The organism is Methylobacterium crusticola (assembly GCF_003574465.1).
GTDB lineage: Bacteria > Pseudomonadota > Alphaproteobacteria > Rhizobiales > Beijerinckiaceae > Methylobacterium > Methylobacterium crusticola.
Genome location: NZ_QOWC01000028.1, coordinates 1 through 49,977 on the forward strand (window position 1 = coordinate 1; position 49,977 = coordinate 49,977).

Annotated in this window: 44 protein-coding genes and 2 tRNA genes; 24 read left to right on the forward strand and 22 right to left on the reverse strand. The window is 73.9% G+C overall.

The genetic code is table 11. The features are described from left to right. The 4 genes from DT057_RS14630 to DT057_RS14645 all read left to right on the forward strand — a co-directional run. On the forward strand, window positions 1-1,291 hold a 1,291-nt coding region (locus DT057_RS14630; RefSeq protein WP_162501413.1), incomplete at its 5' end, for an RluA family pseudouridine synthase. A 179-nt stretch (window positions 1,292-1,470) separates the two neighbouring features. Next, complete coding sequence (locus DT057_RS14635) at window positions 1,471-1,875, forward strand: hypothetical protein (RefSeq protein WP_128562839.1); 405 nt, start codon at window positions 1,471-1,473, stop codon at window positions 1,873-1,875. A gap of 51 nt (window positions 1,876-1,926) precedes the next feature. Beyond that, window positions 1,927-2,580 carry an HAD-IA family hydrolase gene (locus tag DT057_RS14640; RefSeq protein WP_128562880.1) on the forward strand — a complete coding sequence of 218 codons (654 nt, stop codon included), beginning with the start codon at window positions 1,927-1,929 and terminating at the stop codon, window positions 2,578-2,580. An 80-nt stretch (window positions 2,581-2,660) separates the two neighbouring features. Further along, a complete protein-coding gene (locus tag DT057_RS14645; RefSeq protein ID WP_128562840.1) occupies window positions 2,661-3,449 on the forward strand; it encodes an ATP12 family chaperone protein in 789 nt (262 codons plus the stop codon). 103 nt (window positions 3,450-3,552) lie between these two features. Here the strand turns inward: DT057_RS14645 and DT057_RS14650 are convergent, their stop codons facing one another. Beyond that, entirely contained in the window at window positions 3,553-3,849 is a 297-nt protein-coding gene (locus tag DT057_RS14650; RefSeq protein ID WP_128562841.1) for a hypothetical protein, read from the reverse strand. A 191-nt stretch (window positions 3,850-4,040) separates the two neighbouring features. Beyond that, window positions 4,041-4,355, reverse strand: a complete 315-nt coding sequence (locus DT057_RS14655) for a hypothetical protein (protein ID WP_128562842.1) — start codon at window positions 4,353-4,355, stop codon at window positions 4,041-4,043. Between the two features lie 415 nt (window positions 4,356-4,770). On the opposite strand from DT057_RS14655, the gene DT057_RS14660 reads away from it, so the two are divergent. The 8 genes from DT057_RS14660 (at window position 4,771) to DT057_RS14695 (ending at window position 14,949) form a co-directional block, all read left to right on the forward strand. Further along, window positions 4,771-6,024, forward strand: coding sequence for an aminotransferase class V-fold PLP-dependent enzyme (locus tag DT057_RS14660; RefSeq protein WP_128562843.1), 1,254 nt, complete (start codon window positions 4,771-4,773; stop codon window positions 6,022-6,024). A gap of 183 nt (window positions 6,025-6,207) precedes the next feature. Continuing rightward, a complete protein-coding gene (locus DT057_RS14665; protein ID WP_128562844.1) occupies window positions 6,208-7,146 on the forward strand; it encodes a D-2-hydroxyacid dehydrogenase in 939 nt (312 codons plus the stop codon). 88 nt (window positions 7,147-7,234) lie between these two features. Next, window positions 7,235-8,095, forward strand: coding sequence for an NADP-dependent methylenetetrahydromethanopterin/methylenetetrahydrofolate dehydrogenase (locus DT057_RS14670; RefSeq protein WP_128562845.1), 861 nt, complete (start codon window positions 7,235-7,237; stop codon window positions 8,093-8,095). Next, window positions 8,095-8,721, forward strand: coding sequence for a methenyltetrahydrofolate cyclohydrolase (gene fchA / locus DT057_RS14675; RefSeq protein WP_128562846.1), 627 nt, complete (start codon window positions 8,095-8,097; stop codon window positions 8,719-8,721). Before DT057_RS14670 ends, fchA begins: the two co-directional genes overlap by 1 nt. 120 nt (window positions 8,722-8,841) lie before the next feature. After that, window positions 8,842-10,053: a malate--CoA ligase subunit beta gene (locus DT057_RS14680; RefSeq protein WP_269153119.1), complete on the forward strand. Its 1,212-nt coding sequence runs from the start codon at window positions 8,842-8,844 to the stop codon at window positions 10,051-10,053. Between the two features lie 75 nt (window positions 10,054-10,128). Further along, window positions 10,129-11,028 (forward strand): succinate--CoA ligase subunit alpha, encoded by a 900-nt coding sequence (sucD, locus tag DT057_RS14685; RefSeq protein WP_128562848.1) that lies wholly within the window; start codon window positions 10,129-10,131, stop codon window positions 11,026-11,028. A gap of 113 nt (window positions 11,029-11,141) precedes the next feature. After that, window positions 11,142-13,892, forward strand: a complete 2,751-nt coding sequence (locus DT057_RS14690; protein WP_128562849.1) for a phosphoenolpyruvate carboxylase — start codon at window positions 11,142-11,144, stop codon at window positions 13,890-13,892. 88 nt (window positions 13,893-13,980) lie between these two features. Continuing rightward, the gene (locus DT057_RS14695) at window positions 13,981-14,949 is read left to right on the forward strand and encodes an HpcH/HpaI aldolase/citrate lyase family protein (RefSeq protein WP_128562850.1); all 969 of its coding nucleotides are present in this window, start codon (window positions 13,981-13,983) and stop codon (window positions 14,947-14,949) included. Window positions 14,950-15,017: 68 nt separating this feature from the next. Here DT057_RS14695 and DT057_RS14700 read toward each other — a convergent pair whose 3' ends face one another. After that, window positions 15,018-15,461 (reverse strand): CHRD domain-containing protein, encoded by a 444-nt coding sequence (locus DT057_RS14700; protein ID WP_128562851.1) that lies wholly within the window; start codon window positions 15,459-15,461, stop codon window positions 15,018-15,020. A gap of 242 nt (window positions 15,462-15,703) precedes the next feature. Here DT057_RS14700 and DT057_RS14705 point away from each other — a divergent pair, with 242 nt between their 5' ends. Both DT057_RS14705 and DT057_RS14710 read left to right on the forward strand, forming a co-directional pair. Next, a complete protein-coding gene (locus DT057_RS14705) occupies window positions 15,704-16,918 on the forward strand; it encodes an efflux RND transporter periplasmic adaptor subunit (RefSeq protein ID WP_128562852.1) in 1,215 nt (404 codons plus the stop codon). A gap of 1 nt (window position 16,919) precedes the next feature. Beyond that, entirely contained in the window at window positions 16,920-20,069 is a 3,150-nt protein-coding gene (locus tag DT057_RS14710) for an efflux RND transporter permease subunit (protein WP_128562853.1), read from the forward strand. A 13-nt stretch (window positions 20,070-20,082) separates the two neighbouring features. On the opposite strand, the gene DT057_RS14715 is transcribed toward DT057_RS14710, so the two are convergent. From DT057_RS14715 to DT057_RS14735, 5 genes are all read right to left on the reverse strand, one after another. Next, the gene (locus tag DT057_RS14715) at window positions 20,083-20,796 is read right to left on the reverse strand and encodes an aspartate/glutamate racemase family protein (protein ID WP_128562854.1); all 714 of its coding nucleotides are present in this window, start codon (window positions 20,794-20,796) and stop codon (window positions 20,083-20,085) included. 127 nt (window positions 20,797-20,923) lie between these two features. Further along, a complete protein-coding gene (locus DT057_RS37515) occupies window positions 20,924-21,319 on the reverse strand; it encodes a transposase (protein WP_128562855.1) in 396 nt (131 codons plus the stop codon). 560 nt (window positions 21,320-21,879) lie between these two features. Continuing rightward, window positions 21,880-21,955: transfer RNA gene (locus tag DT057_RS14725), tRNA-Ala, on the reverse strand. 98 nt (window positions 21,956-22,053) lie between these two features. Beyond that, window positions 22,054-22,129: transfer RNA gene (locus tag DT057_RS14730), tRNA-Ala, on the reverse strand. Window positions 22,130-22,350: 221 nt separating this feature from the next. Beyond that, window positions 22,351-22,737 (reverse strand): TIGR02300 family protein, encoded by a 387-nt coding sequence (locus DT057_RS14735; RefSeq protein ID WP_128562856.1) that lies wholly within the window; start codon window positions 22,735-22,737, stop codon window positions 22,351-22,353. Window positions 22,738-22,942: 205 nt separating this feature from the next. On the opposite strand from DT057_RS14735, the gene aroA reads away from it, so the two are divergent. The 3 genes from aroA to DT057_RS14750 all read left to right on the forward strand — a co-directional run bounded on the left by aroA (window position 22,943) and on the right by DT057_RS14750 (window position 26,404). After that, entirely contained in the window at window positions 22,943-24,292 is a 1,350-nt protein-coding gene (gene aroA / locus DT057_RS14740) for a 3-phosphoshikimate 1-carboxyvinyltransferase (RefSeq protein ID WP_128562857.1), read from the forward strand. 71 nt (window positions 24,293-24,363) lie between these two features. Continuing rightward, window positions 24,364-24,987, forward strand: a complete 624-nt coding sequence (locus DT057_RS14745; RefSeq protein WP_128562858.1) for a (d)CMP kinase — start codon at window positions 24,364-24,366, stop codon at window positions 24,985-24,987. Window positions 24,988-25,129: 142 nt separating this feature from the next. Further along, window positions 25,130-26,404: an MFS transporter gene (locus tag DT057_RS14750; protein WP_128562859.1), complete on the forward strand. Its 1,275-nt coding sequence runs from the start codon at window positions 25,130-25,132 to the stop codon at window positions 26,402-26,404. Here the strand turns inward: DT057_RS14750 and ruvX are convergent. Beyond that, window positions 26,353-26,826: a Holliday junction resolvase RuvX gene (gene ruvX, locus DT057_RS14755; RefSeq protein ID WP_128562881.1), complete on the reverse strand. Its 474-nt coding sequence runs from the start codon at window positions 26,824-26,826 to the stop codon at window positions 26,353-26,355. The two genes, DT057_RS14750 and ruvX, sit on opposite strands and share 52 nt — an antisense overlap. Before the next feature lie 152 nt (window positions 26,827-26,978). Between ruvX and DT057_RS14760 the strand changes: the two genes are divergently transcribed. The 6 genes from DT057_RS14760 (at window position 26,979) to gatB (ending at window position 32,276) form a co-directional block, all read left to right on the forward strand. Beyond that, a complete protein-coding gene (locus DT057_RS14760; protein WP_128562860.1) occupies window positions 26,979-27,683 on the forward strand; it encodes a metal-dependent hydrolase in 705 nt (234 codons plus the stop codon). A gap of 196 nt (window positions 27,684-27,879) precedes the next feature. Continuing rightward, on the forward strand, window positions 27,880-28,428 hold the full coding sequence (locus tag DT057_RS14765) for a hypothetical protein (RefSeq protein WP_128562861.1): 549 nt from the start codon (window positions 27,880-27,882) through the stop codon (window positions 28,426-28,428). A gap of 129 nt (window positions 28,429-28,557) precedes the next feature. Next, entirely contained in the window at window positions 28,558-28,845 is a 288-nt protein-coding gene (gene gatC / locus DT057_RS14770; protein ID WP_128562862.1) for an Asp-tRNA(Asn)/Glu-tRNA(Gln) amidotransferase subunit GatC, read from the forward strand. A gap of 58 nt (window positions 28,846-28,903) precedes the next feature. Beyond that, a complete protein-coding gene (gatA, locus tag DT057_RS14775) occupies window positions 28,904-30,397 on the forward strand; it encodes an Asp-tRNA(Asn)/Glu-tRNA(Gln) amidotransferase subunit GatA (protein WP_128562863.1) in 1,494 nt (497 codons plus the stop codon). Next, the gene (locus tag DT057_RS14780; RefSeq protein WP_407068144.1) at window positions 30,388-30,702 is read left to right on the forward strand and encodes a hypothetical protein; all 315 of its coding nucleotides are present in this window, start codon (window positions 30,388-30,390) and stop codon (window positions 30,700-30,702) included. Before gatA ends, DT057_RS14780 begins: the two co-directional genes overlap by 10 nt. Window positions 30,703-30,803: 101 nt before the next feature. Then, window positions 30,804-32,276, forward strand: a complete 1,473-nt coding sequence (gene gatB / locus DT057_RS14785; protein ID WP_128562865.1) for an Asp-tRNA(Asn)/Glu-tRNA(Gln) amidotransferase subunit GatB — start codon at window positions 30,804-30,806, stop codon at window positions 32,274-32,276. Between the two features lie 467 nt (window positions 32,277-32,743). Here gatB and DT057_RS14790 read toward each other — a convergent pair whose 3' ends face one another. From DT057_RS14790 to DT057_RS14850, 13 genes are all read right to left on the reverse strand, one after another. Next, a complete protein-coding gene (locus DT057_RS14790) occupies window positions 32,744-33,892 on the reverse strand; it encodes a ceramide glucosyltransferase (RefSeq protein WP_128562866.1) in 1,149 nt (382 codons plus the stop codon). Window positions 33,893-34,295: 403 nt separating this feature from the next. Continuing rightward, window positions 34,296-34,727, reverse strand: a complete 432-nt coding sequence (locus tag DT057_RS14795) for a hypothetical protein (RefSeq protein ID WP_128562867.1) — start codon at window positions 34,725-34,727, stop codon at window positions 34,296-34,298. A 597-nt stretch (window positions 34,728-35,324) separates the two neighbouring features. After that, window positions 35,325-36,635: an amidase gene (locus tag DT057_RS14800; RefSeq protein ID WP_128562868.1), complete on the reverse strand. Its 1,311-nt coding sequence runs from the start codon at window positions 36,633-36,635 to the stop codon at window positions 35,325-35,327. 14 nt (window positions 36,636-36,649) lie between these two features. Next, a complete protein-coding gene (locus DT057_RS14805; protein ID WP_162501414.1) occupies window positions 36,650-38,290 on the reverse strand; it encodes an amidase in 1,641 nt (546 codons plus the stop codon). Next, window positions 38,287-39,708, reverse strand: coding sequence for an amidase (locus DT057_RS14810; protein WP_162501415.1), 1,422 nt, complete (start codon window positions 39,706-39,708; stop codon window positions 38,287-38,289). The genes DT057_RS14805 and DT057_RS14810 overlap by 4 nt, the downstream gene beginning before the upstream one ends. Next, window positions 39,705-40,757, reverse strand: coding sequence for an ABC transporter ATP-binding protein (locus tag DT057_RS14815; RefSeq protein ID WP_407068142.1), 1,053 nt, complete (start codon window positions 40,755-40,757; stop codon window positions 39,705-39,707). The genes DT057_RS14810 and DT057_RS14815 overlap by 4 nt, the downstream gene beginning before the upstream one ends. Next, window positions 40,758-41,936 carry an ABC transporter ATP-binding protein gene (locus tag DT057_RS14820; RefSeq protein WP_128562872.1) on the reverse strand — a complete coding sequence of 393 codons (1,179 nt, stop codon included), beginning with the start codon at window positions 41,934-41,936 and terminating at the stop codon, window positions 40,758-40,760. Window positions 41,937-41,945: 9 nt separating this feature from the next. Next, window positions 41,946-42,857 (reverse strand): ABC transporter permease, encoded by a 912-nt coding sequence (locus DT057_RS14825; protein ID WP_128562873.1) that lies wholly within the window; start codon window positions 42,855-42,857, stop codon window positions 41,946-41,948. Window positions 42,858-42,864: 7 nt separating this feature from the next. Next, entirely contained in the window at window positions 42,865-43,809 is a 945-nt protein-coding gene (locus DT057_RS14830; protein WP_128562874.1) for an ABC transporter permease, read from the reverse strand. Window positions 43,810-43,877: 68 nt separating this feature from the next. Next, window positions 43,878-45,503 carry an ABC transporter substrate-binding protein gene (locus tag DT057_RS14835; RefSeq protein WP_128562875.1) on the reverse strand — a complete coding sequence of 542 codons (1,626 nt, stop codon included), beginning with the start codon at window positions 45,501-45,503 and terminating at the stop codon, window positions 43,878-43,880. 191 nt (window positions 45,504-45,694) lie between these two features. Next, window positions 45,695-47,134 carry an amidase gene (locus tag DT057_RS14840; RefSeq protein ID WP_128562876.1) on the reverse strand — a complete coding sequence of 480 codons (1,440 nt, stop codon included), beginning with the start codon at window positions 47,132-47,134 and terminating at the stop codon, window positions 45,695-45,697. Continuing rightward, entirely contained in the window at window positions 47,134-47,355 is a 222-nt protein-coding gene (locus DT057_RS14845) for a hypothetical protein (RefSeq protein WP_128562877.1), read from the reverse strand. The genes DT057_RS14840 and DT057_RS14845 overlap by 1 nt, the downstream gene beginning before the upstream one ends. Before the next feature lie 11 nt (window positions 47,356-47,366). Beyond that, window positions 47,367-48,713 (reverse strand): amidase, encoded by a 1,347-nt coding sequence (locus DT057_RS14850; protein ID WP_203236283.1) that lies wholly within the window; start codon window positions 48,711-48,713, stop codon window positions 47,367-47,369. Window positions 48,714-49,030: 317 nt separating this feature from the next. Here DT057_RS14850 and DT057_RS14855 point away from each other — a divergent pair, with 317 nt between their 5' ends. Further along, complete coding sequence (locus DT057_RS14855; RefSeq protein WP_162501416.1) at window positions 49,031-49,846, forward strand: GntR family transcriptional regulator; 816 nt, start codon at window positions 49,031-49,033, stop codon at window positions 49,844-49,846. The last annotated feature ends 131 nt before the right edge of the window (window positions 49,847-49,977 follow it).

Here is a 49,977-nt window from a genome sequence, read left to right on the forward strand (position 1 = left end):
GCCCGCGGCCCGGGCCGCGGGGCCGCGCGGCGGCGCGCCCGCCGGCCGCCAGGCGCCCGGCAAGGGTCTCTCCGGCAAGAGTCCGGCCCGCAAAATTTCGGCCGGCAAGAGTTCGGCCGGCATAGGTTCAGCCCCCAAGAATCCCGGGGCCGGGGATCGCGGCGGCCAGGCCGACACCGGCAGGGCCCCCGGCCGCAGCGCGCGCCCGGACCGTCCGCGGCCCGAGCCCGCCGCCGGCCCGACCCGCCGGGAACTGCGCGAGGCGACCGCGACCGCCTTTGCCACCGGGGTGCAGACCCTGGAGGTGATGGCCGACGAGGCCGGGATGCGGATCGACCGCTTCCTCTCGGCGCGCTTCCCGCAGCTGCCCTTCGCCCGCATCCAGAGCCTGGTGCGCAAGGGCGAGCTGCGGGTGAACGGCAAGCGCGCCAAGGCCGCCGACCGGGTCGAGCCCGGCGCCAGCGTGCGGGTGCCGCCGCTCAAGCTCGAGCCGCGCCCCACGGGCCCCGCGCCGGCCCATCCGGGTTCCGCCCGGCACGAGAGCGACCTCGTCTTCCTGCGCTCCCTGATCCTCTACGAGGACCAGGACATGATGGTGCTGAACAAGCCGTTCGGGCTCGCGGTGCAGGGCGGCTCGGGCACCACCCGGCACGTCGACGGCCTCCTCGAGGCGATGCGCGGCGAGGACGGCCAGAAGCCGCGCCTCGTCCACCGCCTCGACAAGGACACCGCCGGCTGCCTGATCGTCGCGAAGACGCGGCTCGCCGCCGCGACCCTCGCCAAGACCTTCCGGTCGCGGGCGGCGCGCAAGATCTACTGGGCCCTCGCCGCCGGCGTGCCACGGGTGCGCCAGGGGCGGATCTCCACCTACCTCGCCAAGGAGGAGAGCGGCGAGGCCGACGCCCGGATGCGGGTGGCCAAGCACGGCGACGAGGGCGCGAGCCACGCCCTGACCTACTACGCGGTGGTGGACCAGGCCGGGCAGAAGCTCTCCTGGCTCTCCCTGAAGCCCGTCACGGGGCGCACCCACCAGCTCAGGGCGCACGCGGCCCATATCGGCCACCCGCTCATCGGCGACCCGAAATACTTCGACATCGAGAACTGGGAGCTGCCCGGCGGCCTCCAGAACCGCCTGCACCTGCTCGCCCGCCGCATCGTCATCCCGCACCCGCGCACGGCGAAGCCCATCGACGTGACGGCGCCGCTGCCGCCGCACATGGCGCAGAGCTGGAACCTGCTCGGCCTCGACGCCTCCCGGTACGACCCGATCGTCGAGGCGCCCGAGAGCTGACGCGCCGGCACGGCCGGGCGCCGAGCCCCGGGCGGGCCGCGGCGCGCCGGGGACGGCCCTCACCAAGCCGGCCCTTGGCAAGCCGCAGCGGCGCCTTATTCTCGGGTGACGAGAGCGTCGCGGCGGCGGGCGGCGATGGCCGCCTCACTGCCGGCCCCTGCGAAGTGAGAGCCAGCCAGATGAGACCCGTCGCGCTCGCATGCCTCGGCCTGCTCGGATGCCTCGGCGGCTTGGCCGCGGCGCCGGCCGCCCGGGCGCAGACCCCGCCCGCGGCCGCTCCCGCGCCCGCGCGGCCCCCGGGCCCGGCCGAGCCCGAGACCCCGGCCCAGCCCGCCGCGGCGCGGACGGACGGCAAGGCGGGCGCCGAGAAGACCGGCGCCGAGAAGCCCGCCGGCGACCTGAGGGCGGGCGCCGAGAAGACCGGCACCGCGCCGCGCGTGCGCCGCCGCCCGACCTACGCCGCCTGCAACCGCGCGGCGCAGCGGCGCAGCCTCCGGGGCGGGGCGCGGCGACGCTTCCTGATCCGCTGCCGCCTGGGCTATGAGCGGATACAGCCGGGGCAGCCCGTCCGCGCCAGGCCCTGACGGGGCCGCCCGCCGGGCATCCCCGGGGTGGAACGGGGGCGGTTGGCGCACGTGATTCTGATCGTCTTCGACGTCGACGGCACCCTGGTCGACAGCCAGCACATGATCGTGGCGGCGCAGGCCGCCGCCTTCGCGTCGGTCGGGCTCCCGCCCCCGAGCCGCGCCCGCGCCCTCTCGGTGGTCGGGCTGTCGCTGCCCCAGGCCTTCGCGGCCCTCGTCGGGGCGGACGGTCCCGTGGCGGCGCTGGCCGAGAGCTACAAGGCGGCGTTCGGCCGCCTGCGGGCCGAGGCGGCGATCCGGGAGCCCCTGTTCCCGGGCGCCGCCGAGCTCCTGGCGCGGCTGCACGGCGAGCCCGGGGTGCGGCTCGGCATCGCCACCGGCAAGTCCCGCCGCGGCGTCGACCACCTGGTGGCCACCCACGGCTGGGAGGGCTGGTTCGCCACGATCCAGACCGCCGACGACGCGCCCTCGAAGCCGCACCCGGCGATGCTCGAGCAGGCGATGGCGGCGTGCGGGGCCGCCCCCGCCGACACCGTGATGGTGGGCGACTCGACCTACGACATGGTGATGGCGCGGGGCGCGCAGGTCGCGGCCCTCGGCGTCGCCTGGGGCTACCACACCCCCGAGGCCCTGCTGGCGGCCGGCGCGCAGGCCGTCGCGGCGACCTACGCCGACCTCGGCGCCACCCTGTGGGCGAGGCTCTGACGCGGCCGGCGCCATCCGCGCGTGCGGGCGCGCCCGCACGTGCGCTCGCCACGGCGGCCCCGGCGTCCTATCTCTCGGCGATGACCCACGACGTCACCCGCGACTGGCTCGCCGCCCCGGACGGGGCCCACGACCCCCTCCGGGCCGCCCGCCACTCGGCCCGGCCCGCCCTGCCCAAGCGCTTCTACGCCGAGGCCGGCGTCGCGGCGGCCGGCGACGGCTACCGCCTCGTCCTCGACGGGCGCCCGGCCCACACCCCGGCCCGCCGGCCCCTCGCGGTGCCGCAGGCCGCCCTGGCGCAGGCCCTGGCGGAGGAGTGGGGGGCGCAGGAGACCGTCATCGACCCGGCCCGGATGCCCCTGACCCGCCTCGTCAACACCGCGCTCGACGGCGTCGCCGACCGGCGCGAGGCGGTGGTGGAGGATCTCGCCGCCTACGCGGGCTCCGACCTCCTCGCCTACCGGGCCGGCGATCCGGAGCGGCTGGTGGCGGCGCAGTCCGCCGCCTGGGACCCGGTGCTCGACTGGGCGCACGCGACCCTCGGCGCCCGCTTCGTGCTAAGCGAGGGGGTGATGCACGTCACCCAGCCCGAGACGTCCCTCGCGGCCGTGCGGCGCGCCGTCGAGGCGGTGCCGACGGCGACGGGCCTCGCGGCGCTCCACGCCATGACGACGCTCACGGGCTCAATCCTGATCGCCCTCGCGGTGCTGCACGGGCGCCTCGCGCCGGACGCCGCCTGGGAGGCGGCGCACGTCGACGAGACGTATCAGGCGGGGATCTGGGGCCGGGACGCGGAGGCCGAGGCGCGCAGGGCGGCCCGGAAGGCCGAGTTCGACGCCGCCGCCCGGCTGGCGGCGCTCAGCGCCTGAGCGCCGGCAGAAGCGATGCCCAGGGGCCTCCCGCGCCGGGGCGCGGGAACCTGCCCGCGCGCCCGTCGCGGACGCGAGCGGCCGAGCCCCCCCGGGGCTCAGCTCAATCGCCCTTGACCGAGCCCGTGGCGATCTCGGCGTTCGGGTCGAGCATCGCGGGCATCCGCGTGTCGAAGGCGACGAGGCCGCTCGTGCCGACGTCGCGGATCTCGACCTCGGCGCCGGGCGCCATCCGGGGCAGGGCGGCGAAGAGCGGCATCCCGGCCGGCACGCTGTCCGAGAAGCCCGCCACATCGAGGGCCGGGATCCCGGCCTCCACCAGGGTCGCGCCGTCCCGGGCCTCGGCGGCCGCGACGCCGGCCAGCACCAATCCAGCCGCCACGATGAGCTTGAGCGCCATGTCTCGCCTCCGTCCTTGAACCAACCTTGACAAGACAATGCGCGAGATCGCGAACGGTTCTACGGTCACGCTCGCGGCGGAGCCTTTATCGTCGTGGCGGGATCCCGCGCGGCGCGATCCCGCGCGGCGCGGAGGCGCCCGGCGCGCCGCTGGCGGCCGTACGCGGCCGTACGCGGCCGCCGGGACGGCGCTCAGCCGGCCGCCCGCACCAGGGTGCGCGGGCTGCGCCGGGGCGAGGCGGCGAGCTGATGGAAGAGGTGGAAGCCGTTGAGGTCGATGCCGTGCTCGGCGGTGCGCGGGACGAAGCCGGGCGGCGCCGCCGCCGGGTCGGCGATGCTGCCGGCAAACACCCAGGCCGTGCCCGAGAGGAAGGACGGCACCGGGTAGTCGCTCGGCACCGCGCAGACGAGATCCGGCTCCTCGCGCCGCCGGAACAGGTTGTAGGTCGGCCAGCGCCGCACCGTCCGCGGCCCGCTCCATCCTGGGTTCGCGCTGCTCCCCATCATGGGCGGTTGCTCCCTGACTCCCGGCCCGCAGGAACTCGGGACCAGAGATAGCTCGTTACGGTGCGAGGCTCAGATTACATTCGTTAACATCGAGCACATTTCTTGACAATACTGCGAAGCGTCCGGCCAGGCGCCCGTCCCTAGGTCGTAAGGCGCAGGACCGCGCAGCCTTTCGGCTAAGGCTAAAGGACACGTTCCAAATTTTTGAACGCCGGGCAAAGATTTTTAAGTTTTCCTTTCAACCCGCCCCTCGCCATGATCCCGGTCGACGCACGAGGCCGGGACGCCTGGGCCGCTCCCCGGGCCGCCGGCGGCGCGCCGCGGCTCCCGGCGTCCCGCACGGCGCCGGCGCGCATCGATCACGGCCGGCGCCCGCGAGGGCCGGTCGCACGAGACGCAAGGACTGGAGGACACCATGGCAGGATCGAGACGGCCGGGCCGCAACTTCCTCTTCGTGCCGGGCCCGACCAACGTGCCGGAGCGGGTCCAGCGCGCGATGATCGTGCCGATGGAGGATCATCGCTCGTCGTCGTTCCCGGACCTGACCCTGCCGCTGTTCGAGGACATGAAGAAGGTCTTCAAGTCCAGGGACGGCCAGGTCTTCATCTTCCCGTCGAGCGGCACCGGCGCCTGGGAGGCGGCGCTGACCAACACGCTCTCGCCCGGCGACCGGGTGCTGGCCCCGCGCTTCGGGCAGTTCAGCACGCTCTGGATCGACCTCGCCCGGCGGATCGGCCTCGACGTCCAGGTCCAGGACGAGGAATGGGGCACGGGCGCCGATCCGGACCGGATCGAGGAGGCCCTGCGCGCCGACCGGGAGCACCGGATCAGGGCCGTCCTGGTGGTCCACAACGAGACCGCCACGGGCGTCACCAGCGACATCGGCGCGGTGCGCCGGGCCATCGACGCCGCCGGCCACCCGGCGATGCTCTACGTCGACGGCGTCTCCTCCATCGCGAGCCTCGACTTCCGGGCCCAGGAATGGGGGGTCGACTGCGCCATCACGGGCTCGCAGAAGGGGCTGATGCTGCCCGCCGGCCTCGGCATCGTCTGCGTGAGCCCCAAGGCCCTGGCGGCGGCCAAGACCGCCGAGTGCCGGCGCTGCTACTTCGACTTCGCCGACCAGTCGAAGGCCAACGCCGCGGGCTACTTCCCCTACACGCCCTCCCTGCCGCTGCTCTACGGCCTGCGCGAGTCGATGCGCTGCCTGTTCGAGGAGGGGCTGGAGCGAGTGTTCGAGCGCCACCGGGTGCTCGCCGACGGCACCCGGGCCGCCGTCAAGGCCTGGGGCCTGACGCTCTGCGCGCGGGAGCCCAAGTGGTACTCCGACACCGTGAGCGCCGTGATGGTCCCGGAGGGCGTCAACGGCGCCGACGTCATCGACATCGCCTTCCGGCGCTACAACCTGGCGCTCGGGGCCGGGCTGTCGAAGGTGGCCGGCAAGCTCTTCCGGGTCGGCCACATCGGCGACCTCAACGACCTGATGCTGCTCGGCGCGCTCTCGGGCTGCGAGATGGCGATGCAGGATGCCGGCATCGCCATCGAGGCCGGGCGCGGCGTCGGCGCGGCCCAGGACCATTTCCGGCGCACCATCATGGCCAAGGATAGGCGCCCGAGCGAGGCCGGGATCTTCGACCGCAACCACTCGGACGGCGTCGTGCGGCTGTGAGCGGGCGGGGGATCGCGGAACCCGCGGAGGGATTGTTCCCGGGAGGGCACGCGCCGTGCCTGTCCGTCGCGACGCCCGACGCTCTATTCTCGGGTCGCACACCCGCGCGGGATCGGCAGATCCCGGCCCCTCGCCCTGGCGGGCGCGGGGCTGCCCCGCGGCCTTCCCGGAGATCGTGAGACCATGTCACACCGGATCGTCTTCCTCGACCGCGAGACCCTGGACGCCGCCTTGCGCGCGCCGAGCTTCCCGCACGCCTACGCGGAGTACCCCGTGACGGCCCCCGACGAGATCGTCGAGCGGTTGAGGGACGCGCAGATCGCGATCATCAACAAGGTGCCGATGCGGGCCGAGACGCTGCAGCAGCTGCCCGCGCTCAAGCTGATCGCCGTCGCGGCCACCGGCACCGACGTCGTCGACAAGGCGGCCGCCAAGGCGCAGGGCATCACGGTCGTCAACGTGCGCAACTACGCCTTCAACACGGTCCCGGAGCACGTGATCGGGCTGATCTTCGCGCTGCGCCGGGCCATCGTGCCCTACGCCAACTCGGTCCGGCGCGGCGCGTGGGGGGAGGCGCGGCACTTCTGCTACTTCGACTATCCGATCCGCGACGTCGCCGGCTCGACCCTCGGGATCGTCGGCTACGGGGCGCTCGGCAAGTCGATCGGCCGGCGGGCCGAGGCCCTCGGCATGACGGTGCTGGCCTACGACGTGATCCCGCAGGACGGGCTCGTCGACCTCGCCACGATCCTGCGCGAGAGCGACGTCATCACCCTGCACGCGCCGCTGACGCCCGAGACCCGCAACATGATCGGGGCGCCCGAGCTCGCCGCGATGAAGCGCGACGCCATCCTGATCAACACTGCCCGCGGCGGCCTCGTGGACGAGGAGGCCCTGGCCGAGGCGCTCAAGGCCGGAAGAATCGGCGGCGCGGGCTTCGACGTGCTCACCACCGAGCCGCCGCGGCAGGGCAACCCGCTCCTCGCGCTCGACCTGCCCAACCTGATCGTGACGCCCCACGTGGCCTGGGCGAGCAAACAGGCGATGCAGCTCCTGGCCGACCAGCTCGTCGACACCATCGAGGCCTTCGTGGCCGGGCGGCCGCAGAACGTGGTGGAGTAGGGCGCCGCGTGCGAGAAGCCGCCGAGCCCGGAAGCCTTTACATTGCGCGCGAGCGGGCATGTCCCGCGCGGGCGGGCAGAGGACGACGATGAAGAAGCTGCTGTTCCAGTTCGATACCGATCCGGTCCCGAGCGTTTTCGACACCGTGGTGGGCTACGACGGCGGGGCCGACGCCATCACGGGCTACGGCAACGTGACGCCCGAGAGCGTCGGCGCCCTCGTCGACGGCACGATCTACACCCGCGGCGGCGCGGAGAAGAAGTCCACCGCCATCTTCGTCGGCGGCGGCAACATGGCGGCCGGCGAGGCGGTGTTCCGGGCCGTCCGCAAGCGGTTCTTCGGCCCGTTCCGGGTCTCGTGCATGCTCGACTCGAACGGGTCCAACACCACGGCGGCGGCGGGCGTCGCCCTCGTCGCCAAGGCGGCCGGATCGCTCTCGGGCAAGCGCGCGCTGGTGCTCGCCGGCACCGGGCCGGTGGGGATGCGCTCGGCGGCGCTGCTCGCCCGGGAGGGCGCGCAGGTGAGCCTCGCCGGGCGCCAGATGGCCAAGGCCGAGGAGGCCGCCCGCGCCATCGAGGCGCGCTTCGAGGTCGCGATCACGCCGGTGGAGACCCCGGACGCGGCGGCCCGCGGGGCGGCCGTGCGGGGGGCCGAGGTGGTGTTCTGCGCCGGCGCCATCGGCCTCGAGCTCCTCACCGAGGCGCAGTGGAGCGGCGAGGCGAGCATCCGCTACCTCGCCGACTACAACGCCCAGCCGCCCCTCGGCTTCAACGGGATCGAGGCGACCGACAAGGGCCGCGAGCGCCACGGCAAGGTCGTGTTCGGGGCCCTCGGCATCGGCGGCCTGAAGCTCAAGCTGCACCGGGCCTGCGTCGCCCGGCTGTTCGAGAGCGCCGAGGGGGTCTTCGACGCCGAGGAGATCTACGCGCTCGCCAGAGAGATGGCGTGATGGCGGCGGACGAGACGGTCGCGGGCTTCCTCGACGGGCTCGCCAGCGAGCAGCCCACCCCCGGCGGCGGCGGCGCGGCGGCGATCTCCGGCGCCATGGGGGCGGCCCTGGTCTCGATGGTCTGCAACCTGACCATCGGCAAGAAGAAGTACGCCGAGGTCGAGGCCGAGATGACCGAGGCCCGGGCGAGGTCCGAGGCCCTGCGCCGGCAGCTCACCGGCATGATCGCCGAGGACGTCGCGGCCTTCACGGCCGTGATGGCGGCCTACGGGCTGCCGAAGGGCTCGGACGCCGAGAAGGAGGCCCGGCGCGCGGCGATCCAGGGTGCGCTGCGCGAGGCCACCGACGTGCCGCTCGCCTGCGCCCGGGCCTGCCGGGCGGTGATCGACCTCTGCGAGGGGGTCGCGCGCCAGGGCAACCTCAACGTGATCAGCGACGCCGGCGTCGCGGTGCTGTCGGCGCAGGCCGGCCTGCGCAGCGCCGCCCTCAACGTCCTCGTCAACGCCCGGGCGATGGAGGACCGCGCCTTCGCGCAGGAGCGCCTCGCGGAGCTCGACCGCCTGCTCGCCGGGGCGGATGCCCTCACGGAGAGGGTCTACGACGTGGTCAGGGCCAAGCTGACCTGACGGCCGGCACGCCCGCCCGAGGCCGGGGCGGGCGGCACGCCACCCGACCGGGCGCTCCCACGGGCGCCCGGAGGGCGGAGCCTTGCCCGCACGGGGCCCCGAACGGGCCCACGGGCCCCAATGCGCCCGGACGGGCCGATCCCGCCCGCTCGACAGGAGGACGCCATGGACGTGCACGAGTACCAGGCCAAGGAGCTGCTCGCGGGCTTCGGGGTGCCGATCCCCAAGGGCGCCGTCGCCTTCAGTCCCGACCAGGCCGTCTACGCGGCGACGGAGCTCGGCGGCTGGCACTGGGCCGTGAAGGCGCAGATCCACGCCGGGGCCCGCGGCAAGGCCGGCGGCATCCGGCTGTGCAAGACCTACAACGAGGTCCGGGACGCGGCCAAGGACCTGCTTGGGCGGCGCCTCGTCACGCTCCAGACCGGGCCCGAGGGCAAGCCCGTGCAGCGGGTCTACGTCGAGACCGCCGACCCGTTCGAGCGCGAGCTCTACCTCGGCTTCGTCCTCGACCGGAAGGCCGAGCGGGTGCGGGTCGTCGCCTCGCAGCGCGGCGGCATGGACATCGAGGAGATCGCCGCGACGGAGCCGGAGGCGCTCCTGCAGGTGGTGGTCGAGCCGGCGGTGGGCCTCCAGCCCTTCGAGGCACGGGAGCTCGCCTTCCAGCTCGGCCTCGACATCAAGCAGGTCGGCGGCGCCGTGAAGACCATCATGAGCGCCTACCGGGCGTTTCGCGACTGCGACGCCACCATGCTGGAGATCAACCCCCTCGTCGTCACCAAGGACGACCGGGTGCTGGCGCTCGACGCCAAGATGTCCTTCGACGACAACGCGCTCTTCCGCCGGCGCCAGATCGCCGACATGCACGATCCCTCGCAGGGCGATCCCCGCGAGGCGCAGGCCGCCGAGCACGCCCTGAGCTACATCGGGCTCGAGGGCGAGATCGGCTGCATCGTCAACGGGGCCGGGCTCGCCATGGCCACCATGGACATGATCAAGCACGCCGGCGGCGAGCCGGCGAACTTCCTCGACGTCGGCGGCGGGGCGAGCCCGCAGCGGGTCGCGACGGCGTTCCGGCTCGTGCTGTCGGACCCGAACGTGCGGGCGATCCTCGTCAACATCTTCGCGGGCATCAACCGCTGCGACTGGGTCGCGGAGGGCGTGGTGCAGGCGGCCCGCGAGGTGCGCATCGGCGTGCCGCTGGTGGTGCGCCTCGCCGGCACGAACGTCGAGGCCGGCAAGAAGATCCTGGAGGACAGCGGGCTGGCGCTCATCACCGCCGACACCCTGTCGGAGGCCGCCGAGAAGGCCGTGCGGGCCGTCCGCGCCGCGTGAGGGGCCGGGCGCGCCGGGAGCGCCCCGGCCGTCCGGCGCCCGCCGGCGACACGAAGCCACGGAGGAACGTCCCCAATGAGCATCCTGATCGACCACACCACCAAGATCCTCGTCCAGGGCATCACCGGCGACAAGGGCAGCTTCCACGCCCGCGAGATGATCGATTACGGCTCGCGGGTGGTGGCCGGCGTCACGCCCGGCAAGGGCGGCCGGACGCTGCACGGCGTGCCGGTCTTCGACACCGTCAAGCAGGCGGTGCGCGAGACGGGGGCGGAGGCCAGCATCACCTTCGTGGCCCCGCCCTTCGCGGCCGACGCCATCATGGAGGCGGCCGATGCCGGCATCCGGCTGATCTGCTCGATCACCGACGGCATCCCGGCCCAGGACATGATGCGGGTGAAGCGCTACCTGCGCCGCTACCCGAGGGAGCGCCGCTCGATGCTGGTCGGTCCCAACTGCGCCGGCATCATCTCGCCGGGCCGGGCGATGCTGGGCATCATGCCGGGCCACATCTACCTGCGGGGCAACATCGGGGTGATCTCGCGCTCGGGCACGCTCGGCTACGAGGCGGCCTCGCAGATGAAGGCGGTGGGCCTCGGCATCTCGACCTCGGTCGGGATCGGGGGCGATCCCATCAACGGCTCGTCGTTCCTCGACCACCTGGCGCTGTTCGAGGAGGACCCGGAGACGGACGCGGTGCTGATGATCGGCGAGATCGGCGGGCCGCAGGAGGCCGAGGCCTCGGCCTGGATCAAGGCGAACATGCGCAAGCCCGTGGTCGGCTTCGTGGCCGGCCTCACGGCCCCGAAGGGACGGCGCATGGGGCATGCCGGCGCCATCATCTCGGCCGCCGGGGACAGCGCCGCCGAGAAGGCCGAGATCATGCGCTCCTACGGGCTCACCGTCGCGCCGAGCCCCGGGGAGTTCGGCACCACCATGGCGCACGTGATGGCGACGCACCGCCGGGCGGCCTGACCCCGGCCGCCGTGAGCGCCCGCGGCGCGGCGATCCCCTCCGATCCGGGAGCGCGGATCCCGCGGCCGGCCGGCAGCCCCGATCTCGCGTCCACGCCCCGACCGGGACCCGCGATGACCCACAGCCCCGACACCGCCCCCGACACCACGCCGTTCGCGCCGCCGGTCATCACCGGCACCGACGAGCGCGCGGCCCTCGACATCCTGTTCCGCTCCCTCGTCGACGTCTGCCGGCGCCACCAGCCCGAGCTGGAGGGGGTGCTGCACGGGCGCGCGCTCATCGCCGGGATGTCGCCCGCCCTCATGGCCCGGGCGCTCCAGGTCCAGGGCATCTGGTTCCAGCTCATCGCGATCGCCGAGCAGAACACCGCCATGCGGCGGCGCCGGCACGTCGAGCGGACCCGCGGGCGCGACCAGCTCGGGGGGGCGTTCAGCGCCGTGCTGGCGGACGCGGCGCGCCGGGGCGTGCCCGCGGCGGCCATCCAGGACCTCCTCGCCTCCCTGCGGGTGCGGCCCGTCCTGACGGCGCACCCGACGGAGGCCAAGCGCGTCACCGTGCTGGAGAAGTTCCGCCGCATCTACCTCTTGCTGCGCGAGCTGGAGCTGCCGCGCTGGACCGAGCGCGAGCGCCACACCCTGATGGACGACCTGCGCGACCAGATCGAGCTGGTCTGGATGACGGGCGAGCTGCAGCTCGAGAAGCCGACCGTCGCCCGCGAGGTGGCCTGGGGCCTGCACTTCTTCGACGAGACCCTGTTCGAGATGCTGCCCGAGGTGCTGGTCTCGCTCGAGGACTCCCTGCGGGCCGCCTATCCGGGCGCCAGCTTCGCGGTGCCGGCCTTCTTCCAGTTCGGCTCCTGGATCGGCGGCGACCGGGACGGCAACCCCTTCGTCACCGCCGAGGTGACCCGCCGGACCCTGCGCCGCAACGCCCGGGCCAGCCTGGCGCGCTACCGCGACGCCGTCACGGCCCTCGGCCGCACCCTGTCGATCAGCGAGCGCGCGCTGCCGGTGCCGACCGCCTTCCGGGCCGCCCTCGCGGCGCGGCTCGCCGCCCGGGACGACGCCGAGGCGATCCGGCGGCGCAACCCCGGCGAGGCCTACCGCCAGTTCCTCACCTGCGTGCAGCGCCGGCTCGACGCCACCCTGGCGGCCCTCGACGCGGCCCGCGACGAAAGCGGGGCCGGCGGCCCCGGCTACGCCGACGCGGACGCGCTCATCGACGACCTGCGCGTCCTCGAGCAGGGGCTCGCCGAGGCGCGCTGCCCCTCCCTCGCCGACGACATGGTGCGGCCGGTGCGCCGGATGGTGGAGATCTTCCGCTTCTCCACGGTGCGCCTCGACATCCGCGAGAACACCACCCGCACCACCCGGGCGCTCCAGGCGCTCTGGCGGCGCGGGAATGCCGGCGAGCCGCCCGACGTCGCCGCGCCGGCCTGGACGGCCTGGCTCGAGGCGGAGCTGGCGCGGCCCCTCGAGGGCCCGCCGGACCTCGCGGGCCTGCCCGAGGAGGCGCGCGAGACCCTCGACACCTTCCGGCTCGTGGCCGAGATGCGCACCCGGCTCGACCGGGAAGCGTTCGGCGCCTTCGTGCTGTCGATGACCCACGCGGTGCCGGACATCCTGGGCGCCTACCTCCTCGCCAAGACGGGCGGCCTGTTCCTCGACGCCGCCGGCATCGAGGTCTGCCCGCTGCCGATCGTGCCGCTGTTCGAGACCATCGACGACCTGCGCGCGGCCCCGGCGATCATGCGGGCGCTGCTCCGGATCCCGGTGGTGCGCCGCTCCACCCGCCAGCAGGGCGGGGTGCAGGAGGTGATGATCGGCTACTCGGATTCGAACAAGGACGGCGGGTTCGTCGCCGCGAACTGGGAGCTCGCGAAGGCGCAGGCGAAGCTGACCCGGATCGGCGAGGAGGCGGGCGTGCCGATCGCGTTCTTCCACGGCCGGGGCGGCTCGGTCAGCCGGGGCGGCGCGCCCACCGCCCGGGCCATCGCGGCCCAGCCCCCCGGCTCGATCCGCGGCCGCTTCCGGACCACCGAGCAGGGCGAGGTGGTGTCGTTCAAGTACGCCAACCGCGGCACCGCCGCCTACCAGATGGAGCTGCTCGCCTCCTCGGTCCTCGCCCACGCCCTCGACGGCGGGCGGGCGCCGGCGCCGCCCGAGTTCGACGACGCCCTCGAGGCCCTGTCGGGCGCCTCGCGGGCGGCCTACGCCAAGCTCCTCGCGCATCCCGACCTCGTGACGTATTTCGGCGCCGCGAGCCCCCTCGACGAGATCGCGCTCCTCAACATCGGCTCGCGGCCGGCCCGGCGCTTCGGGGCCCGCAGCCTCGCCGACCTGCGGGCGATCCCGTGGGTGTTCGCCTGGACGCAGAACCGCCACGGCATCACCGGCTGGTACGGGGTCGGCAGCGGCCTCGAGAGCTTCCTCGACGTGCGCGGGGAGGGCGGGGCCGCCCTGCTGCGGCGGATGTTCGCGGAGTCGCGCCTGTTCCGGCTGATCCTCGACGAGGTCGAGAAGACCCTGCTCACCGTCGACCTCGCGATCGCCGCGGACTACGCCTCCCTGTGCCCGGACGAGGCGGCGCGGGGGGCGATCTTCGCGATGATCGAGGCCGAGTACCGGCTGACCTGCGCCATGGTGACGGCCGTCAGCGGGGATCCCGCGGTGGCGGAGCGCTTCCCGCAATACCGGGGCCGGCTGGCGGAGCGGCTGCCCGTGCTCGACCAGGTCGGCCGCGAGCAGGTGGAGCTGCTGCGCCGCTTCCGCGGCGAGGCGGACCCGGAGGAGCGCGAGGCGCTGAAATCGGCGCTGCTCCTGTCGATCAACTGCGTGGCGGTCGGGTTCGGGGCGACGGGGTGAGGCCGCTTGCCGCCCCGAGAGCCCGGCCGCACCGTCGCCTGCCGCGTCTGGGCCCGCGCGGGCTCGCGCAACGAGGAGGAACGACCCGATGAGCTTCACCCTGATCCAGCAGGCCACGCCCCGCCTGCACCGCTCCGAGCTCGCGGTGCCGGGCTCGAACCCGACCTTCATGGAGAAGTCGGCCCAGTCCGCCGCGGACGTGGTCTTCCTCGACCTCGAGGACGCCGTCGCCCCGGACGACAAGGAGCAGGCGCGCCGGAACATCGTCCAGGCCCTCAACGAGATCGACTGGGGGTCGAAGACCATGATGATCCGCATCAACGGCCTCGACACCCACTACATGTACCGGGACGTGGTCGACATCGTGGAGGCCTGCCCGCGCCTCGACATGATCCTGATCCCGAAGGTCGGGGTGCCGGCGGACGTCTACGCCCTCGACGTGCTGGTGACGCAGATCGAGCAGGCGAAGAAGCGCGAGAAGCGGCTCGGCTTCGAGGTCTTGATCGAGACGGCGCTCGGCATGGCCAACGTGGAGGCCATCGCGCAATCCTCGAGGCGCCTGGAGGCGATGTCCTTCGGCGTCGCCGACTACGCAGCCTCGACCCGGGCCCGCTCCACGGTGATCGGGGGCGTCAACCCGGACTACGCGGTCCTGACCGACACGGACGAGGACGGCCGGCGCCAGACCCACTGGGGCGACCCGTGGCTCTTTGCCCAGAACCGGATGCTCGTGGCCTGCCGCGCCTACGGCCTGCGGCCGATCGACGGCCCGTTCGGCGACTTCAGCGATCCGGACGGGTTCCGGGCGGCGGCCCGGCGCTGCGCGGCGCTCGGCTTCGAGGGCAAGTGGGCGATCCACCCCTCGCAGGTCGAGCTCGCCAACGCGGTGTTCACGCCGAGCGAGGCCGAGGTCACCAAGGCGCGCCGCATCCTGGCCGCCATGGAGGAGGCGGCCAGGGCCGGCCGCGGGGCCGTCTCCCTCGACGGGCGGCTCATCGACATCGCGTCGATCCGGATGGCCGAGGCGCTGATCAGCAAGGCCGACGCGATGGGGTGACGGCGACCGCCCGCGCCGTCCCGGGATCGGGCCGGGCGGCCGGCCGGGGCCGCCCGGCCGCGCCCGCCTCAGGGCGCCTTCACCATCTGCCCGCGGATCTCGCCGCCCGGGTTCGCGGCGGTGTGGACGTTGAAGTAGACCCGCCCGCCGGCCAGCTCGGCGGCCTGCGCCTCCGTCAGCGTGGCGGAGCCCGTGAAGGGGCTTTGGGCGGCCGGCGCCGGCACCATCACGCCGGCGTTCTTGCCGGGCTCGGCCGGGCCGTGGAAGTGGGCCGCGGTCGCCGGCCCGGTCAGGCCCGCGTAGGTGCCGCTCCACGACAGCGCGCGGGTGGCGGTGTCGTAGGTGGCCCTCACCTCGCCCCTGGCGGGGCTGGCGTTGGGCGGCACCTCGCTGGTGCCGGCGAGGGGCGCCGCGAAGGCCTGGGTCTCGGCCCGGGCGGCGGAAGGCCCCCCGAGGCTCAAGGCCCCGGTGAGGGCGAGGCCGGCCAAGCCGGCGCGGACGGGGTGCATCATCGCGGTTGTCTCCTCCCGGCACCCGGCCCCGGTCGCGGGCGGCGCCGCCCGGATAGTAGCGCGGCAGAGACCCCGCGGGATCCCGCCCCCGGTCGCGCCGCGGACAAAAGACGCACGCGTCGCCAACAATGCGGAAACATGAGGGTGAAATACCGGGAGCTGCGCCGTGCCCGCATCCGGCCGCTCGGGCGGCCGAGGGGACAGGAAGGACCGGCGCCCGGATCGATGGAAGCGCGCGACCGATGAGTTCAGGACAGAGCGCAGGCCCGCGAAAGCGCCGGCGCGGCGGTTGGTTGCTTGTCGCGGCCGTGCTGGCCGGCGGCGGGTATTACGGCTGGCAGCGGACCCACGAGGCCGGCGCGAAGCCCGCCGCCGCCGCCAGGGCGCCGGCCCCCGTGCCGGTGAGCCTGGCGCAGGTGGAGCAGGGGCCGTTCGCTCTGGTGCTCGGCAGCCTCGGCACGGTCCAGGCCTACAACACCGTGCAGGTGCGCACCCGGGTCGACGGCGAGATCCTGAAGGTCGCCTTCCGGGAGGGGCAGGTGGTGCGCAAGGGCGACCTCCTGGTCCAGGTCGACCCGCGCCCCTACCAGGCCGCCCTCGACCAGGCCCGGGCGAAGAAGACCCAGGACGAGGCCAACCTGAAGAACGCCCGGGCCGACCTCGAGCGCTACACCAAGCTCGGGGACTACGCCTCGCGCCAGCAGACCGAGACGCAAGGAGCGACGGTGAGCCAGCTCACCGCGCAGATCGCCTCCGACCAGGCCGCCATCGACAACGCCACGACGCAGCTCTCCTACGCGACCATCCTGGCGCCGATCGACGGCGTCACGGGCTTCCGGCTCATCGACGTCGGCAACATCGTCAACGCCGCGCAGCAGACCGCCATCGTCACCATCACGCAGGTCGAGCCGATCTTCGTGGTCTACACCGCCCCGGAGGATCAGCTGCGCGAGATCGCCAAGGCGCTGGCCGCCGGCCCGGTGCCGGTCGAGGCCTGGAGCACCGACGGGATGACCCGGCTCTCGGAGGGCCGGCTCGACCTCGTCAACAACCAGGTCGACACCGCCACCGGGACGATCCGGCTCAAGGCCTCCTTCGCCAACAAGGACCACGCCCTCTGGCCGGGGCTCTCGGTCTCGACCCGGATGCGGACCGGCACGATCCCGGAGGCCGTCATCGTCCCGGACGACGTGGTGCAGCACGGGCCGAACGGGCTCTACGCCTTCGTGGTCGACGGGGAGAAGAAGGCCCACGCCCAGCCGGTCGCGGTCGGCCGCTCCACCGACGGGCGCACGGTGGTGCTGAAGGGCCTGTCGCCGGGCGAGACGGTGGTGTGGCAGGGCCAGTCCCGGGTGCAGGAGGGCTCGCGGGTGGCCGAGGTGCGGCCGGGCGGCGGCGCCGAGCTGGCGCAGGCGCAGGGGCCCGGCGAGCCGGGCGCCAGGGACGGGATGCGCTGACATGCGGGCCGGCATCTCGGGCTACTTCATCCGGTTTCCCATCGCCACGTCGCTGATCATGGCCGGGATCCTGTTCGTCGGGATCGTGGCCTACCCGCTCCTCGGCGTCGCGCCGCTGCCGCAGGTGGATTTCCCGACCATCCAGGTCACCGCGCAGCTGCCCGGCGGCAGCCCCGAGACCATGGCGTCCTCGGTGGCCCAGCCGCTCGAGCGGCAATTCTCGCAGATCCCCGGCGTGAGCCAGATGACCTCGACGAGCGCCCTCGGGATCTCGTCGATCACGGTGCAGTTCGATCTCTCCCGCAACATCGACGCCGCCGCCAACGACGTCCAGGCGGCCATCAACGCCGCCGGCGGGCAGCTGCCCAAATCCCTGCCGAGCCCGCCGACCTACCGCAAGGTGAACCCGGCCGACTCGCCGATCCTGCTGCTCTCGGCCACCTCCGACACCCTGCCGCTGACGGAGGTCGACGACGCCGCCGACGTGCAGCTCGCCCAGCGCATCAGCCAGGTCTCGGGCGTCGCCCAGGTGCTGATCGGCGGGCAGCAGAAGCCGGCGGTGCGCATCCAGATCGATCCGGCCAAGCTCGTCGCCAAGGACCTGTCGCTGGAGGACGTCCGCACCCAGCTCTCGCTGACGACGGTCAACAACCCGAAGGGCAACTTCGACGGCGGCACGCGCAGCTACACGGTCTACGCCAACGACCAGCTCACCGCCGCGAAGGACTGGAACGACGTCATCATCGCCTACCGCAACGGGGCGCCCCTGCGGGTGCGGGACATCGGCGCGGCGGTGGCGGGCCCCGAGGACGCCAAGCAGGCGGCCTGGGCGAACGGCCGGCGCGGCGTGTTCCTGGTGATCTTCAAGCAGCCGGGCGCCAACGTCATCGACACGGTGGACCGGATCAAGGCCGAGCTGCCGCGCATCACCGCGGCCCTGCCGGCCGGCATCGTGATCGAGACCCTGAGCGACCGCACCCAGACCATCCGCGCCTCCGTGGAGGACGTGCAGTTCACCCTGCTGCTCACCATCGCGCTCGTGGTGGCGGTGATCTTCGTGTTCCTGCGCAGCGTCTGGGCGACGATCATCCCGAGCATCACGGTGCCGCTGGCGCTGCTCGGCGCCTGCGCGCTGATGTGGATGGCCGGCTACACCCTCGACAACCTGTCCCTGATGGCGCTCACCATCGCGGTCGGCTTCGTGGTCGACGACGCCATCGTGGTGCTCGAGAACATCGCCCGCTACGTCGAGGAGGGGATGCAGCCCATGGAGGCGGCGCTCAAGGGCGCCGGCGAGATCGGCTTCACCATCGTGTCGATCAGCATCTCGCTCATCGCCGTGCTGATCCCGCTCCTCCTCATGGGCGGCATCATCGGGCGGCTGTTTCGCGAGTTCGCCGTGGTGCTGTCGATGACCATCGCGGTCTCGGCCTTCGTGGCCCTGTCGCTGACCCCCATGATGGCCTCGCGCTTCCTCAAGCCCCACGGGGCGGAGCGGCACGGCCGGCTCTACGTCCTGAGCGAGCGGGCCTTCGAGGCGCTGCTGCACGGCTACGAGCGCGCCCTCGACGCAGCCCTGCGCCACCGCTTCCTCACGCTCCTCACCTTCCTGGGCACCGTGGTGCTCACCGGCTACCTGTTCGTGATCATCCCCAAGGGGTTCTTCCCGCAGCAGGATACCGGGCTCATCGTCGGCATCACCGAGGGCGGGCAGGACATCTCGTTCGCCGCCATGCAGGCGCGCCAGGAGGCGGTCGGCGCCGTGATCCAGGCCGACCCGGACATCGCCAGCGTCGCGATGTCGATCGGCGGCAGCGGCCAAGCCCTCAACAGCGGCCGCATGTTCATCACCCTGAAGCCGCGGGACGAGCGCCGCGCCGACGCGTTCCAGATCATCGGCCGGCTGCGGCCGAAGCTCGACCGGCTCGCGGGCGTGCGGGTCTTCCTCCAGGCCTCGCAGGACGTGCGCACCGGCGGGCGCTCCTCGCGCACGCAGTTCGAGTACACGCTCCAGGACCCGAACCTCGACGAGCTCAACACCTGGGCGCCGCGCCTCCTGGAGCGGCTCAAGACGCTGCCCGAACTGCGCGACGTCGCCACCGACCAGCAGACCAGCGGCACCACGCTCACCCTCGCGATCAACCGCGACGCGGCCTCCCGGTACGGCATCACGCCCCAGCTCATCGACGACACGCTCTACGACGCGATCGGGCAGCGCCAGATCGCCCAGTACTTCACCCAGCTCAACAGCTACCACGTCGTCATGGAGATCCTGCCGGCTCTCCAGGGCTCGCCCGACACCCTGCGCAACATCTACGTGAAGTCGCCGACGACGGGGGGCCAGGTGCCGCTCGCGGCCTTCGCGACCTGGAGCACCGAGCCGGTGCGCCCGCTCTCGATCAGCCACCAGGGCCAGTTCCCGTCGGTGACGATCAGCTTCAACCTGGCGCCGAACGTGGCGCTCGGGCAGGCGACCGACGCGATCGAGCGGGCGAACCGCGACATGCGGGTGCCGCTGACCCTGGCGACCGGCTTCCAGGGCACCGCGCAGGCGTTCCAGCAATCGCTCTCGACGGTGCCGCTCCTGATCCTGGCCGCCCTGGTGGTGGTCTACCTGATCCTGGGCGTGCTCTACGAGAGCTACATCCACCCGCTCACCATCCTGTCGACCCTGCCCTCGGCGGGCGTCGGCGCCCTCGCGATGCTCCTGTGGTTCGGCTACGATTTCAGCCTGATCGCGCTCATCGGCGTCATCCTGCTCATCGGCATCGTGAAGAAGAACGGCATCATGCTGGTCGACTTCGCGATCGTGGCGGAGCGCACCGAGCAAATCGGCCCCGAGGAGGCGATCCGGCGGGCGGCCCTGCTGCGCTTCCGCCCGATCCTCATGACCACCATGGCGGCGCTGCTCGGCGGCATCCCGCTGATGTTCGGCACCGGCACGGGCTCGGAGATCCGCCAGCCGCTCGGCTACGCCATGGTGGGCGGCCTCGCGGTGAGCCAGGTGCTCACCCTGTTCACGACCCCGGTGATCTACATCTACCTCGACAAGCTGGCCTCCTTCCTCTCGGGCGAGAACCCGGAGGCGCCCGCGGCGCCCGAGGTGGCGCGGATCGAGGACCGGCGGGACCTGCGCCAGGCCGCCGAGTAGGGCGGGGCGGCGCTCAGCCCCGGGCGCCCTCGCGCCCGCCCGCGACAGCCCGGGCCAGCGCCGCCCGGGCGAGCAGCCGGGTCGAGTCCAGGGTCGGCAGCGGCGCGTTCGCGTCGCTCATGAGGAGCGGGATCTCGGTGCAGCCGAGGATCACGGCGTCGCAGCCCGCGCGCCTCATCCGCTCCATGACCGCCTGGAACACCGCCTCCGCCTCCGGGGTGAGGCGGCCGAGGACGAGTTCCTCCATGATGATGCGGTCGATGGCGTCCCGCTCCGCGGGCTCGGGCCGCACGCAGGCGAGCCCGCGCGCCGCCAGCGCCCCGGGATAGACCGGGCCGTCGACGAGCCAGCGGGTTCCGGTGAGGCCGAGGCGGCGCCAGCCCCGCCGCACCGCCTCCTCGGCCACGACCTCGGCGATGTGCAGCCAGGGACGGGGGGAGGCCGGGACGACGTACGCCATGGCCTGATGGATCGTGTTGTCGGGGCAGACCAGGAAATCCGCTCCGGCCGCTGCGAGCTTCTCGGCCGAGGACAGCATGAGCGCGCCGACGCCCGCCCAGTCCCCGGCCTCGAGGTGCCGGACGTACGCGGCGAGGGCGTGGGTGTGCAGCGACACCTCCGGGTGCCCGTGCGGCCCGAGGAAGGCCGCGCCCTCGGCGCACACGGTCCGGTAGCAGAGCGCCGCCCCCTCGGCGGAGCAGCCGACGATGCCGATATGCTGCGTCACGACCCGACCTCCGCCCCGTTCAGCGTCGCACGGCGCGTCGGGTGGTGTCACGCCCGGCGCGAGGGCCGGCAGGTCTGCCCGGGCCGCGTCGGCATCCCGGCCGACGCGGCCCGGCTCGCCGCGGCGGTCAGGCCACGGCGGCCTCCCGCTGCAGGCTGAGCAGCATGTTGGCCACCTGACGGACCTGCTGCTCGCTGTGCTGGAGGTCCTTCTTGCGGGCCCCTCCGAAGGCGAACTCGTCGTGGTCCACGATCGGGATCGGCAGCCCCTCGTCCTCGAAATGCGCGACCAGGTGGGCCAGGAGCTGGTCCCACACGCCCAGCCGCGACCAGCGGATGAAGGTCTGGGCCGCCATCCACCACGGCCCGAACTGCTCCGGCACCGATCGCCAGTTCGTGTCGTGCCAGTGCCGCCAGAGGATGGCGTTGACCGTCCGCCGGAGATCGTGCGGCTGCGTCTTGCCGCGCGGTCGGCAGACTTCGAGCAACGGCACCAGCACGGTCCATTGCGCATCCGACAACATCGCGTCCCCCTCGGATTCGTGCCCGTGAGACGCTATCTTACCAAAGGTAAGTTTGATGTACAGCCGTTTCTCACCCAGAGTTACAGGCGAAGATGGCGCCGGAGTGTCTGCACCGCTCCGCGAGTAGCGGATATGATGGGATCAGTCTCAGCACAGTAGAAGCATGCAGAGCATCCGCAGCCGCGCCTTGACCTGCAAATCACGCGTGTCGCGCGCGACCGCTCCAGCCAAGCTTGCCAATAATCCTGCCGCACCGTGCGTGTATCGCCCGCCGGAGGTGAGGGAAGCGCGACTGGAGCATCGGCCCGGATCTTGGACGGCGCCGCCTGCGAGCACGCGGGCCGGATCCCGGACACCCCGGACCGGGTCCGGCGGCCCCGGGAGAGCGGTCCCGCGGACGATGCGGGGCGCCGGCAGGCCGCCGGCCCGCGCCGGGCCTCGCGGAGCGGCGCGGGCGCCCGCGGCGCGGCGATGCCGTGGCGGAGTCGCGGCCGCGGGGTGGGGCGTCAGCGGGCGGGCCAGGCGACCGGATTGGTGTGGGGGATCGCGCGCGAGGCGACTGGTGGAGCCAGGCGGAATCGAACCGCCGACCTCTTGAATGCCATTCAAGCGCTCTCCCAACTGAGCTATGGCCCCATCATCGTCCGCGGCGGCTGGGATCGTCCGCGTGGTCTCGCATAAAAAAGGCCGCTCGCTGCGGCCCTGCATGTCCGGACCGGGTCCGGGAGGTCGGGTGGTGGAGCCAGGCGGAATCGAACCGCCGACCTCTTGAATGCCATTCAAGCGCTCTCCCAACTGAGCTATGGCCCCACATCCACCGCGGCGCTTGGGGTCGCCGCGAGCCCGGTCACCGCCCTCCTGGGGGAGGGGCGCCGCCGGTGAGCGGGTGTATATGAGGGCGCCGCTCCCGAGACAAGCCCCGCGGCGGGCTTTCTGCGAAGTTTTCACGACGGCGCCGGATCGCCCTGCGCTGGCAAGGCCTTAGTGCGAAGCCCGGGCGCTCCGCGCGAGCGCGGCGCCTCGGGTCCGGGTCACGATTCCTCGTCGCTCTCGATGTCGCCGTCGATGAAGTCCGAGACGTCGTCGCCGCTCTCCTCGTCCTCCTCCAGGAAGGTGTCGTCGTCCCGGCCGGCGGTGACCACGTCGGCATCGTCGTCCGCGGAGACGTCGGCCTCCTCCTCGGCGGCCTCGACCTCGTCGAGGGAGACCATCTCGGGAGCGCCGGCCTCCTCCTCCGTCTCCTCTTCCCGCGCCGGCCGGTTGGCGACCTCGGGGGCGGGGACGCGCGTCGTCGTGAGGGCGGCGACCTGGTAGACGGTGCCGCATTTCGGGCACACGGCCGGGTCCCGGCTGAGGTCGTAGAACTTGGCGCCGCAGCTCATGCACTGGCGCTTCAAGCCGAGTTCCGGTCTGGCCACGGTAGGAACGTCCCTTCGATGTCAGGAAAGCGCCCGGTTAGTCGCGGGCGCCACCGCTGTCAAATACGCGCGGGCGCCCGCGCGGGGACGGCGCCCGGCGCGGGCGTCCCGGCCGGCCCGGAGGCCGGCGGATGACGCCGGGGCGTGCCCGTGCTAACGACCCGGCCGCCCGTGCCGCAACCCCAGAATAGCAGTCAGGCCGCCCGTGTCGCACGCTTCCCCTCCGTCCCCGATCACCGCCCGGAGCGGGGCGGCCCTGCGGGGCGCCCTGCGGCCGCCGGGCGACAAGTCGATCTCGCACCGGGCGATGATCCTCGGCCTCCTGAGCCTCGGCGAGACCCGGATCGAGGGCCTGCTCGAGGGCGACGACGTCCTGCGCACCGCCGCCGCCGCCCGGGCGCTCGGCGCCGGGATCGACCGGGACGGCGAGGGGCGCTGGCGGGTGCGCGGAGTCGGGATCGGCGGCCTCGGCGACCCGGCGGACGTGCTCGACTTCGGCAATGCCGGCACCGGCGCGCGCCTGATGATGGGCGTGGCCGGCAGCCACCCGATCACCGCGACCTTCGACGGCGACGCCTCCCTGCGCAAGCGGCCGATGCGCCGCATCCTCGATCCCCTGGAGCTGATGGGCGTGCGCGTCGAGGCGCTGGCCGAGGGAGGCCGGGTGCCGCTGACGCTGCGCGGCCCGCGCGAGACGGTGCCGATCACCTACGAATCCCCGGTCGCCTCCGCGCAGGTGAAGTCGGCGGTGCTGCTCGCCGGTCTCAACGCGCCCGGCACCACGACGGTGATCGAGGCGGCGGCGACCCGCGACCACACCGAGCGGATGCTGCGCCTGTTCGGCGCCGAGGTCGCGGTCGAGGCGCACGGCCCCGGCGGCCACGGCCGGCGCGTCGCGCTCACCGGCCAGCCGACCCTGCGGGCCGCCGACGTGGTGGTGCCGGCCGACCCGTCCTCGGCCGCCTTCCCGCTGGTCGCGGCCCTGCTGGTCCCGGGCTCGGAGGTGGTGATCGAGGGGGTGATGATGAACCCGCTGCGCACCGGTCTCCTGACCACGCTCCTGGAGATGGGGGCCGACATCGCGGCCCTGCGCGAGCGCGACGAGGGCGGCGAGACCGTGGCCGACTTGCGGGTGCGCGCGAGCCGCCTCAGGGGCGTCGACGTCCCGCCCGAGCGCGCGCCCGCGATGATCGACGAGTACCCGGTGCTCGCGGTGGCGGCGGCCTTCGCGGAGGGCACGACCCGGATGCGCGGCCTGCACGAATTGCGGGTGAAGGAATCCGACCGCCTCGCGGCCGTGGCGGCCGGCCTCGCCGGGAACGGCGTCGCCCACGCGGTCGAGGGCGACGACCTCCTCGTCCACGGCGACGGCACGGCGCCGGCGGGGGGCGGCACGGTGGCGACGCATCTCGACCACCGCATCGCCATGGCGTTCCTGGTGATGGGCCTCGCCGCGCGCGCGCCCGTGACGGTCGACGACGGGGCGATGATCGCCACGAGCTTCCCGACCTTCCTGCCCGCCATGCGGGCGCTCGGCGGAGCCTTCGCGCCGTGACGGTCCACGCCGCCGTACGGACGACCGTTCTGAGCGCGGACGCGGTCGGGCCCGAGGATGTGAGAGACGCGATGATCATTGCGATCGACGGACCGGCGGCCTCCGGCAAGGGCACGCTCGCCAAGCGCCTCGCCATCCATTACGGGCTGCCCCACCTCGACACCGGCCTGCTCTACCGGGCGGTGGCCCTGGCGCTCCTCGACACCGACCGGAAGCTCCCCGACCCGGAGGCCGCCGCCGCGGCGGCGCGCGCCCTGCGCGCCGAGGCGCTCGGCGATCCCCGCCTGCGGGAGCGCGCCATGGGCGATGCGGCCTCGATCGTCTCGGCGATCCCGGCGGTGCGCGCCGCGCTCCTCGACTGGCAGCGCCGCTTCGCGGGGGCCCCGGAGGGCGCCGTGCTCGACGGGCGCGACATCGGCACGGTGGTCTGCCCGGGCGCGGCCGTGAAGCTGTTCGTGACCGCCTCCGCGGAGGAGCGCGCCCGGCGGCGCCACCGCGAGCTCGGCGGCCGGGGCGAGACGGCGACCTTCGAGGCGGTCCTGGCCGACATCGTGCGCCGCGACGCCCGCGACGCGGACCGCGACGCCGCGCCCCTGCGCGTGGCGCAGGACGCCGTGGTGATCGACACCACGGAGCTCGACGCCGACGCGGCGTTCCGGGCCGCGACCTCCGTGGTGGACGCCCGGCGCGGGTAGGGCGGGCGAGGGGGGGCGGATCCCGGGGGCTTGCAGCGCCGAGGCGGGCCCGGGTTTCGCGCGCAAGAACCGGGTTTCGGGGGACGCGGGCGCCCGCGCAGGGTGGCGGACCGGCCCCCGCGCGGCCGCCCGAGACGCCCCGATGCGCCCCTCCTCGCTCCCCGCCCCGTTCCGCCGGCTCGCCTGGTCGAACCTCGTCGCGCAATCCGCCGAGCAGGTGGCGCTGTCGGCGATCCCGATCGTCGCGGTGCTCGCGCTCGGCGCCGGGGAGGGCGGGGCGGGCCTGCTCCAGACCGCCCTGACGCTGCCCTTCCTGCTCGTCGCGCTCCCGGCCGGCGTGCTGGCCGACCGGCTGCCGCGCCGCGCCCTCATGATCGGCGCGGAAGCCGCGCGGGCACTCGCCCTCCTGGCCATCCTGGCGCTCGGCGCGGCCGGCACCCTCACCGGGCCGCTCCTCGCCGGGCTCGGGTTCGCCTGCGCGTGCGCCACCGTGGTGTTCAGCGTCGCGGCGCCGGCCCTGGTGCCGGCCCTGGTGCCGCCGTCGCGCCTCGGCACCGCCAACGCCCGGATCGAGCTCGCGCGGACGCTCGCCTTCGCGGGCGGCCCGGCCCTCGGCGGCGCCCTCGTGGGCGCGGCCGGGGCGGTGCCGGCCTTCGGGCTGGCGGCCGGGCTGTCGCTCGCCGCCGCCGTGCTCCTCGTCGGCATCCGGGAGCCGGCCCGGCCGGCCGTGGCCCGCCGGCATCCCTGGCGCGAGGTCCGCGAGGGGGCCGCCTTCGCGCTCCGGCACCCGCTGCTGCGGCCGGTGCTGGTGACGCAGGGCGTGTTCAACACCGCCTTCTTCCTGCTGCTCACGGTCTTCGTGCCCTACGCGGCGCGCCACCTCGCCCTCGGCGCCACCGGGCTCGGGCTGATCCTCGGGCTCTACGGCCTCGGCATGATGGCGGGCGCGCTCCTCGCGCCCGCGATCCTGCGCCGCCTGCCGTTCGGGATCGTGGTCGGCACCGGCCCGGTCGCGGGGCTCGCCGCCGCGCTCGTCATGGCGCTGACGATCCGGCTGCCGAGCCCGGCCCTCGCGGGGGCGAGCCTGTTCCTGCTCGGGGCGGGACCGATCCTCTGGGTGATCAGCACCACCACGCTGCGCCAGGCGGTGACGCCGCCGCGCCTCCTCGGGCGGGTCACGGCCCTGAGCGTCATGACCCAGGGCGCGCGGCCCGTGGGCGCGGCGGTCGCGGCGCTCGTCGGCGGGCTCGCCGGGGCCGAGGCCTGCCTGCTCCTCGCCGTCGCGCTCTTCCTGGTGCAGGCCGGGGTGATCTGGGCCTCGCCGGCCGTGCGCCTCGCCGGCCTGCCGAAGCGGACGGGCGCGCCTCAGCCCGCCTCCAGCCGCCCGAGCGCCTCCAGGCAGCCCTGCAGGATGTAGGCGGCGGCGAGCTTGTCGACGAGCACGCCGCGGCGGGCCCGCGAGGCATCGGCCTCGATGAGGGTGCGGGTGACGGCGGCCGTCGAGAGGCGCTCGTCCCAGAACAGCACCGGCAGCGCCAGGAGGGGCCTGAGGTTGCGCACGAAGGCCCGGGTCGACTGGGAGCGCGGCCCCTCGCTGCCGTCCATGTTGAGGGGCAGCCCGACCACGAGGCCGCCGACGGCGTGGCGGCCGGCGATCGCCGCGAGGGCCGCGGCATCCGGGGTGAACTTCACGCGCCGGATGGTCTCCAGCGGCGAGGCGATCCGGCGCTCGACGTCGGAGAGCGCGAGGCCGATCGTCTTCGTGCCGAGGTCGAGCCCGAGCAGCCGGGCGCCGCCGCGCGACTGCGCCGCGAAGGCGGCGACGTCCTCCCGGTTCACGGGCGCACCCCGCGCCATAGGTAAGGCTCGCCGGGGCGGGCGGCGCGGGGGCAGCCCGGCGCCGCCCGCCCGGCGTTCCCCGCCCGGGTCCCGCTCGCCCCCGCGACGCGGGGGAGCCCCCGCGGAACGAGCCCCGCTCCGGAGACACCCCGATGCGCATCACCTGGTTCGGCCATTCGACCTTCCGCCTCGACTTCGGTTCAGCCCACGTGTTGATCGATCCGTTCTTCAGCGGCAACCCAGCCTTCGCGGGGGGCGACCGCGGGCAGGCCACCGCGGGCGCGACCCACATCCTGATCAGCCACGGCCACGGCGACCACGTCGGCGACACCCTGGAGATCGCCGCCGAGACGGGCGCCACGGTGGTGACCAACTACGACCTGTGCATGTGGCTCGCGTCCAAGGGCCTGACGGCCTTCGAGCCGATGAACACCGGCGGGACCGTGGATGCCGGCGGGTTCCGGGTCACCCTGGTGCGGGCCGACCACTCGGCCGGGATGGGCGAGGCGGGCGTCACCGTGCCGCTCGGCCTGCCGAACGGGATCGTGGTGCGCGCGCCCGGCGAGCCGACCGTCTACCACATGGGCGACACCGACATCTTCGGCGACATGGCGCTGATCCAGGAGATCTACCGGCCCGACGTGCTGACGGTGCCGATCGGCGACCGCTTCACCATGGGGCCGGAGACCGCCGCCCTCGCGGTGCGGCGGTTCTTCCAGCCCAAGGCCGTCTTCCCCTGCCACTACGGCTCCTTCCCGATCATCGGGCAGACCGCCGACGCCTTCGTGTCCGCCCTCGAGGGCAGCGGCGTGCAGGTGATCGTCCCCCACAAGGGGACGCCCGTCACGATCTCCTGAGCGCCCCGGCGCGGGGAGCGGGCCTCGGCGGCGATTAGGGTTAACAAGAGGTTGACGTGGCGGCGGTCCGCTAAACCGCCTACCAAATCGTTAACCCGCCGTTCACCGGATCGAGGTCGCCGTGCCCGACGCCATCCTGCCTCCCGTGCTCGCAGCCACGTGGCGTCCGCCCGGGCCCGTCCGGCGGGGCGGCTGGATGACGCTGGACCTCGACGGGGCCTTGAGCCCGCTCCGGGGCCCGCTGCCCCGGGCCGCCGGGACGTTCGCGGCGGCCCGGGCGCCGGCCGAGGTCCCGCGGCGGCGGGAGCGGGTGCCCGGGAGCGCGCTCCTCGGCATCGGCCGCGCCCCGGCCGCCCTTCGCCCGGCGCCGGTGCGCCGGGGCGCCGCGCGGGCGCACCCGCTCACCCGGGTGCCGGATGGCGCCGTCGTCGGCATCGGGCGGGCCCCGGCCGGCCCGCGTCCGCAGCGGGGCGCCGTTCATCCCCTGCGGGCGGGCAACGGCGTCGTCATCCCGCTCGCGACCGCGCCCGCGCCCCGGCGCATGGAGCGCAAGCACAAGCTGATGCTGGCGCTCGCCGCGACCGTGCTCTGGGTCGGCGGCACCTCGGCCCACAAGCACTGGCGGCCCCGCGCGGTCCTGATCGAGTGGCCGAGCACCAGCGCCCACGCCATCGCGCTGCGCGACCCTTGCGGCGCGGCGCGGACCGGCCGGCCGGCGGCGTGCCGCGCCGCGCTGCACGCCTGAGCCCGCGCCGACGCGGGCGCGGGCTCAGGCCCGCCCAGCGGCCGGCCGTTGCGGCACCGCGAAAGCCGGTGCTATAGCGCCGGGCGGCCGTCCGCTCGGGCGCCGCATCGCTCTCTCGCAGGGGTCACCATGTCGGTCGACGCGCAGACGGTCCGCCGCATCGCGCATCTGGCGCGGATCGCGGTCGGCGACGACGAGGTGGCGCCGCTCCAGGACGAGCTGAACGCGATCCTGTCCTTCGTCGAGCAGCTCGGCGCCGTCGACGTCTCGGGCGTCGAGCCGATGACCTCGGTCACCCCGATGGCGATGAAGTCCCGCGAGGACGCGATCACCGATGGCGGCTACGCCCGCGAGATCGTGTTCAACGCGCCGCAGACCGAGGACAACTACTTTCTGGTGCCGAAGGTCGTCGAGTAGGCCTCGCGGCGACGACGGCACCCCGCGGCCGGCAGGCCCGCGACAGGGAACACGGATTGTGAGCACGAAGCCCGCAGAGCTGAACGACCTCACCCTGGCCGAGGCCCGGGACGGGCTGAGGGCGAAGGCGTTCTCCGCCCGCGAGATCGCGCAGGCGCACATCGACGCCGTGGCGCGGGCCCGCGCGCTCAACGCCTACCTGCTCGAGACGCCCGAGCGGGCGCTCGCCATGGCGGACGTGGCCGACCGGAAGCTCGCGCAGGGCGCCGCCCGCCCCCTCGAGGGCCTGCCGCTCGGCATCAAGGACCTGTTCTGCACCCACGACGTCGCGACGACGGCGGGCTCGCGGATCCTCGAGGGGTTCCGGCCGCACTACGAGTCGACCGTAAGCCACAACCTGTGGCGGGACGGCGCCGTGATGCTGGGCAAGCTCAACCTCGACGAGTTCGCCATGGGCTCGTCGAACGAGACCAGCGCCTACGGGCCCGTGATCTCGCCCTGGCGCCGCGAGGGATCGGAGGCGCCGCTGGTGCCGGGCGGCTCCTCGGGCGGCTCGGCGGCCGCGGTCGCGGCCCGGCTCTGCCTCGGCGCCACCGCCACCGACACGGGCGGCTCGATCCGCCAGCCCGCCGCCTTCACGGGCACCGTCGGCATCAAGCCGACCTACGGCCGCTGCTCGCGCTGGGGCATCGTCGCCTTCGCGTCCTCCCTCGACCAGGCCGGCCCGATCGCCCGCACGGTGCGCGACGCGGCGATCCTGCTCGCCTCGATGGCGGGCCACGACCCGAAGGACACCACCTCCGCCGACCACCCGGTGCCGGATTACGAGGCGGCGGTCGGCCGGGGGGTGAGGGGCCTGACCATCGGGATTCCCAAGGAGTACCGGGTCGCGGGCATGCCGGCCGAGATCGAGCGGCTGTGGCAGCAGGGCGCCGACTGGCTCCGGGCCGCGGGCGCCGCGGTGGTCGAGGTCTCCCTGCCGCACACCCGCTACGCGCTGCCGGCCTACTACATCGTGGCCCCGGCCGAGGCCTCCTCGAACCTCGCCCGCTACGACGGCGTGCGCTACGGCCTGCGCGTGCCGGGGCGCGACATCGTCGGGATGTACGAGCAGACCCGCGCGGCCGGCTTCGGGCGCGAGGTCAAGCGCCGGATCATGATCGGCACCTACGTGCTCTCGGCCGGCTACTACGACGCCTACTACGTCCGGGCCCAGAAGATCCGCACCCTGATCAAGCGCGACTTCGAGGAGGTCTATGCCGGCGGCGTCGACGCGATCCTGACGCCGGCGACGCCCTCGGCCGCGTTCGGGGTCGGCGAGAAGGCGGATGCCGACCCGGTGGAGATGTACCTCAACGACGTCTTCACGGTGACCGTCAACATGGCGGGGCTGCCCGGCATCGCGGTGCCGGCGGGCCTCGACCGGCAGGGCCTGCCGCTCGGGCTCCAGCTCATCGGCCGGCCCTTCGACGAGGAGACGCTGTTCGCCGCCGGCCAGGTGATCGAGGATGCGGCGGGGCGGGTCGCGCTGCCGCGGGCGTGGTGGGCGTGAACCACCCGACCGTCCCGTACTACCCGCCGTCGGTCTGGATCTGGGCCGCCTTCGACCCGGTGCTGATCGGGGTGGCGCTCTACCTCGGCTGGCGAGCCGACCAGTTCGGCAAGGTCGTGCTCGTGGCGATCATCGCCCTGGTGGCCTCCGTGCTGGTCTCGTGGGTGCTGACCGGCCTCGGCGTGCCGTGGCCGGCCCCGATCGGCCGGGAGCTGCCGACCTTCTTCCCGGTGCGCACCGGGGCGGCGCTGATCTGGGCCATCATCGGCTACAATGCCCGGCGGGCCATCGCGCCGCGGCCCTGACGCGCTTGACCCCGACCGGGGCGCCTTCCTACTTGGGCCGGACGCACCCGTCTCCCGCCGGGAACGGCGAGGCCGCGCCTGCCACTCGGAGACCCGATCCCATGAACGCTCCCCAGAACCCCAAGAAGCTGATCACGGGCGGGCTGGGCGACTGGGAGGTCGTGATCGGCATGGAGATCCACGCCCAGGTCACCAGCCGCTCGAAGCTGTTCTCCGGCGCCCCGACCGCCTTCGGGGCGGAGCCCAACAACAACGTCTCCCTCGTCGACGCCGCGATGCCCGGCATGCTGCCGGTGATCAACCGGGAATGCGTGGCGCAGGCGGTGCGCACGGGCCTCGGCCTGAAGGCCGCGATCAACCACCGCTCGGTGTTCGACCGGAAGAACTACTTCTACCCCGACCTGCCGCAGGGCTACCAGATCAGCCAGTACAAGAGCCCCATCGTGGGCGAGGGCGAGGTCACCGTGGACCTGCCGGACGGCGAGAGCATCCGGGTCGGGATCGAGCGCCTGCACCTGGAGCAGGACGCCGGCAAGTCGCTGCACGACCAGCACCCGTCCCTGAGCTTCGTCGACCTCAACCGCTCGGGCGTGGCCCTGATGGAGATCGTGTCGCGGCCGGACCTGCGCTCGTCGGAGGAGGCCAGGGCCTACGTGACGAAGCTGCGCACCATCCTGCGCTACCTCGGCACCTGCGACGGCGACATGGAGAAGGGCTCGCTGCGGGCCGACGTGAACGTGTCGGTGCGCCGGCCGGGCGGGCCCCTGGGCACGCGCTGCGAGATCAAGAACGTCAACTCGATCCGCTTCATCGGCCAGGCCATCGAGGCCGAGGCGCGGCGCCAGATCGCCATCATCGAGGACGGCGGCCGCATCGACCAGGAGACGCGCCTGTTCGACCCGGGCAAGGGCGAGACGCGCTCGATGCGCTCCAAGGAGGAGGCGCACGATTACCGCTACTTCCCCGACCCCGACCTGCTGCCGCTGGAATTCGACCAGGCCTACGTCGACGCGCTCGCGGCCGGCCTGCCGGAGCTGCCCGACGCCAAGAAGGCCCGCTTCATCGCGGATTTCGGCCTCTCGGCCTACGACGCCACCGTGCTGGTGGCCGAGCGCGCCGCGGCCGACTACTTCGAGGCGGTGGCGCGGGGCCGCGACGGCAAGGCGGCGGCGAACTGGGTCATCAACGAGCTCTTCGGCCGCCTCAACAAGGAGGGCCGGGGCATCGAGGACACGCCGGTCTCGGCCGACCAGCTCGGCGCGATCATCGACCTCATCGGCGACGCCACCATCTCGGGCAAGATCGCCAAGGACGTGTTCGAGATCGTCTGGAGCGAGGGCGGCGACCCGCGCGCATTGGTGGAGAGCCGGGGCCTGCGCCAGGTCACCGACACCGGCGCCATCGAGGCGGCGGTGGACGCGATCATCGCGGCTAACCCCGACAAGGTGGCGCAGGCGAAGGCCAAGCCGACGCTGCTCGGCTGGTTCGTCGGCCAGACCATGAAGGCGACGGGCGGCAAGGCCAACCCGGCGGCGGTCAACGCGCTCCTGCGGGCGAAGCTCGGGATCGAGTAGGCCGCGCGCGCCCGGCGCGGTGCCAGTGCCCGTCGCGGGCCTGCGGCCCCGGCGTCCGCGCGGCGCGGGGGCGGTCGGGACGCGGTCGCGGGCGTCGGGCGCCGCGCACCCGGCCCGGGTCGTCCCCGCGTCGCGACGCGGGCAGCCCGGGCGGAAGCGGCCGAGGTGGGGCTCGTGGTTGCCGGAAGTCGCACTCGCGCGGAGTCGCTTCGCTGCCCCGTAGGACCGCTTCCGCCCTGCCGCTCGTGGAGCGTGCCGCTACGCCTCGGTCCGAACGCGAACCGTGGCGGTCCTCGCGGCCGGCCTCATCGGTGGCGTCATGCCTTCCTCCCTGGTCGTGCCCCACCCGGTGATGCGGCCCTCTCCCGGAGTGGTCTCGACGGAGGAGCGGCCCGACGCGGGTCGGGAGCCGGGCGAGCGTGATCCCGCGCCGGGCCGCCGTCAAGCGGTAAAACCGCGGGCCGGCCTCAGGCCGCCGTCGTGCCGGTGCGCAGGCGGCCGGGCGGCCGGGCCGGGATGTCCATGGGGTTGCCGCGCCAGACGATGCCGCGGGCCACCCAGGCGGCGAGCCAGAGGGGCAGCGCCAGCAGGTCTCGGGTCAGGCAGGCGAGGGGCCAGCGCCAGGAGCGGGGCCAGCCGTTGCGCGCAGCGAGTCGCCACTCCGCCCCGTACCAGACGGCCCCGGTGGCGAGCGCGGCGAGCCACCCGGCCGCGCCGCCGCCCGCCGCCGGGACCGCCGCCAGCATCGGCAGCACGGCGCCGGCGGCGATCTCGGGGGCGAAGAACAGCGGGAAGGTGACGCGGCGCAGGCGCGCCCAACGCAGCTGCCGCGCCCAGACCTCGGCGGCCCGGCGGGGCCCGAGGGGCTGCGGGAACGGCGCCGCGACGAGCCGGACCTTGAGGCCCGCCGCCCGCACCAGCTTCGTCGCCGCCGCGTCCTCGGCCGTCTCGGCGGCGAGCGCCCGGATGCCGCCGGCGGCCTCCAGGAACGGCCGGTGCCAGAGCATGCTCTTGCCCTGCGCGAAGCCGAGGCCGAGGGCCTCGCCGACGTACTGCCAGCGCGCCTGGAGGGTGTTGAGGAAGGCGCACTCGACCTCGGCCCAGAAATTTTCGGGCCGCACACCGACCGGCGTGGAGCAGACGAGGCCGGTCCCGGGCCGCCAGGCGGCGCGCAGGCGCTGGATGTAGTCCGGCGGCATCAGCACGTTCGAATCGGCGAGCACGATCCAGGCGTGGCGCGCCGCCTCCCAGCCGCGAACGCAGTTGTTCAGCTTCGGGTTGCCGCTCACGCGCTCGTCGCCGACGACCAGCCGCGCGGCGACCTCCGGGTGCGCCGCCATCAGCCGCCGGACGAGCGGCACGACCGGGTCGCCGGCCCGGGCCACGCAGAAGACGATCTCGTAGTCCGGGTAGGCCAGGCGAAAGCCCGAGGCCAGGGTCTCCTCGCTGAAGCGCTCGAGCCCGCAGAGCGGCCGCACCACCGAGACCGGCACCGCCTCCGGGTCCTCGGGCGCGGCGGAGGACCGCCCGAGGCGCCGCGCCGCGACGACGAGGCTCGCGAGGTTCAGGGCGGTGAGCCCAAGGCAGGCGAGAGCGGCGAGCGCGGTGCCGGTCATGGCGGATCCTCCCGGGCGGGTGCGCGACCCTCGAGCCCCGGCCCCATCCCAAACAGGCGCTCCGTTGCAGCCGTATGACGGTCGCTCGCCACGCGCCCGGGCGGCCGTCAGGGTCCGCCGATCCGCTCGGCACAGCTGGGGGAACCGCGACCCGGCGCCGAGCCGCGCTCGATCCTCGGCATTCATCCCGCGGTGCCCTCCCATGCCGAGTCGGACAGGGGAGTGTGCCATTCCTACTTGGCTCAAGTGAGACACTTTAACTTTGCGCCTACAGCGGCGATTCGCATAAGTTGTGTTATGGAACCGGCGGAAGCGTCGGGGTGGGTTCATCCACGCGGCCGCCGGCTCATTCCGACGCGCCGACCGCGCGGCGTCAAGCCCCGCGCCGGGGCCGTGACTGCGCTCACCGCCGCCGGTGCCGCTCCGGGCGTCCGCTCGCGTAGGCGCTCCGCGGCGCGGGCGGCGCCTTGGCCGACCTGGGCGGCGCCTTGGCCGACGTGGGCGGCGCCTTGGCGGCCTGCTGCGTCGTCGCCGGCATCCCGCCGCGCACGTGCTGGGGCTCCCAGCCGAAGCAGTGGCTGCCCATGGCGAGCGTGTTGCCCATCTTCATCTGCATCTCGCAATCCTTGCGGAACGCGTCGACCTGATCGCAGATGAACGGCACGTTCGGGTTGGCGAGCGAGCGCCCGTTCTCGTCCTGGGGCATGCAGGAATACGTGGCCTCCCGGTGGCCGCGCTCCGCGGCGCCCGGCGGCAAGCCCTGGCCCTGGACCGCGAAAGGCAGCGCGACGAGCGCGTTGACGACGACGGCGAGGCCGATCGATCTCAGTCGCATGTGTGTCTCCTGAAAGATTCACGGGTGGCGTCCGGAGACGGTGCGGAACGGAGCAGCGGTCTCGTCGGACTTGGATCGTCCTCGGCCGGCGCAGCGACGCCGACGGTACCGGCGGCCCGGATGGGCGGCCCGGATTCGGGCCCGAGCGACGCCGGGCCCTGTCGCCCGGGCGGTCGCGGCGCGGGACGCTCGCCTCAGTTCGGTCGCGGGAGGGCCGTGCGACCAATGCGCGCCGCCGGCACGAGCGTGGTCGCCGGGCGGTGCGGCGCGTCCGGCCGGGGCGCGGCCCGGCCGGGCGGGTTTCAGGCCGGAGCGCCGGGCCCGGGCGCAGCGAGGAAGACGGGGTCGGTGATCATCGGCATCCGGATCGCCTATTCATGATGTCTGTCATGTTCTCAAACATGATGATCATCATGATTTTGGTCAAGCGGCAGCGTTGCCGGCCCTGTGAGATTCCGCACATCGCGCGCGGCCGGACCGGGGCACGGGGCGCAACGGCGCCGAGGCCGCGCGCCGCCGGTGCCCCTCCCGGCGTGTTCCTCGAGCCCGCGCGGCGGATGTCCGGGGGCGCTCCCGGGTATCCGCCGCGGCGGCGCCTCAGGCCGCGCCCGGGCGGTCCTCCCGGCCCTCGGCGTCGATGACCGGCGCCAGGACCTCGGCGACCGCCATCAGGCGGGCGTCGGAGTAGCGCGGCCCGACGAGCTGGATGCCGACCGGCAGGCCCTTGCTCCCCGTCGTGCAGGGAACGCCGAGGCAGGGTACGTGCAGCAGTGTCCACATGGCGTTGAAGACGTGGTCGCCCGTCGTGTGCAGGCCCTCCGGCGCCTCGCCGGGGGCGGCCGGCGCCAGCACGACGTCGGCGCCGACGAGCGCCTCGAACTCCCGCCGGCAGGCGGCCGCGAGGTCGTGGGCCTCGATCATCTGCCGGGGCCCGATGCCCCTGGCATTCTCGGCCCGGGCGACGAAGTCGGGGCCGAGCCGGGCGCCCTGGATTAGGTACTCGTCGAGGAACGCGGCCCGCCCCTCCCCGAACATGATCGTGGTCTGGGCGTCGTAGAGCTCGCCGAAGGCCGCCGGCAGCGCGAGTTCGCGCACCGCGATGCCGGCGCGCCCGAGCCGCTCGGCCGCCGCCGCGAAGGCCGCCTCCCCGGCCGGCTCGATCTTCGGCCAGTACGGCGTCCGGCAGAGCGCCACGGTGATCTGCGGGGCGGCGACGGGGGCGGTCGCGCCCACGCCGTCGAGGCGGAAGGCCTCCGCGACGAGGGCGAGGTCCGCCACCGACCGGCCGTACCAGCCGATCGTGTCGAGGGAGTTGGCGTAGACCTTCGCGCCCTCGCGGCTGACGCTGCCCCAGGTCGGCTTCAGCCCGTAGATGCCGTTGAAGGAGGCCGGCCGGATGTGGGAGCCGCCGGTCTGCGTGCCGAAGGCGAGCGGCACCTGATGGTCGGCCACCGCCGCCCCGGACCCCGACGAGGAGCCGCCCGGGGTGTGGCCGGCGTTCCGCGGGTGCCGGGTCGCGGCCTTGCGGCCGGCGGCCGCGAACTCCACCGTGTCGGTCTTGCCCAGGATGACGGCGCCCGAGGCGCGCACCACCCCCACGCAGGCCGCGTCCTTGGCCGGCCGGTACCCCTGCCAGTTGGCCGAGTTGTAGGTGGTGGGCATGTCGCCCGTGTCGATCACGTCCTTCACGCCGAAGGGCAGGCCGTGCAGGCGGCTGCGGGCCGGCTGCTTGTCGGCCTCGCGGGCGGCCGCGATGGCGGCCCGCGGGTCGACGTGGAGCCACGCCTTCACGTCGGGGTCGCGCACGGCGATGCGCTCGAGGCAGGAGCGGACCAGGCGCTCGCTCGTGAGCCGCCCCTCGCGGATCCGCGCGGCGGCCTCGCTCGCGGTGAGGAAGCAGGGTTCCATCGCGGCCTCCTCGCTCAGCGGGGCAGCGGGACGCGGAAGACGTGCGCCGGCTCGTCCTCCTTGGAGGGCATGCGCGGGATCGCCCGCCCGGCGCTCGCGGCCTTGTCGAACAGGGCGGCGAGCTCGGCCAGCATCGCGGGGGAGAGTTCCGTCAGGCCGTAGCGGCGGGCGTAGGCCCCGGCCTCCGCCAAGAGCTCCGGCGGGACCGCGGGGGGCGAGGTGTCGGGCATGCGGGGCTCCTCGTGGACGGGGGTGAGCGCGGGGCGGCGCTGCCGCCAGGGCGTCGCGGCCTCGTAGGCGTGGGCGACCCGCAGGACGGTCGCCTCGTCGAAGTATCGCCCGACCACCTGCAGGTTGAGCGGCAGGCCGTCCGGGTCGTAGCCGGTGCAGAGCGAGAGGGCGGGATGGCCGCTCAGGTTGAAGACCGCGCAGGCCGTGTCGCGGGTGAAGTGCGGGACCGTCTCCGGGTCGCCGAAGCGCGGCGCGACGTGGAAGGCCCCGGGGATCAGCAGGGCGTCGACGGAGCGCACGAGCGCGTCGGTGGCGCGGGCGAGCGCGCGCCGCAGGCGCAGGGCCGCCAGGTAGTCGACGGCGCGGACGCAGAAGCCCGTCATCATCTTGGCCCGCAGGGCCCGCCCCATGAGGTGCGGGCGCTCCAGCAGGTCCGCCTCGTGGATCGAGAAGGACTCGGCCCAGTTGATGACCCAGCTCGCCTCCCGGTAGTGGCTCAAGGGGGCCGGCAGCACCACCTCCCGGATCACCGCCCCGGCCGCCCGCAGAATGTCGGCGGCCTCGTCGAGCGCGCGCCGGTTCGCCGGGTCGAGGGCGTCGCCCTCCGGGCCGAGATCGCGCACGATCCCGATCACCAGGCCGGCGACACCGGCCCGCAGGGAGGCGCGGTAATCCGGCACGGCCGCGGCGGCGCTCGAGGGATCGGCGGGGTCGTGGCCCGCGGTGGCGCCGAGCACGATGGCCTGGTCCTCCACCGTCCAGGTCAGCGCGCCCGTGTGGTCGAGCGACCAGCAATTCGGCAGGCAGCCGGCGCGGCTGTTGAGGCCGAAGGTCGCCTTCAGGCCCTGGAGGCCGCAGGCGGCGGCCGGCAGGCGGATCGAGCCGCCGGTGTCGGAGCCGAGGGCGAAGAGCGCCGTGCCGGCCGCGACGGCGGCGCCCGCCCCCGTGGACGAGCCGCCCGTGAAGCGCCCGAGGTCCCAGGGGTTGCGGGCCGCCGGGTACGGCAGGTCGTGGTAGACTTGCCCGTTGCCGGTCCCGTACTCCCAGGTGTTGAGCTTGCCCACCAGCACCGCGCCGGCGGCCTCCAGGCGCGCCACGATGGTCGAGGAGGCCGTCTGCGGGGGGCTGTCCTGCATCAGGCGCGACCCGCCCGTCGTGCGCAGGCCGGCCACGTGGTAATTGTCCTTCACGCCGAACGGGATGCCGTGGAGCGGCCCGCGCCAGCGCCCGGCCATGATCTCGCTCTCGGCCTGCCGGGCGGCCGCGCGGGCGCGCTCGCCGAGGACCGCGATGTAGCTGTGGAGCCGCGCGTCCACGGCGTCGATGCGCGCCAGGACCGCGTCGAGGAGCTCGACCGGCGACAGCTTGCGCGCGCCGATGAGCGCGCCGGCCTCGGATACCGGGAGGTGGTGGAGATCCGTCATCGTACCTCTGCCCTGCGCGCCCGCCACGGCGTCGCGTTCTCGTAGGCCGCGGCGACCCGCAGGATCGTCGCCTCGTCGAAGCGGTGGCCGACGATCTGCCAGGAGGTCGGCAGTCCCGCCGGCGTGAAGCCGGTGCATTGCACGAGGCTCGGATGGCCCGACAGGTTGAAGGGCGTCATCGTGCTCTCGACCGTGAAGGCGGTCATCGCGGCCCCGTCGGCGAGGCGCGGCGCGACGTGGTGGGTGCCGAAGGTCACGAGGGCGTCGACGCCGGCGAGCACCCCCTCGACGGAGTCCGCGATCTCGCGCCGCCGGCGCTGCGCCGCGATGTAGTCCGCCGCGCGCACGAGCGTCCCGCCCAGGAGCTTGTCGCGGAGCGCGAAGCCGAGCTCGGCCGGGTGGTCCCGCAGCTCCGCCTCGTGGATCGAGGCCGATTCCGGCGGCCCGATCAGGCGCGAGACCGCGAAGCACGCCGCGGCCGGGATGGGCAGCGCCGTCTCGACCAGGGTGGCGCCGAGCCCCTCGAGGATCGCGAGCCCGGCCGCGAGGGCCGCGGCCATGTCGGGGTCGGGCGGCGGGAAGCCCTCGCCCCCCTCGGCCGCGACGGCGATGCGCAGGCCGGCGATCCCCCGGCCGATCCGGCGCCGGTAATCCGGCACGGCCACGTCCTCGGTCACGGGGTCCGCGGGGTCGGGCCCGGCGATGGCCCCGAGGACGATCGCCGCGTCCTCGGCGGTCCAGGTGAAGGGGCCCGGGACGTCGAGGGAGGCGCAGTTCGGCAGGAGGCCGTGGCGGCTGACGCGGCCCGGCGTCGGCTTCAGGCCCACCACGCCGCAGGCGGCGGCCGGCAGGCGCACCGATCCGGTGGTGTCGGAGCCGAGGCCGAACATCGCCGTGCCGGCCGCCACCGCGGCGCCGACGCCCGTCGAGGAGCCGCCGGCGAAGCGCTCCAGGTCCCACGGGTTGCGGGTCGTGGGGAACGGCGAGTCGCCGTACTCGCCGCCGTTGCCGGTGCCGTACTCCCAGGTCGAGAGCTTGCCGAGGCAGACGGCGCCCGCGCGCCTCAGGCGCGCCACCAGCGTGGCGTCCCGGTCGGCGACGGCGTCGCGCCGCAACCGGGAATTGGCGGTCGTGGGCAGGCCCGCCACGTCGTAATTGTCCTTCACCGCGAAGGGCAGCCCGTGCAAGGGCCCGCGCCGCCGCCCCGCCGCGAGCTCGTCGGCGGCGGCCCGCGCGGCCGCGCGGGCGCCCGCGGCATCGACCAGGATGTAGCTCTTGAGCCGGCCGTCGACCGCCGCGATGCGGGCGAGGAACGCCTCGACGAGGTCGACCGGCGACAGGGTGCCGAGGGCGATGCGCCGCGACGCCTGCGCGACCGTGAGGGCCCAGAGCGGCGCGGCGTGGTCCGGTTGCGTCATGCGGCGAGGTCCTTCTCCGCCGGGGTGAGTGGGGGCGAGGCCTCGAAGGCGAGGTCGGGCGCGTAGCCGAGGCAGCGGGCGCCCTGCCCCGGCGCCGGCCGGTACAGGTCCGGCGACGCGGCGAGGCAGGCCTCGCGGGCGTCCGGGCAGCGCGGCGCGAAGCTGCATCCGGGCGGCAGGTCGGCCAGGTCGGGCGGCGCGCCGGCGATGGGCGTCAGCCGGGCGCCCTTCGCGGCGCCCTGGACGGTCGAGCGCAGGAGGCCCCGGGTGTAGGGATGCCGGGGGGTGTCGATGACCTGCTCGACGTCCCCCGTCTCGACGAAGCGGCCCGCGTACATGACGGCGATCCGGTCGGCGGTCTCGCAGGCGACGCCGAGATCGTGGGTCACGACGATCGTCGCCATGCCGAGCTCGCGCTGGAGCGCGCGCAGGAGCAGCAGGATCTGGATCTGCACCGTGGCGTCGAGGGCCGTCGTCGGCTCGTCGGCCAGCAGCACCTTGGGGCGGCAGGCGAGCGCCATGGCGATCATGGCGCGCTGGCGCAGGCCGCCGGACAATTCGTGCGGGTAGGCGTCGAGGCGCCGGGCCGCCGAGGGGATCTGCACGAGGTCGAAGAGCTCGAGGGCGCGCCGGTCGGCCGCCCGGTACGACGCGCCCTCGTGGAACACGATGGTCTCGGCGATCTGCCGGCCCACGGTGAAGACGGGGTCGAGCGCCGTCATCGGCTCCTGGAAGATCATGGCCACGAGGGAGCCGCGCACGGCCCGCAGGCGGCGCTCGTCGAGGGCGAGCACGTCGACCCCGTCGACCGTGACCCGGCCGCCGAGGCGCGCGGTCGGCGGGAAGAGCCGCATCAGCGCGCGCAGGGTCACGCTCTTGCCCGAGCCCGACTCGCCGAGGAGGCAGAGGGTCTCGCCGGGCTCGAGCGTGAACGAGACGCCGTTGACGACCGAGAGGTCGAGGTCGCGCGACACGAAGCGCACGGTGAGGTCGTCGACCGCGACGAGCGGCGCGGCGGGCCGCCGGGGGGAGGCTGTCATGAGGCTCATTCAGGCCGCCGCCCGGGTGTGCCCGGACCCGGGCTGGCGGGCGTGGCAGGCGACGGGGTGCGGCGCGTCGGGACCGGCCGCGGCGAGCAGCGGCTCCCGCCCGGCGCAGACCGGCTCGGCCAGGGGGCAGCGGGTGCGGAAGCGGCAGCCGCTCGGCGGGTTGATCGGGTTCGGCGGGTCGCCGGACAGCGGCGGCACGGACCGGCGCCGGCGCGGATCGAGGCTCGGCCGGGAGGAGAGCAGCGCCTCCGTGTAGGGATGGCGCGGCCGCTCGTAGATCTCCGCGACGGTGCCGATCTCGACCGGCTTGCCGAGGTACATCACCAGCACGCGGTCGCTCATGTACTGCACCACGTTGAGATCGTGCGAGATGAAGATGTAGGTCAGGGCGAGGCGCGCCTTGAGGTCCTGGAGCAGGTTGAGGACCTGCGCCTCCACGGACTTGTCGAGGGCCGACACCGATTCGTCGAGGATGAGCAGGCGCGGCTCCATGGCGAGCGCCCGGGCGATGTTCACGCGCTGGCGCTGGCCCCCGGAGAGCTCGTGGGGGTAGCGCTGGGCGAACTGCCCGGGGGTGAGGCCGACGAGGCCGAGCATCGTCCGGGCCCGGTCCCGCGCCTCCGGGACCGGCATCCCGGCGGCCTTGCGGCCGAAGGCGATCGAATCCTCGATGGTCAGGCGCGGGTTGAGGGAGGCGTGCGAGTCCTGGAACACCATCTGCATCTGCCGGCGCAGGTCGCGCACGCTGAGGCCGCGCATGGCCCCGACCTCCTCGCCGTCGAACACGACCTGCCCGGCATCCGGCGCGATCAGGTGCATGAGCAGGCGGGCCGTCGTCGACTTGCCGCAGCCGGACTCGCCGACGATGCCGAGGGTCTCGCCCTTGGCGATGGCGAAGTCGACCCCGTCGACGGCCTGGACCCAGCCCTGCGGACGCCCGAGCAGGCCTCCGGCCAGGGGAAAGTGCTTGCGCAGCCCCGTCACCGCGAGGAGCGGCTGCGCCGGCCCGCCCCGGTCCCGGGGATCCTGGGGACCGCCACGATCCCGGGGATCCTCGCGATCCCGGGGATCGCCGCGATCCCGGGGGTCGCCACGATCCCGGGGATCGCCGCGATCCCGGGGGTCGCCGCGGTCTCCCGGCGTGGCCGGGCGGCGGGCCGCGGCTGTGTCGAGCCCCATGCGCGCTCCCTACTGCTTGACGTCCATGGCGGCGCGGATCCCGTCGCTCATGAGGTTGAAGCACATCGACGTCGCGAAGATCGCGACGCCGGGCAGCACGGCGTTGACCGGCGCCACGTAGATCGACTGGCGCAGCGTGTTGAGCATCAGGCCCCATTCGGGCTCCGGCGGCTTGATGCCGAGGCCGAGGAACGAGAGCCCCGAGGCGAGCACGATCGAGACCGAGATCAGGGTCGAGGCGTAGCTGAGGATCGGCCCCGTCACGTTCGAGACGACGTGCCCGGTCACGATCCGCCAGCCGGAGGCGCCGGTCGCGCGGGCGGCCTCGATGTAGTCCTGCGTGCGCACCTGCGTGGTGACGCTCTCGGCCACGCGGGCGATGGGCGGCACGAGGACGAGGGTGAGCGAGAAGATCGTGTTGCCGATGCCGGCCCCGAGCACGCCCGAGATCGCCACCGCCAGGAGCACCGACGGGAAGGCGTAGAACACGTCGATCGCCCGCATGATCAGCATGTTGACGCGCCCGCCCGCGTAGCCGGCCAGGATCCCGAACAGCGATCCGACCAGCGTCGCGAGGACGACCGGCGCGAAGCCCATGAAGAGCGAGAGCCGGCCGCCGTAGATCAGCCGGGAGAGGAGGTCGCGCCCGAGCTCGTCGGTGCCGAGCGGGTAGCTCGGGTTCTCGCCCGGGGCGAGCAGCCGGCGCAGCATGCTGGTCCGGTAGGGGTCGTGCGGCGCGATCGCGGGCGCGAAGGCCGCCGCGAGCACGATGGCGAGGAGGATCACCGCGCAGGCGAGCGTGACCGGGTCGCGCAGGATGCGGCGCAGGACGTTGCGCCAGAAGCTGCGGGAGGCGGGCCGGCGGCCCTTCCGGGGCGCGGCGGCGGCGGCGGGCGGCGCCAGGACGGCTTCGTTGGGCATCACGGCCTCAGGCGCGCTTGATGCGCGGATCGACCACCGACTGCACGATGTCGACCGCGAGATTGATGAACACGAAGAAGAGCGCGAGCACGAGGATCGTGCCCTGCAGCACCGGCAGGTCGCGGGTGAAGATCGCGTTGTTGAGGAGGAAGCCGGTGCCGGGCCAGGCGAACACCGTCTCGACCAGGATCGAGCCGCCGAGGAGCTGCGCGAGCTGGAGCCCCATCACGGCGAGCACCGCGGGCAGCGCGTTCTTGACCACGTGCACGAAGACGCGGCGGCCGGGCAGGCCCTTTGCGTAGAGGGTCTGCATGAAGTCCTGCTTGCGCACGTCGATGACGGTCCCGCGCAGGGAGCGCGCGATGATGCCGGCCGGGATCACCGCCAGGGTCAGGGCCGGCAGCACCATGTGCTGCACGTCGTCCCAGCGCAGCGAGAGGCCGCCCGAGCCCATGCCGGTGGCGGGCAGCAGGTTCAGGTTGACGGCGAAGATCACCACCAGGACCATGCCGAGCCAGTAGTGCGGGATCGACACCCCGGTGGTCGACAGGACGGTGACGCCGCGGTCCCGGAGGCTGCCGGCGGTGTAGCCCGACACGAGGCCGAGGCCGGTGCCGAGCACGAAGGCGATCACGACGGCCGCCGCCGACAGGATCAGGGTGTTGGCGACCGCCGGGAAGACCTCGCTCGCGACCGGCCGGCGCGTCATGGTCGAGACGCCGAAATCCCCGCTCGCCATGTTGAGCAGCCACTTCAGGTACTGGACGGGCAGCGGCCGGTCGAAGCCGTAGGCCTGCCGGATCTGGGCCATCACCTCCGGCGAGGCGCCGTCCGGCATGACGGCGCTCAGGGGATCGCCCGGGGCGATATGGATGAGCGAGAAGCAGACGAGGGACACCCCGATCACGATCGGGAGCGTGTAGAGGATCCGTCGCAGCACGTAGATCAGCATGGCGGCCTGCCTGCAAAGCCCCTCGTGGTGGGCCGCGCCGCCCAGGCGGGGCGCGGTCCGTTCGTCCGCTACTCGACGGTGACGGAGGTGAGATCCTGGAACCAGCTCTGGGCCTGGACGAAGCCCTTCACGTTCGGCCGCATGGCGCGCGGGTTGAGGTCGTGCACGACCCAGAGCCACATCGCGTCGTCCACCATCACGGTGTGCAGCTCGGCCAGGACCTTGTCCTGCTCCTTCGGGTCGAAGGTCTGCTTGGCCTTCGTGGCGAGGGCGTCGGCCTTGTCGTTCTTGTAGCGGCCCCAGTTGAAGCCGAGCGGCACCGGCATGAACGACGCCGCCGGCCCGATCAGCCCGATATCCGGGTCCCAGTAGGCGGTCGAGTTGTTGATGCCGCTCCGGCCCTTGTTCTCCGGTGCCCAGGCACCGAGGCGGCGCCGGGTGCGCAGGGCCTCCCAGTCGAGCACCTCGAACTCCATGTCGATGCCGACGTCCTTGAAGTTCTCCTTGATGAACTCGTTCATCGGCAGCGGCTGCATCTGCCCGGATCCCGAGGTCGAGATGATCATGGTGAGCCGCAGCGGCTTCTTGGGCCCGTAGCCCGCCTCGGCGAGGAGGCGCATCGCCTCCTTGGGATCGTACGTGATGTCGAAGCTCGGGCGGCCGAACCAGGGGTGGCTCGGGTCGATCTGGCCCTTGGCCGGCACCGCGAGCCCGCCAAGGAGCTTGACGAGCCCCTCGCGGTCGATGGCGAGGTTCGCGGCCTTGCGGACGCGCACGTCCCGGAACGGCGAGTCGTCGAGGAAGCTCAGCTGGTAGGGCCAGACGTGCGGGTAGATGTTGGTGACGATCTGCATCTTCTGCTGCCTGAGCCGCGGGATGGCGTCGGGCGGCGGCGCCTCGACCCAGTCCACCTGGCCCGACAGCAGGGCGGCGACGCGGGTGTTCGAGTCCGGCATCGGGTACAGGATCAGCCGCTCCGATTTCGGGATGCGCGCGGGATCCCAGTGGTTCGCGTTGCGCACGAGGTCGGCGCGCTCGCGCGGCTTGAACGATTCGAGCCTCCACGGGCCGGTGCCGGACGGCTTCTGCGCCACCTTGTTCCAGTCGCGCCCCATCTCCTCCCAGCGCCTGGGGCTCGACATGAAGATGTTGGCGAGGGCGTAGGGCAGGTTGGCATCGGGCTGCTTGGTGGTGATCTCGACCGTGTAGTCGTCGATCTTGCGCCAGCTCGCGAGCGAGCCGTCCCACAGGGAGCCCTGCACGGCCTGCGCCTCGTCGTATTGCGGGGCGCTCTTCGTCAGCAGCTTGTCGAAGTTGAACGTCACGGCGTCGGCGGTGAATTCCGAGCCGTCGTGGAACTTGACGCCCCGGCGGAGCCGGAAGGTCCAGACCTTCTTGTCGTCGTCGTGCACCGCCCAGCTCTCGGCCAGGTCCGGCACGATGACGGGCGGGCGGTCGGCCTTCGACAGGTCCCAGCGCGTCAGCCCGTCGTAGACCGTGATGCCCATGAAGCGGATGCCCTCGCCGCCCTGGCTCGGCTCGCCCGTGGTGAGCGGGATGTCGCCGGCCGTCATGGCGACCCGCAGCGTGCCGGGCTTCGACTGCGCCAGCGCCGGGCCCGCGGCGAGCGCGAGCCCGAGGCCCGAGAGTAGCGCCGCGCTCGCCAGCGGCTTGGAGCAACCACGTCTGATCATGCCCGCGTCCTCGAAACAGGATTCGTCGGCACTCCCGCGGCGTCGTCCGTCCCTGATCGCGGCCGGTTGGCCCGGCCGCCCGTCGTTGGAGCGCTCCCGCCCGGCCCGGACGCCGGTCCGGCGCGCGGGAGGGTCGGGAACACGGGCTAACGCTGCGGCACCCGATGGCGGCGCGATCGGGTGCCGCGGCGCTAGCCCGTGTCGGCCGGGGCCGGCGCGCCCTGCATCCCGGCCTCCGCCGGGCGCCGCCGGCCGGCGGCGGTGGCCCGCTCGAAGGCGTGGCCGAGCGCCAGCACCCGGCCCTCGTCGAGGGGCCGGCCGGCGATCTGCATCCCGACCGGCAGCCCGGCGCCGTCGTAGCCGCAGCAGACCGAGAGGGCGGGCATGCCGGTCGTGTTGAAGGGCCCGGTGATCGACGGCACCGCGGCGCCGAGGAAGGTGGGCGGCTCGTCGGGATCGAGGCTCGGGGCCGCCGTGAAGGAGCCGGCGGTCACCAGGAGGTCGACCTCCTCCAGGACGGCGCCGACCGCCGCCGTCAGCTCGGCGCGCCAGCGCTGGGCCTGCACATAATCCTCCGCCCGCACGAGGGCGCCGGCGAGCACGCGGTAGCGCAGGCTGCGGCCGAACGCGTCGGGACGGCGCTTCAGGTCGCCCTCGTGGAGCGCGTAGAGCTCGGACAGGGTGATGGGCGTCTTCGCGTCGCCGAACTCGCGGAGCCCCGGGAGCCGGACGTCGGCGACCCGGCAGCCGAGGTCCCGGAGCACGGCCAGGGCCGCGTCGAGGCCCGCGACGACGCCCGGCTCGGCCCGGACCTCCTCCTCGTACCAGTGGCGCACGACGCCGACGCGCAGGCCCCGCACGGGGCGCGCGAGGGCGGCCGCGTAGTCGGCCGGCGGCGCGTCGAGCGAGCCCGGATCCTCCGGATCGTACCCGGCCATCACGCCGAGCATCAGCGCGCAATCCTCGGCGCTCCAGGCCATCGGGCCGCAATGGTCGTACGAGTAGGCGTTCGGCAGCACGCCGCGCCGGCTGACGAGGCCGTAGGTGGGCTTGAGCCCGGCGATGCCGCAGGCGGCCGCCGGCATCCGGATCGAGCCGCCGGTGTCGCTGCCCGTCGCGGCCGGGCACAGGCCCGCCGCGATGGCGGCGGCCGCCCCGCTCGACGAGCCGAGCGGGGAGCGCGAGAGGTCCCAGGGGTTGCGGGCCGGCGGCCAGGGCAGGTCGAAGGACGGGCCTCCCAGGGCGAACTCCCAGGTCGATTGCTTGCCGAGCAGCACGCCGCCCCCCGCCCGCAGTCGCGCCTGGACGGTGCAGTCGCGGCGCGGCACGTGCGCGGCGAGCAGCCGGGACTGCGCGGTCGTGCGCAGGTCCGCCGTCTCGAAGATGTCCTTGAGGCCGTACGGGATCCCGTGCATGGGCCCCCGGTCGTGGCCGCGCCCGAGCTCCTCCTCGGCCTGCCTCGCCTCGGCGAGCGCGCGCTCCTGCGTGACCGCGATGAAGGCGTTGAGCGCGGGATCGAGCGCCGCGATGCGCGCCAGGTAGGCGGCGGTGAGCTCGACGGGCGAGAGCGCCCGCGACCGGAACAGTCGCCCGGCCTGCGCCACCGTGAGCTCGTGCAGCGGCCCGGCCATCAGCGCCCGGTGCCGGGATCGACCGGCATGAACTTGCGCGGATCGAACACGTGGGCGGGCTCGTCGGCCCGGTCGCGGCCGCGGCGCAGGCGCCAGAGCATCGGCTCGAGGTTCGCGTAGGCCCCGACGAGCTCCTCGAAATGCTCGGGCGAGAGGTCGAGCCCGGCGAGGCGCGCCATGACGGCGATCTCCTCCCGGGTGGCCGGCCTGGGTTCGGGCATGGGGATCCTCCTCACGGGAGCACGGGGCGGGCGTGGTGCCAGGCGGTGGCGCGCTGGTAGGCGTCGCCGGCCCGCAGCACCCTCGCCTCGTCGAAGGGACGCCCGCCGATCTGGAGCGAGAGCGGCAGTCCGCCGGAGGAGAGGCCGCAGGGCACGACGAGCGCCGGCATGCCCGTGAGGCTGAACGGCATGGTGACGAGGAGCCGCTTGCGGAAGAAATCCGCGCCGTCCGGGTCGGCCGGGTCGGCGGGCGCGAGCCAGCCGGCCGTGACCAGGAGGTCGAAGCGGCGGAAATGCGCCATGGCGCGGGTGACGAGCTCGGTGCGCCAGCGCTGGGCCTGGATGTAGTCCTCGGCCCGGATCAGGGCACCGCCGATGACGCGGGTGCGCAGGTGACGGCCGAACTCGCCCGGCCGGGTTTTCAGGTCGGCCTCGTGGACGGCGTAGAGCTCGCTGACCGAGAGGGTGGTCTTGGCATCGACGTAGTCCTGGAGGGGATCGAGGACGATCTCCTCGACGGCCGCGCCGAGGGAGCGCAGCACCGCGACGGCGGCGTCGACGGCATCCACGACCTCGGGGTGCCCATCGGACGCGTACCAGTGGCGCACGAGCCCGATCCGCAGGCCGCGGACGTCGCCCGTCAGGGCCGCCGCGTAATCCTCCACCGGCACGTCGATCGATCCGGGGTCGCGCGGGTCGTGGCCCGCCATGGCGCCCAGCATCAGGGCGCAATCCTCGACCGTGCGGGTGAGCGGTCCGGCGTGATCGAGCGAGTAGGTGTTGGGATGGATGCCGCGGCGGCTGACCCGCCCGTAGGTCGGCTTGAGCCCGGCAACGCCGCACATGGCGGCGGGCCAGCGCACCGAGCCGCCCGTGTCGGTGCCGACCGCGCCCGGGACGAAGCCGGCCCCGACCGCGGCGCCGGAGCCGGACGACGAGCCCCCGGGCAGGTAGTCGCGGTTCCACGGGTTGCGGGCGGGCGGCCAGGGCAGGTCCCAGGCCGGCCCGCCGATGGCGAACTCGAAGGTGGCCGTCTTGCCGACGAGGACGCCGCCGGCCTCCGCGAGGCGCCGGGCGACCTCCGCGTCCTCGGCCGGGACGCGGTCGGCGAAGATCCTGGAATGCGAGCTCGACAGGATGCCGGCCGTGTCGACGTTGTCCTTGAGCGCGTAGGGAATGCCGTGGAAGGGGCCGCGGTCGACGCCGCGCGCCAGCTCGGCATCGGCCTGCGCCGCGCGCGCGAGCGCGCGTTCCTCCGTCACCGTGATGAAGCTGTTGAGGTGCCCGTCGTGACGCCGGATCCGGGCCAGGCAGGCGCGGGCGATCTCGCTCGCCGAAACCTCGCGTGCGCGCAGCATATGTCCGATCTTACGGACACCGCGATCGAGGATCGCCTCCGCGTCGGAGCCGGGCTGGACCGCGCTCGTCATCGCCTCATCCCCGCCTTGGCCTCACCCATCCGCCATCGAACCGCGGCAAGGGCGCTGCAATGCGCGTGCCAGCCCGGAGAGGCGGAATCACTTGCCCGGGAGAGCGCCGGCATAAGTGCGTACATACGGTCGAGATATCGGCGGGGACCCGGCTGCTTGCCTGCTGGGCATCGTCGTGCTCTTCGGGCAGCCAGGTGATGATGGTTTCGGCGGGGCGTCCGTCCGGACGGTCGTGGAGGCAGGGCATGGCGGCGAGCGCCACGGGACCACGGGCGTCGGGCAGCCGGGGCGCCGGCGGGCTGCCCGGCGGCGGGCCCGGCCCCCTGCCCGGCTCCGGGCCGGACGGGACGCCGCGCTACCTTCAGCTCGCGCGCGCCCTGCGGTCCGAGATCGAGGGCGGGCGGCATCCGGTCGGCGGGCTGCTGCCGACGGAGGTGGAGATCGCGCGGCGCAACGGGGTCAGCCGGCAGACGGTGCGCCGGGCGATCGGCCTCCTGCGCGAGGAGGGACTGGTCAGCGCCCGCAAGGGTGTCGGGACCCGGGTCGAGGCCCGGCACGCGCCCGAGCGCGTCACCTACTCGGCGCTCTCGGCCACCGACCTCGTGGAGATCGCGGCCGATTCCGAGATGACGATCGACTCCTCGGAGTGGATCATCGCCCGCGGCGGCCTCGCCGCCGAGCTCGGCTGCCGCGCCAACCGGAAGTGGCTCCACCTGACCTGCACCCGCCGGAGGGAGTCGATGGCGAAGCCGTTCGCCTCGGTGAGCGTCTACATCGACCACCGGCTGGCGTCGTCGTTCCGGTTCCCGGGGGTGCTGCGGACCGCGTTGTTCGTCCTGCTCGAGAAGCATTCCGGGGAGAAGCTGCTCGAGATCCAGCAGGAGATCCGCGCGACGGTCCTGAGCGCGGCGATGGCGGCGCGGCTCGACGCGGCGGCGGGCGCGCCCGCGCTCGAGATCACGCGGCGCTTCTTCGGCACCGGGCGCCGCCTGATGCTCGTGGCCATCAACACCCTGCCGTCCGACCGGTTCTTCTACTCCGTGGCGATCACCCGCACGTAGAGGGATCCGCCTGCGCGCCCTCACCCACCGTCGCTGCTGGGCGGCAGAACGCGAGAACCCCGCCGGGCGGAGCCTGGCGGGGTTCTCGTTGTCGGGATCATGGTTGCGGGGACAGGATTTGAACCTGTGAC

Bases quoted from the DNA above. Each gene is read 5' to 3' on its own strand.
- DT057_RS14635 (WP_128562839.1), top strand. From the start codon at position 1,471: ATGAGACCCGTCGCGCTCGCATGCCTCGGCCTGCTCGGATGCCTCGGC.
- DT057_RS14645 (WP_128562840.1), top strand. From the start codon at position 2,661: ATGACCCACGACGTCACCCGCGACTGGCTCGCCGCCCCGGACGGGGCC.
- DT057_RS14650 (WP_128562841.1), bottom strand. From the start codon at position 3,849: ATGGCGCTCAAGCTCATCGTGGCGGCTGGATTGGTGCTGGCCGGCGTC.
- DT057_RS14655 (WP_128562842.1), bottom strand. From the start codon at position 4,355: ATGATGGGGAGCAGCGCGAACCCAGGATGGAGCGGGCCGCGGACGGTG.
- DT057_RS14660 (WP_128562843.1), top strand. From the start codon at position 4,771: ATGGCAGGATCGAGACGGCCGGGCCGCAACTTCCTCTTCGTGCCGGGC.
- DT057_RS14665 (WP_128562844.1), top strand. From the start codon at position 6,208: ATGTCACACCGGATCGTCTTCCTCGACCGCGAGACCCTGGACGCCGCC.
- DT057_RS14670 (WP_128562845.1), top strand. From the start codon at position 7,235: ATGAAGAAGCTGCTGTTCCAGTTCGATACCGATCCGGTCCCGAGCGTT.
- fchA (WP_128562846.1), top strand. From the start codon at position 8,095: ATGGCGGCGGACGAGACGGTCGCGGGCTTCCTCGACGGGCTCGCCAGC.
- DT057_RS14680 (WP_269153119.1), top strand. From the start codon at position 8,842: ATGCGCCCGGACGGGCCGATCCCGCCCGCTCGACAGGAGGACGCCATG.
- sucD (WP_128562848.1), top strand. From the start codon at position 10,129: ATGAGCATCCTGATCGACCACACCACCAAGATCCTCGTCCAGGGCATC.
- DT057_RS14690 (WP_128562849.1), top strand. From the start codon at position 11,142: ATGACCCACAGCCCCGACACCGCCCCCGACACCACGCCGTTCGCGCCG.
- DT057_RS14695 (WP_128562850.1), top strand. From the start codon at position 13,981: ATGAGCTTCACCCTGATCCAGCAGGCCACGCCCCGCCTGCACCGCTCC.
- DT057_RS14700 (WP_128562851.1), bottom strand. From the start codon at position 15,461: ATGATGCACCCCGTCCGCGCCGGCTTGGCCGGCCTCGCCCTCACCGGG.
- DT057_RS14705 (WP_128562852.1), top strand. From the start codon at position 15,704: ATGAGTTCAGGACAGAGCGCAGGCCCGCGAAAGCGCCGGCGCGGCGGT.
- DT057_RS14710 (WP_128562853.1), top strand. From the start codon at position 16,920: ATGCGGGCCGGCATCTCGGGCTACTTCATCCGGTTTCCCATCGCCACG.
- DT057_RS37515 (WP_128562855.1), bottom strand. From the start codon at position 21,319: ATGTTGTCGGATGCGCAATGGACCGTGCTGGTGCCGTTGCTCGAAGTC.
- DT057_RS14745 (WP_128562858.1), top strand. From the start codon at position 24,364: ATGATCATTGCGATCGACGGACCGGCGGCCTCCGGCAAGGGCACGCTC.
- DT057_RS14750 (WP_128562859.1), top strand. From the start codon at position 25,130: ATGCGCCCCTCCTCGCTCCCCGCCCCGTTCCGCCGGCTCGCCTGGTCG.
- DT057_RS14760 (WP_128562860.1), top strand. From the start codon at position 26,979: ATGCGCATCACCTGGTTCGGCCATTCGACCTTCCGCCTCGACTTCGGT.
- DT057_RS14765 (WP_128562861.1), top strand. From the start codon at position 27,880: ATGACGCTGGACCTCGACGGGGCCTTGAGCCCGCTCCGGGGCCCGCTG.
- gatC (WP_128562862.1), top strand. From the start codon at position 28,558: ATGTCGGTCGACGCGCAGACGGTCCGCCGCATCGCGCATCTGGCGCGG.
- gatB (WP_128562865.1), top strand. From the start codon at position 30,804: ATGAACGCTCCCCAGAACCCCAAGAAGCTGATCACGGGCGGGCTGGGC.
- DT057_RS14790 (WP_128562866.1), bottom strand. From the start codon at position 33,892: ATGACCGGCACCGCGCTCGCCGCTCTCGCCTGCCTTGGGCTCACCGCC.
- DT057_RS14795 (WP_128562867.1), bottom strand. From the start codon at position 34,727: ATGCGACTGAGATCGATCGGCCTCGCCGTCGTCGTCAACGCGCTCGTC.
- DT057_RS14800 (WP_128562868.1), bottom strand. From the start codon at position 36,635: ATGGAACCCTGCTTCCTCACCGCGAGCGAGGCCGCCGCGCGGATCCGC.
- DT057_RS14805 (WP_162501414.1), bottom strand. From the start codon at position 38,290: ATGACGGATCTCCACCACCTCCCGGTATCCGAGGCCGGCGCGCTCATC.
- DT057_RS14810 (WP_162501415.1), bottom strand. From the start codon at position 39,708: ATGACGCAACCGGACCACGCCGCGCCGCTCTGGGCCCTCACGGTCGCG.
- DT057_RS14815 (WP_407068142.1), bottom strand. From the start codon at position 40,757: ATGAGCCTCATGACAGCCTCCCCCCGGCGGCCCGCCGCGCCGCTCGTC.
- DT057_RS14820 (WP_128562872.1), bottom strand. From the start codon at position 41,936: ATGGGGCTCGACACAGCCGCGGCCCGCCGCCCGGCCACGCCGGGAGAC.
- DT057_RS14825 (WP_128562873.1), bottom strand. From the start codon at position 42,857: ATGCCCAACGAAGCCGTCCTGGCGCCGCCCGCCGCCGCCGCCGCGCCC.
- DT057_RS14830 (WP_128562874.1), bottom strand. From the start codon at position 43,809: ATGCTGATCTACGTGCTGCGACGGATCCTCTACACGCTCCCGATCGTG.
- DT057_RS14835 (WP_128562875.1), bottom strand. From the start codon at position 45,503: ATGATCAGACGTGGTTGCTCCAAGCCGCTGGCGAGCGCGGCGCTACTC.
- DT057_RS14840 (WP_128562876.1), bottom strand. From the start codon at position 47,134: ATGGCCGGGCCGCTGCACGAGCTCACGGTGGCGCAGGCCGGGCGACTG.
- DT057_RS14845 (WP_128562877.1), bottom strand. From the start codon at position 47,355: ATGCCCGAACCCAGGCCGGCCACCCGGGAGGAGATCGCCGTCATGGCG.
- DT057_RS14850 (WP_203236283.1), bottom strand. From the start codon at position 48,713: ATGCTGCGCGCACGCGAGGTTTCGGCGAGCGAGATCGCCCGCGCCTGC.
- DT057_RS14855 (WP_162501416.1), top strand. From the start codon at position 49,031: ATGGCGGCGAGCGCCACGGGACCACGGGCGTCGGGCAGCCGGGGCGCC.